This is a genomic window from Rhizobium sp. BR 317, from assembly GCF_047445835.1.
In the GTDB taxonomy this organism is placed as follows: domain Bacteria; phylum Pseudomonadota; class Alphaproteobacteria; order Rhizobiales; family Rhizobiaceae; genus Rhizobium; species Rhizobium paranaense.
The window spans coordinates 1-57671 of sequence record NZ_JARWLB010000018.1 but is presented as its reverse complement, the minus strand read 5'-3'; the positions used below and the strand labels follow the sequence as shown (position 1 = coordinate 57671).

Sequence of the window (57671 nt, the reverse complement as noted above, 5' to 3'; positions counted from 1 at the left end):
GCGCCTGCCCAATGAGGTGCTTTATCAGTTCCAGAAGCTGATGCGGACGGTATTGCGGACCAATAATATTGACTGTTCGACGCGCTGGTCCACTCCCTTCGATATACTCGGTCCGTTGGTGGCACGCTTTTACAGCCGCGCACCGCTCGACCAAGTGATCGGCAACGACTGCGTGTTCATCGTTGGCGGCAATGTGACGGAGGAGAACCCCGTCACCGAATATCTGCTGCGGGATGGCGCGCGGCGGCGTCACACCGCATTGCTGATGCTATCGGCGCGGCCATCCCGTCTGGACGCCGATGCGCGGGTGGTTGTTCGTGTTCCCCCAGGCGGAGAGGCGGCAAGCCTGGCGGCCGTGGTAGCCGGGCTCGTGGCGGCCGCTGACCAGGCCTTGCTGGGTCAGACTTTGGGCGACATCAGCGCAAAAGTCGGTAGGCCGGCGGCGCGTATCGATAGTGACGGGCTGGATCGTCTGGCCGAAGCGCTCGAGAAGGGTCGCAGCGTCACCGTGCTTGTCAGCGTTGAACTGCTGAGATTGCCGGAAGCGCGAGCGACGCTGCAGCAGCTCAACAACCTGCTGCGGGTTCTCCACCTACTTGGCAAAGGCCCCGCGATGCAGTTCCTCTTCGACCGCGCCAACCAGATGGGTGCCTGGGACATGGKGGTTCTGCCGGCGGCTTTGCCGGGACTGCGGGCGGTCACCGATGATGCCGCGCGCGCAACTCTCGCACGGAAGTGGGGTGCCGAAATCCCGTCTGAATCCGGCGCGGGTCTCGACGCTATGCTGGAGCTCTGTGTCGGTGGGCGAATGGGCGCGCTCTACATCGCCGGAACCGACCCCTTGATAGCCTATCCCGACAGGGATTTCGTGATACGGGCACTTGGTGCTGCCGATCTCCTGATCGTGCAGGACACCTTCCTTACGGATACCGCGGGTTTGGCAGAGGTMGTGTTGCCCTCGGCAGGTTACGGCGAAGAAACCGGCACCTTCACCAACAACGAGGGCCGAACCCAAATGGTCCGCAAATTCCGCGAGCCAGCCCTCGAGGCGCGAGGCAATCTGGCGATCTTCGATTTCGTGGCGGCACTGCGGAATCAAGAGCTGCGGCCATCGATGCAAGGAGAAATCTTCGACGAGATTGGCGAGCTGATTCCGGCATACGACGGGTTGAGGCAGGAAGCGCTCGGTGCCGACGGCGCCTTCACCAAGGCTGTCCCGACGCCACCGGCTGGCGAGTTCTTCGCGTCGCCTGCTGCACCGAAAGCAGCCGAGCAGCTCATGCTGATCACCGGCGACTGCCTGTTCCATAACGGATATCTCTCCGAACGCTCGGAGATCCTCAATACGGTCGCGGACGACCCCTATGTCGAGATGAGTGCGGAGGATGCGGCTCAACTTGGCCTTTCGGATCGCGATCTGGTCACTGTCCGGTCCGCTCAGGGCGAATTGACGGCAAAGCTCAAGGTCAACAGGCGCTTTCCCGAAGGCCTGGTATTTGTTCCCGAAAACTACAGGGCCCTGCGTCTCAACAGGCTGATGCGGCGAGGCGAATACCCCTGTCCGGTCGATGTTCGAAAGGCGCATGCGACCTTCGAGGTTCCCTCAGTCGCGGACGTCGGGCCGAAACCCGATAGTCTGCGTTGAGGGAACCCGCTGACAGACTAGTCCCTGCATCCGGACATCAGGCCGGCGCCATCAGTGATAACCGGTGCCGGCAATGTATTCGTGCAACGCCTGCTCGTTGCGCATAGATTCGTCGAGCCGGTGTTTAACCACGTCGCCGATGCTGACAACGCCGATAGGGGTGTTGCCTTCCATCACCAACACATGGCGCGTGCGCCGTTTGGTCATGATCGCCATTACATAGGGCAGCAAATCCTCTGTCGTACAGGTCGCTACTTTGCGGTTCATGATGTCGGCCACCCGCATCATGGGTGCTTCGGTTCCGTATTCAGCCACTGCGTTGCAGCAGTCCCGCTCCGACAGCGTACCCAGGCATTCCCCCGGCTTCCGGCCCACGACCACGAAACCGATATTGTTGTMCCGAAACAGCCGCAGAACCTCAACCATCGGCCGATCTGGTGTGATCGAGATGAGCTCTGGCGATTTGGTTTTCAAGATTTGGCAAACATGCATCTGAGCCTCCTGTCTGCACGCTCCGGCCTCACGCAAGCGCCTTCACGTTCGCCGGATATTCCGCCACCAGTTGTAACCCTGCGGCTCACTTGTCTCGACCCGAACGCCCTGTCCGGTGTTCAGGCACGCAGCGACTACGCCGCCGCCGGTTGCCGCCTTGCCCGGCTTGCCGAGCAAATCCTCTCGTCCAATCACCAGGTCACGGGAGGAAAAACTCGAGAATTCGTACTGCTGGCCAAGAGCGATCGCATCCGCAGGGCAGGCGTCCTCGCAAAGCCCGCAAAACAGGCACCTGGCCGTGTCGATCTCGAATTTTGCCGGGTGACGATTGCCCTTCGCATCCTCGTAGGGAACGACTTCAATGCAGTCGCAGGGACAGATGCGTGCGCAGAGTTCGCAGGCCACGCATTTGATCTCACCCTCGTCGTCGCGCGTCAGAAAGTGGTGGCCGCGGTAGCGCGAGTAGGGCAACCATTTTTCTTTGTCAGGATATTGCATGGTCACGGATCTGGAGAACATGTAGCGGAAGGTCAAAGCCAAACCGCTCGCCAGATCGGCGAAGAATGCCCAGCCGATCCAAGTTCCAAGTCTGTGCTGCGCGCGCGACATTGTCGCCTCGCTGTGGGCCCCCTGTGGCCCCTAAAAGAAGGCAATACCAGTAATAATTATGTTCGCGATCGACAGAGGAAGCAAGACTTTCCATCCGATCGCCATCAGTTGGTCGTAGCGGTAGCGGGGGAAGGTGAAGCGGAACCAAATAAATAAATAGACGAAAAACGCGACCTTGAGCAGAAACCAGAGAAGCGGCGGCAAGGGGATCAGTATGCCGTTCCAGCCGCCGAAGAACAGGATCACCACCAGGACCGACACCAGCAATACGATCGCATATTCGCTGACCATGAAGAATGCAAAGCGGATGCCGCTGTATTCGGTATGAAAGCCAGCCCCCAGATCGCCCTCCGCTTCTGCCAAATCGAAGGGAATGCGCTGCGCTTCGGCCAGGCCAGCGACGAAGAACACGAAGAAGCCGATCGGTTGATACACGATGTTCCAGACATCGGCTTGCGCTCGCACGATCGAGAGCAGACTCATGGATTGCGCCAGCATCACCACGCCAATGACCGAGAAGCCCATCGGGATCTCATAGCTGATCATCTGCGCGCACGTCCTGAGGCTACCCAGAACGGCGTATTTGCTGTTAGCGGCCCAGCCACCGAAGATGACGCCATAGACCTCGATCCCGATCACCGCGAAGACGAAAAGGATCGCCACATTCATATTAGAGACGTAGAGCGTAATATTGGCGCCAAGGACCGAGATATTTTCGCCAAAGGGGATCGCGACGAACACTACAAAAGGTGGGACGAGCGCCAGGATTGGCGCCAGTTTGAACAGGAAGCGGTCCGCCTCGGCCGGGATATGATCTTCTTTGGTTAAGAGCTTGATCCCGTCCGCCATCGGCTGCAATAGCCCATGCCACCCCACGCGCATCGGGCCCATCCGCTGCTGCATGTGCCCGGCGATCTTGCGTTCCAGCCACGTCAGCGGCAAGGGCAGCAACAGAAGGATCGCAATCAGAAAGGCGACCTTGAAGATAATCAGGCCAAGGGCGACGAAAAGTTCCATATCCGCGGCTACTTATTCACGGGTTGAAACGCGACCGGACTTCGCCTCGGCTGTGGATCGAGCACGTTGCGCACCCATCGCTGTCATAGAGTACAACGGCGAAGCACCTCATACAATGCCATCGCACCGACGGAGAGATTTGGACGTTGAGGCTGCCAATCAGTCGCTTTCCGCGGCAGGCGACGTCGATATTATCCTTAACCGCAAAGGCAAGGCCCAAGGGCGGCCTTGCGACTGGGGGCGAACGCCCCAAGAGCTTCGGCTTGGGCGAGCAGATCTCTGATGTCGGCAAGATGGATGACGATACCGGGATCGTCTACCTCGGTGATGCGCAAAAATGCGGTGTCAATCATACCGCGGTAAGGCCGTTTGCGTAGCCTCATGAAGGGAACGGATATCGAAAGCTGATCCGCTCTCATGATGTTTCCCCTTCAAGTATTCTGACGGGTCGGTCCCATTGGATCAGCACAACGCAGCCCGTGTCGCTCCAAACCGAATGTTCGGTTCCGGCAGCATTGACCAAATAGCTGCCACTGCCGTAATCGCCGGCCTCGTCGGATTGGGTGCCGTCAAGCACCAGGATCGTTTCGAGCCCCTCGTGTCGATGGCGCGGCACGGAAGCCCCGGCCTCATATTTCAGAAGCGCTACGCCCGGCTGATCGCCTTCAAAAGGACGGATCCAATGGATGGTGACATCGGGTCGGAAGGGGCTGAATTCCAGTTCCTTCCAACCGCCGGAGGTCAAGAGTTCGCGGGTGCTTTCAGGCATGGATCGCCTCCAATATGTCATCCACATGCGCCGTCCAGCCGACGATTGCGCCTTGAGCACGGATCATGGCGATGGCGGCGGTCTTGAACTCAGGGAAATAGCTCTCGGTCGCCTCCTCGGCGAGCAGGCACTCGTAGCCACGGTCGTTCGCTTCGCGCATTGTCGTCTGGACGCAAACTTCGGTCGTGACGCCTGCGAAGACGAGCTGAGCGATGCCGCGCCGTTTCAGGATGTCGCCGAGCTCCGTGGCGTAAAAGGCTCCTTTGCCCGGCTTCTCGATCACGACCTCGCCATCGATGGGCGCCAGCTCGGGCAGGATCGCCGTCCCTGGCTCGCCGACAATCAGGATGCGGCCCATCGGACCTTCATCGCCGATCCTGAGCGAAGGATTGCCACGATCTCGCTTCGCCTGCGGCAGGTCGGACAGATCCGGCCTATGGCATTCCATCGTGTGGATCACCGGTAAGCGCGCTTTGCGGAAACCCTCAATCAGCCGCTTTACCTCGGGCACGATCCTGGTGACGCGGCTGACATCGTTGCCGAGGCTTTCGCCGAAGCCGCCGCGCTCAGCGAAATCGCGCTGCATGTCGATGACGATCAGGGCCACCTGATCGATCTTCGCCGCAAAGGCGAAGGGCTCCGCCTTGATGTCGATCATCAGTGATGCCCCGCCATGTGAGCGCCGATGACGCCGATATCGGCCGAGAGTGCCGGTGTTTCGTAGACCAGCTTGCCTTCCGAGATCACCATGATGCGGTCGGACATTTCCAGCAATTCGTCGAGATCCTCCGAGAGCAGCAGCACGGCGGTCCCGGCATTGCGGGCGCGCATGATACGGGCGCGGATTTCGGCGACGGCGGAGAAATCGAGGCCGAAGCAGGGGTTTGAGACGATCAGAAGATCGACTTTGCCCGTCAGCTCGCGCGCAAGCACGGCGCGTTGGACATTGCCGCCCGAAAGCGCTGCGATGGGCGATGAAGAAGACGCGGTCTTCACCTTGAAATCGGCAATCAATTCGGCGGCCCGCTTCTTCATCTTGGCCGAGCTCAGCCAGATCGCATCCTTGCCGTCGGCCTTAATGTCGAAGGTGCGGAAGGTGAGGTTTTCACTGACCGTCATTTTCGGCGCGCAGGCATTCTGCAACGGCTCTTCAGGAATGAAGCGGACATTGTTCCTGCGCGTCTCCGGCCGCGTCGCGCCGTAAAGCGCGCCATTGACCATGACCCGGCCCGTATCGGTCGGGCGCTGGCCGGCAAGAATCTCCGTCAGTTCCTTCTGGCCATTGCCGGAGATTCCCGCAATGCCGACGATCTCGCCGGAACGGACGGTGAGATTGTCGATCTCGATGGTCTTCAGCCCGGAGCGATCCGGGGCCTTGACCGCCTCGACTATCAAGACCGGTTTGGCGAGATCGGCGACGGGAACGCGCGTGTMGAGCTCGGCGAGCTTGACGTCGCCGATCATCATCGCCGCCATATCCGAGGTCGATAGCTCGCCGACCTTACCGCTCCCCACCAGTTTGCCGCGTCGCAGGATCGAGACCGCGTCGGCGAATATCGTCACTTCATGGAACTTATGCGAGATCATCAGCACGGTGAGTTCGCCGCGCTCCGTCATTCCGCGTACGAGGCCGAGCATTTCATCGGCCTCGGCCGGCGTCAGCACCGATGTCGGCTCATCGAGCACGAGGAAGGAGCGGCCGAGATAGAGCTGCTTGACGATTTCGAGCTTCTGCTTTTCACCGGCGGCAAGCTCGCTGACGGGCCGGTCGAGCGGAATCTTGAAGGGCATACGCTCCATGAAAGCGGCGAGATCCCGGCGTTCCCTGGCCCAGTTGATGACGGAAGGCACTTCGGTGCGGCTGATAACGAGGTTCTCTGCGCCCGTCAGCGAGGGCACCAGCGTGAAATGCTGGTAGACCATGCCGAGGCCGTAAGTCGCGGCGTCCTTTGGCGAGGCGATCGCCACCTCGCGGCCATCGACGGAGAGGGAGCCGGAGGTCGCGTGGTAGAAGCCCATGATGCATTTGACGAGCGTTGATTTGCCGGCGCCATTTTCGCCGAGCAGCGCATGGAAGCTGCCGGCCGGAATGCTGACTGAGACATGGTCGAGGGCTGTGAAGCTGCCGAAGCGCATCGTCATGTCGAGGGTATCGATGCCGACGGCCTTGCCTGCGTGCGGAAGGGGCGTGTCGCGGACGATACTCATGGCAGCGCCTCGATCAGCGCTTTGGAATTGGAAACGGAACCGAAGACGCCGCCCTGCATCTTCACCATTTTGACTGCGGCGAGATGATTGCCATAGTCGGTCGCGCCGCAGCAGTCTTCGAGCAGCAGGCATTCGAAGCCACGATCGTTTGCCTCGCGCATGGTCGTGGAAACGCAGACATCGGTCGTAATCCCGGTCAGGATGATGTTTTCGATGCGCTTCTGGTCGAGGATCAGCTCAAGGTCGGTCGCGCAGAAGGAGCCCTTGCCCGGCTTGTCGATGATTGCTTCGCCTTCGATCGGATAGAGGTCGGGAATGATGTCCCAGCCCGGTTCGCCGCGCACGAGAATGCGGCCACACGGACCGTTGTCGCCGATGCCGGCACCGATGCGTTGCGAGCGCCAGCGCTTGTTGGCAGGCAGGTCGGCGAGATCCGGCCGATGGCCCTCCCGCGTGTGGATGATGTGATAGCCCTTTGCGCGCATGGCAGACAGTACGGCCTTGATCGGCACGATCGGCGCCTGGACCAGAGACAGGTCGTAGCCCATGTGGTCGACATAACCGCCCCTGCCGCAGAAATCCGTCTGCATGTCGATGATGATGAGCGCGGTATTGTCCGGTCGCAGATCGCCGTTATAGGGCCAAGGATAGGGATCGGCGTCGATGTAGCTCAGCGTCTGGCCGGCCAGTTCCGCTTTGGGAAGGCTGTTCATTGCGGATCTCCTATTTGGTCAATGAAAGCGCGCCGGGAGCGCCCGCAAGCGAACGGGTCGGCGAGGATGTGGCAATAAGGATCACGAGCGTCAGCACGTAAGGCGTCGCGTAGAAGAGATAGTAACCTTCGGTCACACCGACCGATTGCAAAGCAGGACCAAGGGCGCCGGCGCCGCCGAAGAGCAGAGCGGCAAGGAAGCAGCCGATCGGGTTCCAGCGCGCGAAGATCACGAGGGCAACGGCCATCAGGCCCTGGCCCGAGGAGATGCGTTCATTCCAGGAACCTGGGTAATAGAGCGACAGATAGGCACCGCCGACGGCTGCCAGCGAGCCGCCGACGGCGGTCGCGACCAACCGGACGCGATCGGGGCGAATGCCCATCGCACGCGCCGCATCGGTGCTGTCGCCGACAACACGAAGGATGAGGCCGATCCTGGTATTCCGAAAGGCCCACCAGAGCAGGATCGCAAGCGCAATGCCGATCAGGAAGAGGGCGTTAACATCGAGTGCCGCCCGCACCGGCGCAAGTTCCGACCAGAAGCCGAACGGGATTGAAGGCAAATGCGCCGCCGCCGGTTGAATGAAGGGTTTGCCGAGAAAGAAGGCGAGGCCGAGCCCGAATTGCATCATTGCGATGCCGATCGCGATATCATTCACCTTCGGCCATTTGCAGATCCAGCCGTGCACGGCACCGAACACCGCGCCGGTCGCCATCGCGGCGAGCACGCCGAGCCAGGGCGAACCCGTCATGACGTCGATGGCGTAAGCCGTCATCGCGCCGAACACCAAGGTGCCCTCGAGACCGAGATTGATGCGGCCGGAGCGCTCGGTGATGGTTTCACCGAGGCTGACGAAAATAAAAGGCGTCGAAACCCGGATCGCGCCGGCCAGGATCGCGAGTGGGACGCCCCAGATGCCGATTGCTGCGTCTTCCATCATCCTCTCCCCTTGGCGAAGTCCCTGGTGTTCCAGAGATCGGGATTGAAGATCCTGAAACGGCCATAGAAGGTCTCGCAAAACAGGATGACGATGAAGAGGGTGCCCTGCAGAACGAGGACCGTTGCGTCGGGCAGGCCCATGCGCCGTTGGATCAGTCCGCCGGCGGCATCGATGCCGCCGAGAAAGAAGGCGACGGGAATGATTGCCAGTGGATTGTGGCGTGCCAGGAAGGCGACGAGGATGCCGGTATAGCCGTAACCCGCGGCAAGCGAGGCATTGGCGCTACCCTGTACAGCCGCGACCTCGACCATGCCGGCGAGACCTGCGAAACCGCCGGCGATCGCTGTCAGCCCGCCGATCAATTTGCCGACCGGCAGACCCTGGATCTGGGCGGCGCGTACATTGCCGCCGGCGATGCGTGCAGCAAAGCCGAAGCTCGTCATCTCGATCAGCACCCAGGAGACGACACAGGCCGTGATGCCGATCACGAGGCCCCAATTTACGTCCATGCCGGGAATGTTGCCCAGCATATAGCCCGATGGAAGCGGCTTAGTCGAAGGCTTGTTCAGGCTCGCCGGATCGCGCAGTGGCCCTTCAACGAACTGGTTCATCAGGGCGATGGCGATATAGGCGAGCAGTAGCGAGGAAATAGTCTCGTTGACGCCGCGATAATGGCGCAACAGACCCGCGAGACTGATCCAGATACCGCCAATGAAAAAGGCGGCAGCGGCCATCAGAATCAAAACGACGAGGACCGGCGCAGTGCCAACGAGCGGCAGGGCGATCGCCGCCGCCGCGACGCCACCGAGAACKACCGCGCCTTCGCCGCCGATGATGACAAGTCCGAGGCGGGCTGGCAGCGCGACGCAGAGCGCGGTCAGCAGCAGCGGCGAGGCTCGGCTCAGGCTGTTCTGGATGGAAAACCAGCTGCCGAAGCCGCCGGTATACATTAGTTGATAGAGCATGGCCGGCGACTTGCCGAGCGCGAGAAGGAAGAGGGAGAAAAGCGCCAGGCCGGCGAGAATGCCGCCAAGCGTGATGACGACAGGTTCGGCCCGCCGCGCCAGCCATTCCAGGACAGGGCGCAACGATGCCTGCCTCGTGGCGGAAAGAGAGATTGCCGGATCATCGATCTTGACCGTCATGACGCTTCCCTCCCTTCGAGATCAGGCGGTGGACCCGACCACGCCTTCGACCAGGTAATCCATGCTTTCCAGCTCTATCGCGTCTTCGGCATAGGCCTTGCCACCATCGATGACCTGCTTGCCTTTGTTGTCCTTCAGCGGCCCCTTAAAGACGGAGAAGCCGCCGGCAATCATTTCTGCCTTGGTCGCCTCGAACTTCTTGCGAGCCGCATCGGAAACGCCGGGGCCAAGGGCGCTCATCTTGACGAAACCGTCCTTCAGGCCGCCACGCACGAAGTTCGGCAGGGCCTGGCCGGCCTGCGCCTGCTTGATGAAATTGCTATAGACATTCCCCCAGGCCCATTCGGCGCCGGTCAGATATTTTTCCGGTGCAATCGGGCTCTGATTGGCGTGGTAGCCGCAGACGAAGGCGCCGCGGCCGGCAGCCGTCTGAACGACGACCTTGGGGCTATCGACATGGCAGGTGATGACATCGGCGCCCTGATCGATGAGCGCGTTGGTAGCTTCTGCTTCCTTGACCGCAAGCGACCATTCGCCGGTGAAGATCACCTGGCAGGTGATCGCGGGATCGACCGACCGGGCGCCGAGCAGAAAGGCGTTGATGTTCTGCAGCACCTGCGGAATCGGCTTGGCGGCGACGAAACCTATCTTCTTGCTCTTCGTCGCGTAGCCCGCCGTAATGCCATTCAGATACTGGCCCTGGAAGATGTAGCCGAAGTAGGAACCCGTGTTMATCGGGTGCTTGTCCTTCTGCCACAAGCCGCCGCAATGGCGGAACTGGGCGTTCGGATACTTCGCGGCCATCGCCAGCATGTGGGGATCGAAATAGCCGAAGGATGTCGGGAAGATCAGGGAGGCGCCGTCGAGATTGATCATCGACTCGATCGTCTTCTGGACATCGACCGTCTCCGGCACGTTCTCCTCTTCGACCACGGTCACCCCCGGCATCGTCTTGACGGCGGCGGCACCTTCTGAATGCGCCTGATTATAGCCGTAGTCGTCCTTGGGGCCGACATAGATGAAGCCGACGGTCAGCGCCGTCTGTGCGGCGGCGCGGGATGCTAGCAGCCCGGGCGCAAGTCCGGCGAGGGCGCCAGCGGCGGATGCCTGAAGGAAATTGCGACGGTTCATGGAAAGGAGTTTAGTCATCACGATGGTCCTTGCGGCGAAGAGGGCCGGTTAGTGTGGGTGCAAAAAAGTGTATGCAATGAGCATGCCAGATATTAATATGTTGATTTTTATAAATAATGTTTATTTCTACGGAACGCTACATGGGAAATTTCTTTGCAACTTTCATGCTAGGAAGATCAAAATATGTGCATAGCCTATAAATAAGTCAGAATACGTGCTTAAATATGCAAGCTTCCACCGATCTCCTGCTTTCGGAAGATTTTCTGTAAGTATAATCAGGTACTTAAATCAATAATTGACTTTCATGCGTGGCAAATGCATGTGTATGCAGAAGGTAAAAAGGCAGAATCAGTGTTGGGGCAAGTCAGGCGCACGCGGGTCGTCCGGGCAGGTAATACCGTCGAACAGATGGTGCGGGCGATTGCCGATATGATTGTGACGGGACAAATGCTGCCGGGCGAGAAGCTTGATGAAATCTCGCTTGCGGCGCGCTTCGAGGTGTCACGCACGCCCGTGCGAGAAGCGCTGCGCGAACTGGGGGCGATGGGTCTTGTCGATCGTGAACCAAACCGCAGCGCCGTCGTAACCAACGTTACCGAAAACTATCTGCATTCGATGTTCGAGGCGATGGCGGAGCTCGAGGGGATGTGCGCGCGGCTTTCGGCCGAGCGCATGACCGTGGACGAGCGGCGTCAGCTGGAAATCGAGCATCGGGCGTCAGCACGGCTGGTTCATCGAGGGGCGGATGAGGACTATGCCGCCTATAACATCGAATTTCATAACCGGCTCTATCGCGGCGCTCATAACGATCATATTTACGAACTCGTGACCCAGAGCCGCGCCAGGCTCGCGCCTTTCCGCCGAGCACAGTTCAGGCTGCCGGGTMGGCTGACGAAATCCTATGCGGAGCATGACGCGATCGTAACGGCAGTCATTCGAGCAGACGGCGCTGCCGCTGCGCAGGCGGCATATTCGCATGTCGAAATTGTAAGCGATGCCAGCGCCGTCTTTGCCAAGGCAAACGTTGAGTAGTTTCTTCAGGCTGCGCGGGCCTGCCATCAGCTGCTACAATGAGCACTGCATCTTGGTTCAGGGCTCTGCCTTCAGAGCATGCTTCACGCGGAGGACGGTAACCAGCACCGCTGCGACAACAATTGGAATTGAGACGAGCATGATCACGGGAGTGAAGTGATAGCCGGTGTGGTCAGCGGTCTCGAAGACGAACTTCATCAAACTGAGCAAATAGTAGCTGATTGCGATGATCGAGAAGCCTTCTACTGCACGCTGGATCTTTACCTGGGTCGCGGCGCGATCCGCCATAGCTTGGATTTGGGTAGCATTCTGGAACTCGATCTCGACCTGAATGCGGGTTTGGAGAAGGTCGAGCAAATGCATCGTCGCCTGTGAGAGCTGTCCAAGCCGAATGGCCGTTGCCTCACACGTTCTGACCGCAGGCTTAAAACGCCTTTCGACGAACGTGCCGAAGCGCTGAAAACCAGGGGCGTGTGTTTCCCGGAGCATGGCGATCCGTTCCTCGACGATCTTGGCGTAGGCTCCGGTTGCTCCGAATCGATTGCGTGTCTCGGCTGTGGCCGAGATGATGTGCGAAGAAAGTATTGTGATCTCTTCAAGTAGCTGTTTGTGATCCTTTGCAGGCGTAATCAGGTTGCGGTTTGTCAGCTCTACAAGCTTTTTGTCATAGCCACCAAGGAGTGGAGCGAGCCGCCGCGCTTCGGGCAGTCCGAGCAGCGCCATGGCGCGGTAAGTTTCGATCTCAAAGATACGCCGTACCATCCGCCCGAGCCGGTGTGCATTCAGATCTTTGTTGAACAATAGGATTCTGCTCGAATGATCCTCGCGAACCCGAAAATCGGAGCAAACTTGGGCGGAACCGCCTCCGATTGTAGAGGCCGCGGTGTCTCCGAAATCGAAGGTCTTAAGGACCGGGCTAAGGTCGGTCGGAGCCTCGCCCAGGACAAGAATGCTGACGTGACAAACGAGACGAGGGGACGCTAGCCCGGCAAGGGTTGCGAAATCTGCCTCAGCGAGATCGGATTCAGGCCAGGTTAGGGTTTGATCAGCGAGCTTTCGCACGCGGGTGACTGTCACGAACTCGGTGTGGTGTTCCAGTCTGACCGATATATTTCCGTCTACCCGGACGCTATCATGGAAATCCTTCACAACCCCGTCTGAAGGCATAAATGCGATATGCTCGACAATCGCCGGTCCATCGAAGTAGATCGATGGCCGAGCATGCAGCTCCGCGTTGAAGTCAGCCGCCTGGTGGAATGACGAGTCGTCGGGTGTTGTTGTTATCAACTGTTCCATAGTCTTGGATGTCACTCCGCGTGGCCTCCCATGCCAATTGCCGATCACGATGGCGTATGCGCAGCTAGCCTAAGGAAATCTACAGCACATGGAAAGATGAGTTCCTGTCACCGACGCGGTGAGATGGTCTCATCGAGATAGTCAATCGTCGACCCTTGATTGATAATCAGGAACTTCGCGAGGAAGCTTTCAAGAAAGAAGCGCCAGGTGGGATGATCCAGGGACTACTCGTTGAAACCGGTCCGGTTTCAGTTGTTCCTGAGCCGCTAAATGAGCATCTCAATCAAGCTGAACAATAGTGGCAATAACGCCTAAGGATTTCCCAATTCATAAGCTAAGTATATGACATTACTATCCATTTTTGAAGGCGTCCGGTACAAATGGTTCCCAATGCACCCTTAGATCTTTCTCAAAACCCGCGCTGTTCAGAAAAAGGCCCGCCGAAGCGAGCCGTGACGCATCAGAATTGTGATTTGATACATCGGTAAGCATGCGCTAGGGTTCTGATATCAGAGCTTATCAAGCATAAGTGATGGTTGCGCTATGATCACCGCCGCTCAAATACGTGCCTCCAGGGCACTTCTTGGCATAGATCAGCGCCGACTCGCCGAATTGGCTGGAGTATCAGTCCCGACGATTCAGCGTATGGAGGCAAGCCCTGACGTCGTGCGCGGCAACGTTGATTCCCTCATGCGTTTGCTGGCGGCTTTGAGCGAGGCTGGCATAGAGGTGATTAACGAGGGGGCGGTTAGCCAGGATGGAGGGCGCGGCGTCAGGCTAAAGACTAGGCAGTCGGACAACGAAGCGCCTGCATTACCCGGACGAGGAAAAGGACCTCGTTCATGATTTGTCTGGTCGCGATCCTACTGTGCTCGGTATTCCTATTTGCAACCGCGGCTTCAGCGGTCTTTATCGCCCGCTCGAAACATGCAACGAATCTCGTCTATGGATTAAGCTTCTTCCTCTCGGCAATCGCCTTCGCTGCGGCTGTCGGTGCACTCACCACGATAGTTTCTCCCGATGCCGTATCGAAGCTCATGCTTCCGGTCGGCCTGCCGTGGCTCGGCAGTCATTTCCGTCTGGATGCGCTATCCACCTTCTTCCTGACGGTCGTCGATTTCGGTGGCATGCTTGCGAGCCTATACGCGCTCGGCTATGGCCGGCACGAACAGGCGCCGCACCGAGTGCTACCGTTCTTCCCGGCCTTTGTCGCAGGTATGAATCTCGTGATCCTTGCGGATGACGCCTTCACCTTCCTGATGTCCTGGGAGTTTATGTCGCTCGCTTCCTGGGCGCTTGTGATGGCCCATCATCGCGATACCGACAACCGGAAAGCCGGTTATCTCTACATTGTCATGGCCAGCTTCGGCACGTTCACCCTTTTGCTCGCTTTCGGTCTGCTTGCGGGACCGGATGGCAATTACAGTTTTGCCACCATGCGTGCCACCGAACATGCGTCACTGACCTCAGGTTTGGTGCTCGTTTTGCTGCTGCTCGGTGCTGGATCCAAGGCTGGGCTGGTGCCCCTGCATGTCTGGCTACCGCGAGCGCATCCGGCAGCCCCCAGTCATGTTTCGGCTCTCATGAGCGGCGTTATGACCAAAGTCGCGGTGTACGGCTTCATCCGCGTGGTCTTCGATCTGCTCGGCACGCCTGCCTGGTGGTTCGGCATCGTCGTTCTGGCGATCGGCGGCACCACCACGGTTCTCGGTATCCTGCACGCGCTTATGGAGAGTGATCTCAAGCGCCTTCTCGCGTATAGCACCATTGAAAATATCGGCGTCATCTTCGTCAGCCTCGGTCTGGCGCTTGCGTTCAAGGCGAACGGCATGGGACTGCCAGCAGCGCTGGCGTTGATCGCCGCGCTATTCCATGTCCTGAATCATTCTTTCTTCAAGAGCCTCCTTTTCTTTGGTGCCGGCGCGGTGCTGACGGCAACCGGGGAACGAGATATGGAAAAACTCGGTGGGCTCATCCATCGCATGCCGGTGACCGGCGTAGTCTTTCTCATTGGCTGCGTCGCCATCTCGGCTCTTCCTCCCTTCAATGGTTTCGTTTCCGAATGGCTGGCGTTTCAGGCTGTCCTGCAAAGCCCAGCCCTGCCGCAATGGGGATTAAAGCTCCTGGTGCCGGCAGTGGGCGGCCTGCTCGCTTTTGCCGCCGCGCTTGCGGCTGCCTGTTTCGTCAAGGTATTCGGCGTGACATTTCTTGGCCGTCCCCGCACGGCATTGGTCGAACAGGCAATGGAAGTCGACCGCTTCTCCCTTGCCGCCATGTCGGTGTTGGCTTTCCTTTGCCTTGCTGCCGGTATTCTGCCGGGGGTAGTCATCGACGCACTGGCACCGCTGACGCTCTCGCTGATCGGGCAGCGCATGTCGGTGCAAATGGATATTCCATGGCTGTCGATCGTACCGATCGCCGAAGCCCGCAGCTCGTATAACGGCTTGCTGGTTTTCCTCTTCATCCTCCTTTCGGCGTCGCTCGCGGCCTATCTCGTTCACCGTTTCGGCTCGCGACGCATCCGCCGGGCGCCGGCCTGGGATTGCGGATTTCCGCTGAGCAGTCCAGCAACGCAATATACCGCCAGCAGCTTCGCCCAGCCAATCAGGCGCGTCTTCGGCACGCTGATCTTTCGCGCGCGAGACCGGGTCAACATGCCGCCGCCCGGCGATCTCCGGCCGGCGCGGTTTATCCTGGAGATGCATGATCAGATATGGGAAGGGCTCTATCTGCCTATCGTCGGCGCCGTCGGCTTTGCCGCGGAAAAACTCAACTTTCTGCAATTCCTGACCATCCGCCGCTATCTGAGCCTTGTCTTCCTCACGCTCGTCTTCCTGCTTCTGGTCCTGGCGCTATGGTMATGATGTCAGCCCTTTTCGCCCAAGTCCTCCAGATGTTACTCGTCGTGCTGTTGGCGCCGTTGCTGACGGGCGTCGTGCGCATGTTCAAGGCGCGGCTGTTACGCCGTCGCGGACCTTCCCTGATACAGCCTTATCGTGACCTTGCCCGGCTTCTGCGCAAGGAGGCGGTGGTTGCGGAGAATGCATCCTGGCTGTTCAGAGCAGCGCCCTACGTGATCTTCGCCGCGACATGGGTGGCTGCAGCCATCATCCCGACTTTCGCCACCGGCCTCCTTTTTAGCTGGACCGCGGACCTGATCGCCATCATCGCGCTGCTTGGCAGTGCGCGTTTCTTCCTGGCGCTTGCCGGCATGGATGTAGGCACCAGCTTCGGCGGCATTGGCTCGAGCCGGGAGATGATGATTGCGACGCTCGCCGAGCCGTCGATGCTGCTCATCATCTTCACGCTTGCCCTGGTCGCCGGCTCGACCCAACTTTCCACCATCGCTGCCTTCATGACCTCGCCGCAAGTGGGGTTGCGCGTCTCGCTGGCGATTGCCCTCATCGCCCTCATCATGGTCGCAATTGCCGAAAATGCTCGCATCCCTGTCGACAACCCCGCGACCCATCTGGAACTGACCATGGTGCATGAAGCTATGGTGCTTGAATATTCCGGGCGACACCTTGCCATGATCGAGCTTGCGGCATCGCTCAAGCTGTTACTCTATATTTCGCTGATCGCCTGCCTTTTCGTCCCCTGGAAGCTCGTTGCCTTTGGGGCCGGGCCGCTTAGCTATCTGATCGGATTGTTCGCCTATCTCGCCAAGCTTGCGGCGGGTGGTGCCCTGCTTGCGCTGTTTGAAACCGCGACTGCCAAGATGCGCGTGTTCCGTGTGCCGGAATTCCTCGGTGCAGCGCTGATGCTCGGTCTGCTCGCCGCGTTCTTGCGTTTCGTCTCAAGGGGGCTCTGATGACCCGGTCGGTCTTCGATATCGCTCATATGTTTGCCGGCGGTCTGGTTCTCGTCAGCATGATGATGCTCTATCAGGATCGTCTCTATGCGCTGCTGAACGTCTTTGCGCTGCATTCGCTGGTGCTGACGCTCTCGGTTGCCTGGCAAGCCCTCATCCAGAATGCACCGCATCTCTTCGTGACGGCGGCGATCGCTCTCATTTTCAAGGCAATCATCATTCCCGTCGTGCTGCATCGCATGATCCGCCAGCTCGGCATCCACCGCGAGATCGAGACTGTTGTCGGCGTCGGCCCCACCATGCTTGCCGGCCTGGGACTGGTGGCCCTGGCCACGGTCGTCATGCTGCGGGTAACACCATCGGCCGATCCGATCGCACGGGAAGACCTTGCCTTCGCTTTGTCGGTCCTGCTGCTGGGGCTCCTGATCATGGTCACGCGCCGCAATGCCGTGAGCCAAGTCGTCGGCTTCATGTCTTTGGAAAACGGGTTGGTGCTGGCGGCGACCGGCGCCAAGGGCATGCCGCTGGTGGTGGAGATCAGCGTCGCTTTCTCGATCCTGATTGCCTTCATTGTCATCGGCGTTTTCTTGTTCCGGATCCGCGAGCGCTTCGACACGGTAGACGTGCGGGCGCTCGACGACTTCAAGGGGAGGCGGCGGAAATGAACGATCTCTCCTCCGTCCTCGGCTTCGACGCGGTGACGGCCGTCCTCGTCATTCCGATTGCCGCGGCAGCCCTGCTGGCGCTCCTACCCGGCTACCGCATGACGGCACGGCTGAACATAGTCGCGAGCCTTCTCACCCTGCTTGCGGCGCTTTTGCTCTTTTTTAACGCTCGGCTGCCGCCGGGCCGGTATCTGCTCGTCKACGATCTCAATATCGTCTTTATCGTCCTGAATGCCTTTGTCGGCTTCACCACCAGTGTCTTCAGTGCCGGCTACATCGCCCACGAACTCGAGATCGGCCGTCTGACGCCCGCCAACTTGCGCTTCTACCACGCGATGTATCAAATCATGATGTTTGGTATGAACCTCGCGTACGTGTCGAACAACATCGGCTTGATGTGGGTCGCGGTGGAACTTGCGACGCTGACCACCGTGCTKATGGTCGGTATCTACCGCACGCATGAGGCGCTAGAAGCCGCCTGGAAATATTTCATCCTCGGAAGCGTCGGTATCGCCTTCGCGCTGTTCGGCACCATCCTCGTCTATCTGGCCGCTCAGGCCGTCGTCGGCACCGGCTATGATGCCATGGTCTGGACGACACTGGTGGAACATGCCGCAGGCTTCGATCCGGCTCTTCTCAATCTCGCCTTCATCTTCCTGTTGCTCGGCTACGGCACCAAGGTCGGATTGGCGCCACTGCATGCCTGGCTGCCGGACGCACATGCCGAGGGGCCGACACCGATTTCGGCGGTGCTTTCTGGCCTGCTGCTCAACGTTGCGCTCTATGCCGTGCTGCGGTTCAAGATATTGCTTGCCGCCAGCCCGGAAGCAATCAGCCCCGGGCCGCTGATGATGACGATGGGGCTCACCTCACTGATCTTCGCCGCCTTCATGCTCTACCGCCGTCGCGACATCAAACGTCTGTTCGCCTATTCATCAATCGAGCATATGGGCATCATCGTCTTCGCCTTTGGTCTCGGCAGCTCGCTCGCCAATTTCGCCGGCCTGTTGCATATGGTCATGCATTCGCTGACCAAGTCGGCGATCTTCTTTGCCGTCGGTCACATCGCCCAGATCAAGGGAACGCAGAGGCTTTCGGCCATTCGAGGCCTAACCGAGACACATCCGGGGCTTGGCTGGGGTTTGCTGGTCGGTGTGATCGCCATTGCCGGCTTGCCGCCGGCGGGCATATTCATGAGCGAATTCCTCATCGTCAGCTCGACCTTCGCGAAGGTGCCGTTGCTTGCAATTCCGCTCGTATTTGGGCTGTTGGTCGCTTTCGGGGCTCTATTGCTGCGATTGACGGGGGCCATCTTTGGTCAGCCGCGTGGCAGCACTGCGCCGGCCGAAGCGTCCTACCTGCCGATGTTTCTGCATCTGGCGCTCGTGCTCGGAGCCGGAATCTACCTACCGCCCCTGATGGTTGCTTGGTTTCAGCATATCGCCAATCTTCTTCGATGATGTGGAGCCGGAATATGTCGATGTTGAATGATCTCATTCGAAATAGCCGCCCCATTGCGCATCACGGGCCCTGGCCGCGTGTGATCGCCGATGCTTCTACTTGGATATCGGCTGGCTCGCGACTATCCGAAGGACAATTGACGATGCTCGGCCTCTGGGGAGAGCGTAACGCCGTGCATCTGGCTTTGCTCGACGAACAAGCCGGTATGGCCGCCATCCTTAGCCTGGAGGAACTGCAGAATGGCTATCCCTCCATCGCACAATACCATCCGCCGGCACTACGCCTGGAACGAACGCTCCGCGACCTCACGGGATTGGAACCTGAGGGACTGCCGGATAACAGGCCGTGGATCGACCACGGCCGCTGGGGTCTGCGGTTCCCACTGGGAACGCGCAGTGCGCCTGCCCCTGAATTATCCTACGCCTTTCTGTATGCCGATGGAGAGAACCTACACCAGATACCAGTCGGGCCGGTGCATGCCGGCATCATCGAGCCCGGGCATTTTCGCTTCACGGCCAATGGTGAAACTGTCGTTCGACTAGAGGAACGGTTCGGCTATGTCCACAAGGGGGTCGAGGCGCTGATGGTGGGTACCGATCTGGCTCGCGGATTGCAGCTTGCCGGGCGGACGTCCGGGGACAGCACCGTCGCTTATGCCTATGCCTTTTCGCGGGCGGTGGAAGCCGCCCTCGGGATAGAGATCCCGCCGCGCGCCGTTTGGCTACGTGCGCTGATGGCCGAACTCGAGCGGCTCGCCAATCATCTCGGGGATATAGGCGCCATCTGTAATGACGCCGCCTTTGCACTGATGCTCGCCCATTGCGGCGTGCTGCGTGAACATGTCCTGCGCGCCGTTGGTGCCGCTTTCGGGCACAGGCTGATGCGCGACCGTATCGTACCTGGCGGCGTTGCCGCTGACCTTGATGGCAACGGACAAGCCGGCTTGCGGGTACTGCATGCCGAGCTCAGCCGGAAATTCCCCGCTCTGGTGGAACTTTACGACAATACCGCCTCGCTTCAAGACCGGACGGTCGGCGCGGGCACGGTGCATAACGGGCTTGCCGGGCAATATGGTGCAGGCGGTTATGTCGGGCGGGCGGCCGGCCGCAGCTTCGACGCCCGGCGTAACCTTGCCTATCCGCCCTATGACGAACTGATCTTCGATATGCCGCTGCTTAGCGACGGCGACGTAAACGCCCGGGTATGGATACGCGTTCGTGAAATCGAGCACAGCCTGTCGCTMGTCGAACAAATTCTCGACCGGCTGCCGGACGGCCCCGTTCTCTCGGATGTTCCGCTTGTCAATGAAATTCGAGAGGGTGTGGCTCTTGTGGAAGGATTCCGCGGCGATGTCCTGGCATGGCTACGTCTCACATCCGAGGGAAGGATCGAACGCTGCCATCTGCGCGATCCCTCCTGGTTTCAGTGGCCGCTGCTGGAGGCCGCCATCAAAGACAATATCGTCGCCGACTTTCCGCTCTGCAACAAGTCATTCAACTGCTCATATTCGGGGCACGATCTATAAGGGCAAATAAGCTATGCGCAGGCTCCTGTTCGAAAGCTTGATACTGCCGCCTTTGACGGAGCCTGCACCGGTCAGTGCCGATGCAGCAGCTAAAGAGCTCGCGGCTGCTGTTGACGATAAGGCGCGCCGTAGGCTCGGTCGTAGTCTGGCGATCCGCGCCATCGACGCCGGATCCTGCAATGGTTGCGAACTCGAAATGCATGCTCTGAGTAATGCTTTCTATGATATCGAACGGTTTGGCATCCGTTTCGTGGCCTCGCCTCGTCATGCCGACGTGCTCATCGTCACTGGCCCCGTGACGAAGAACATGGCAGAAGCCCTCGAACGGACATATGATGCTACGCCAGATCCCAAATGGGTCGTTGCGCTGGGTGACTGCGCGCGTAGTGGCGGCTGCTTTGCCGGAAGTTACGCCGTGGTCGGTGGGGTTTCGAAGATCGTGCCCGTCGACTTGCACATTTCGGGCTGTCCCCCATCACCAACGGATATCCTCAAAGGCTTGCTGGCACTGCTAGATCATGTAAGCGAACGGGCAGGTTAGAGCATTTCGAGGAAAAGTGCGTAGCGGTTTTCCGCCCGGAATTGCGTGAAAACAAAGAGATAGAGCAGTCTAGCGATTCCGTAGGGCGCTGAACTGCTTTAGTTTGACGGCAGGGTTCGATGACTGGACGTCTGCAGGCAGTTATTCTTGCAATCGTTGCCGCTGTGACGGCAATGTATCGCCTCTTCGTAACAGCCGGTCCGGAAGAGCTGTCGCGAAGACGCCAGCGCGTCATGAGTCTCAGCGCTTTTCATGCAGATCCTGCTATTTGCGCAGCGATCGATGCTGTCGAGCAAGTGTTTATCCAAGACTTTAAATGGTCTTTCCGCCGGCTCTCATATCCCCAAGAGAGTGGCATTGATGCTCGCGCCGAGATTCTCGACAATGGATGGTCGACCGGTMGCTTTCTACCGATGCGGATCTGGCCGGCGCCGTCAGAAAAGGACGACAGCGGCAACTACCTTCACCAACTCGAAAGGCGCTCTGTAGACTACTGGGCATCGCATTGCCTGTCGGTTTGTGTGTTCCTTTTCGACCCGGATCGCCATTGTGTTCTGTGGCAATGGGTCAACTCGGAATCGTGCAGCAAATCCGGGGAAGAATGGTTGCTGGCCGTTCCATCATCCAACATCTTGGATGGATCGGCGAGATTGAGTTTCGAGGAAGGCATTTCACTGGATTCGGAACTGTTGTTGCGGTCGGCATTTGCGCTCGATCGCTTTTTGATGGAGAGGATTGGCCATCAGACTGCGATATTCATATGGGACGAATGGGGGGATTTTTCCCCAATCTTCTGCAATTTGCGCGTTTTTCTAGCCAACAGCGAGCCGGAGATGCAGGTTGATTATCGTATTCGCGCCCGCAGTCTTCATGAGCTGATGACCCAACTCTTTCCGTGGGCGCGTTATTCTTATGCCGAGCCAATCAAGGAATATTCTGGCGAGGTGGCGGTACATGTGCTGGAGATTGAGGTTCGACCGGAAGCCCTGGCTTATCTGCGAGCGGAAGAATTTCTGGAGGTAGGCTACCCAGAAGAACAAGCCCCCCCATCGCCGGAGTCTGAAGGTTATATAACAGCCGAAGAGGAGGCAGCATTTTGGCGGGGTAGGGGAGTGTCGCGTGGGTCCGATGAACGAGATAATTGAATGAAGTGCGATGAAGGGCCAGAACGACTGAACCATCATTTCAGACCGTTTGCTGGAAAGAGCCAAACAAACCCCTTGCTCAGCTAACCCTTTTGCTGCCATCTCCCGTGACCTATCGCATTTAAGGGCCGCGCGGCGATCTTCCATTTCCTCAAGATTACCGGTGTCAGGCCTTGGCCCTTGGGATGAACTTCGATATCCCTTCCATCAGATATCCAAGTCTTGGGAAGAGCAAAATGGCCATACCCCATTCCGAACGGATTCCCGCGAGGGTGCGGCTTTGCCCCCCGTGACTAAACGAGGAGCTGGGCGAAGCGAATGGCATCGCCATTGTCTATCCATGCACGGCTCAGTTCATCTCCCGACAGCCTCGGAATGCTGGCACTCGTCGGAGAAGACATTCATGTGCTGAAACAAGCCAACCATCAAAGCGAAGCGGAAAAGCAGACGCAGAAACCGCGACAGCGGCAGTAGTGTCTCGCCAATTAAAGGCCGTGGCGTGTGGCTAAAAATAACCGCGGTGCGTGGATCTTGACGCAAATCAATTCGCGTCTTCGTAGGGCAAGTATGCTTGTTGTTACTTTGGCACTTGATGTGCAGAGCATGAAGGGGAGGATATCATGATCAGATCATCATTGATTGCGCCCGTTGTTACTACGATCTTTCTTAACCTTGCGATTCCGGCTTACGCCTCTGGCCTGACCGTCGTTAAGGCGGAGCTGTGGAACAAACCAGATGGTTCGCAAGGCGTCACATTAAGCACTGATCACGTCCAAGCGGGCAAAGTTCAGTTCCAGGTAAAGAACGTGTCCACCGACGAAGATCATGAACTTCTCCTCGTGAAGACAGATCTTGCCCCAGCGGATTTTCCGATTGATGCAAGCGGCACGCGCGTCGATGAAGACAAGTTCAAGGGCCTCAAAGAACTCGGCGATGTTCATCCGGGCAAGTCGCGCAGTACCACCTTGATCCTCAAACCCGGCAAGTACGAGCTGTTCTGCAATGAACAGGGGCACTTCAGTGCGGGAATGCACATTGCTTTCACGGTTGAACCTTAGGCTGCTGATACAGGCGCAGTGCTCCGCGGGGGCTTAACCTGATTGCTCCGGTGTGGCAATAGCGTAGCCGGACCTGTATGGTTCTGGCTTCGAATTCGACGTCGCGTTCGAATCCGTCCTCAATCCGCCTCCTGACGTCAGTGGCACTCACGCAGGGGGCGATTTTGATTCCAGTTCTCACGCCAACGCCGCCTTAAAGGTTTCTGACGGCCTTCTAGGCCATCATCTTTGTGGTATTGCCACTCTACCGAAATGTTAAGACCATTGGATTGAAGTTCCCGCTGCGCGCAGGAACGTAGCTGTGCCAGAGAAAATTTCGTGCGACGCAACGCAACCCTTTTGATCCCGATCAAGGCAGGCTCGACGCCGTTCCTTCATGATCGAGGCAATCCAGCAACCGGCAAAGGTCTTTGCCGAAGTCTTGGTGATGACGGATGAGACCCACTGTGCTGCGATTGTGATGGAGTGAACTGCGGTTCAGTTCACTCCGCACGCGTCGCAGCACCACCATATCGGAGACCACCATGCTTATTCGTTTCCTTATGACTTCTCCGGTGACCACGGTGGCTCCTTCTACTCCGCTCATCGATGCAGCAAAACTTATGCTCGAAAGACGGGTGGGCGGCCTTCCAGTGTTGGACGATCATGGCCGGCTTGTGGGGATTATTACCGAGAGCGACTTCCTCAGATGGGGTGAACCCGGCACCGAGAAGGCGAGGTCGCGATGGCTTTCCTTCTTTGTGAACGTAGGCAAGATGGCGGAAGAATATGTGCGCTCGCACGGGCGCAAGGTCGAGGAAGTCATGTCCTCGCCCGTCGAGACGGTCTCGCCGGACACCGACTCCGTGGCTGCCGCGTCGATCATGGAGAAGCACGCCATCAAGCGGCTACCTGTCGTCGCCGACGAAAAAGTCGTCGGCATTGTCTCCCGGTCGGATTTCATGCGGGCCTTGGCAAACGCGATGTCCGAGGTCGCTTTGGCCCCGGACGACGACGCTCGTATCGAATCGGCGATTGTCGATGAGATCGCAGCGCAGCGATGGAGCGGAAACATCCTCGACTAGCGTGATCGTCATGAACGGCGTGGCGGAACTGACAGGAACCATTTTCGACGATCGCGAGTACGCCGCTGCACGTGCTGCTGTTGGAGACGTTGCCGGTGTGAGAAATAAATGAAGTCGCGCCGGGATGGAGGGAGGAGCCGCCAATCGAAAATGAAGATGCCGTGCCGTGCCGTAGCGTGCGAGGCATTTGCCATTTGACATCAGACGGCGAAGGAATGCGATTTTCGTTCCCCCTAATGCTTGAGGCACATTCGTCAAAAACACGGTGGAAGCGACGATGACAATCGAACTCGTCCGTAGCTGGACGCGGAATGATCACTTGGAGTTGGCAACGCCCGCACGGCAGATCGCGCAGGCTGGCGCCATCTGTTTGCGACCGCGTGGTGAGTTCGGAGAGACCGAAGTTCTCCTGATCTCCAGCCGCAGCCACGGTGGCTGGGGTATCCCGAAAAGACATATCGAACCGGGCGAGACGTCATTTGAGGCGGCCCAAAGAGAGGCTTTCGAGGAAGCCGGCGTCATTGGCGAAGTGACGAAACAGAGGATTGGATCGTTCTCCTACCACAAGGACAAGGAAGGGCGTCTCTTAAGATATGCAGTCGCCGTACATCTTCTGTCCGTCCACGATACGGCTATCGACTATCCCGAGAAGAATTCCCGTGAGGTGAAGTGGGTGCCGATAACAACCGCCGGACCGGAATTGGCCTATAGCGGGCTCCGGGAAGTCTTCGACAAGGTGATCTCTCCGGTCTGCCCTTGAGCCTGCGATCTGGATCATTACCACTTTGCATGGGCGTCAGTTACGTCTTACGGAACCGTGTCATCAGCTCATACGTCAGTAAAATGAAGATCAGAAGGCGTGCTTTCGTCGCTGATTCATCAGCGACGGAATTCGGCCCCTATGCCATCGGTTCCATTATCCTGGGTGACCATGACAACTTTCAAACGATAGGATTTTGGCCGGCTTCACCACATAACAACGGTTGGAACGGGTCTCCACAGACGGCACAGTGCCCTCCTAGACGGACGCGATTACGAGCAATCGATTTTAAGTCTCTTTTGCGGTCATTTCTCTTGCCAATTCGCCGATCATCGAACGTAACCACCTGTGGGCTGGGTCGTGGCGATAGCGAAGGTGCCAGGCCATCTGCACCGGGAAAGTACCGAGATCGACGGGCGGCGGTAGTACCTTGAGGCGCGGATCCCGCTCGAGGCTCCTACAAATCAGGCGCGGTAGCGTCGCGCAGTAATCTGTTACGACGAGCATCTCGGGCACGGCAAGGAAGTGCGTCACGGACACGGCGACCTCTCGCTTGAGGTTTTGCTGCCCCAATACCTGGAAGAGGCCCGCGCGCAGCCGGCCCGGTGGCAGTACGTTCACGTGCTTGAGGCTCTCAAACTGTTCCCGGGATATATGGTCTCCAATCTCGGGATGATTTCTGCGCACCACGCAGGCAAGCCCATCGTCCATAAGGTGTTGGACGACGAGGTTATCAGGCGGATCTACGATCCGGCCAAGTACCATGGCGGTGGTACCGGAAACGATGCCGGTTTCGGCGAGATCGTTGCCAAATGGCGTCATGCGGAGCTTGATGCCGGGCGCTAGCTCGAGCATTCTCGCTGCAAGCGCCGGCATCAAAACGAGTTCCGCATAGCTGTTGGGGGCAATCGTGAACAGGCGTTCGGCCTCCGCTGGCCGAAACTCCTGCTGGTTAAAAACKAGATCGTCTAGTTGTGCCAGCGCCGCTTCGATTGTCGGAGCGATCTCCTCGGCCAGTTGCGTTGGCTTGATACCGTACCGTTCCCGGATGAACAGCGGATCGCGTAAGGTCTCGCGCAGGCGATTGAGGGAATTGGACAGCGCAGGCTGGGTAATGCCCAGTCGCGCGGCAGCTCGAGTCACGCTCCGCTCCTCCATCAGAGCCAAGAAAACCGGGAGCAGGTTCAGATCGTATCTCATTAAGATATAATCTCATATGAATATCTAAAATCAAGGAAGTAAATTTCCGAAATATGTAGGCATCTGCCATTGTCACCACATCGAAAGGCCATTGCGGCTGACCGAACTCCAATTCAACCGGCTGCGAGGCTTGATCGCGCCATCTGACGGAAGGATCCGACAATGAAAGTCCTTATGGTTCTCACTTCTCACGACATGCTCGGCGACACCGGCAGGAAGACCGGCTTCTGGCTCGAAGAGCTGGCAGCGCCCTACTATGTCTTCAAGGATGCCGGTGCCGAAATCACCCTCGCCTCACCGAAAGGCGGTCAGCCGCCGCTCGACCCAAAGAGCGACGAGCCGATGTTCCAGACCGACCTGACGCGGCGCTTCAGCGCCGATGAGGCAGCCAAGGCGCAACTTGCGGAGACTGTGCACCTGGAGAGCGTCGATCAGAGGGACTTCGATACGGTCTTCTATCCCGGCGGCCACGGCCCGTTGTGGGATCTGGCTGAAGATCCGCATTCGATCAGGCTGATCGAATCCTTTGTCGGGGCCGGCAAGCCGATCGCCCTCGTTTGCCACGCGCCGGGCGTCCTGCGTCACGTGACCAATCCCGACGGTACCCCCTTCGTTCAGGGACGCTCCGTCACCGGCTTCACCAATTCCGAGGAAGAGGCTGTGGGTCTCACAAAGGTCGTGCCGTTCCTTGTCGAAGACGAGCTGGTCGGTCTCGGCGCGGTCTTTTCCAAGGTCAAGGACTGKAGCGTGCACACAGTGGTCGATGGCCAGCTCATCACCGGTCAGAACCCGGCCTCATCGAGCAAGGCAGCAGAAGCACTGATCGCAGCTCTGGACCAGATGAATACTAGGGCCGCCTGAACGCGCTGAAATATCGTGATCTGCCGACGGCCAGTGCGTCGACAGATCGCCTTCAGAAACCGGAGTTTTTATGTCCACCACGATTCCAGCGATGCTGCTGTCGGGTGCGCGACAGATGATCGAAAGGTGCATCGCGGCCGCCGGCGCCCTGGAAGTTGCCTGCTCAATCGCCATCGTCGAAGCGTCTGGGCACCTGCTCTCCTTTGTTCGCCAGGAAGGGGCCATGGTAGGGTCAGCCGAGCTCGCCATCGACAAGGCCTTTGCCGCTCACATTTTCAACAACCGGACCGAGGCGCTCGGTGCACTGGCCCAACCTGGCGCCGAACTCTACGGCATTCAGCATTCGTATGGTGGAAGGATCGTGGTCTTCGGCGGTGGCATTCCCATCCGGTTTGAAGGACGAACCATCGGTGCCATTGGCGGGAGTGGCGGAACTGTCGCTGAAGGCCCCCAGACGGGCAATCGTCCAGTTGGGCCGGTCGGCGACCGGCGCTTCGAGCAGCGGCGCAACAACGCGCAGCGCCGCCTCGGTCTTCACCGGCGCCGAGCCGGGCGCGATGGTCGACTTCAACGCCTCGACGCCGCCGCCCATGAAATCGCTGCGCCACAGCTGAACCGTATCTTCGCGCACACCAAAGGCTTCCGCAATGCGCGGGCTGGTCCAGCCCGAAAGCGTCAACAAGCTCGCCCGAGCCCGATCCGCTTCACCGCGCTCGCGCGAACGGGCCAGCCTTTCCAACGCCGCGCGCTGCTTCTCATCCGCCGCCACCAGAGACTTGCCCACCATCTGCCATCACGACAAATCAACCCAAACACCGAATCACAAATACCATCCGTTGGTCAACCCAGCGGAATCTGCTTAGACATTCTAGTCGGGCAATCAGCTGGTCCAGCGACCTGCCGCCGCCAGCGGCGGCGCCAATGACGAGTTGCCTTGATGCAAGGCCTGCCTAGCGTCAGCGGGAGACCCCCCGGCTTTGCCAAGCAAAGCCCGGGGGTATTTACCACTGCTCGGCTTCTAGCCGCCTGGTCTAGCCGGATCAGAGTTGGCCGTTTATGAGTTTGGAGACCTCGGATGCCGGCAGCGGCCGCGAAAAGATATAGCCCTGAACCTCATGGRATCCTTCCGCATTGACGATCGCAAGCTGATCCTCCGTCTCGATGCCCTCGATTGTTGTCGTTATGCCCAAACTCTCACCAAGGCCGGCGACGGCTCTGACGATTGCGAGCGATTCCTTTCCRKGCGGCAGGTCGCGGACAAAGGCTTGATCCACCTTGATCTTGTCGAAGGGAAAGCTTCTGAGATAGCCGAGCGACGAATAGCCTGTTCCGAAATCGTCCATGGCGATTTTCACTCCAAGGCCACGCAGCTCCTGGAGCACGTGGAGATTGTGTTCGCTCTCGTCMARCARGACCGATTCCGTTATCTCCACTTGCAAACGTGCCGGAGCGAGGCCGGAAGCAGATAGGGCATCGGCCACCGTCTTAACAAGGTTCCGATGCTTGAATTGGACGGGCGATAGGTTGACGGCTATGCTGACATGCTCGGGCCATCGAGCAGCCTGGCGGCAGGCTTGAGCGAGAATCCACTCGCCCATCGGCACGATCAGCCCGGTTTCCTCGGCAATGGGAATGAACTCYGACGGGGAAATCATGCCTCTTTCGGGACTGCGCCACCGCAAAAGCGCTTCGCAGCCTGTTACACGGCGCGATCGTAAGTTAATTAGCGGCTGGTAATGCAGCTCGAATTCGTTCCTCTCCAGCGCACCTCGGAGCGCAATCTTGATCTGCTGGTGCGCTTGCAGTTGAGCATGCATCGCCACATTAAAGCGTCTGTAAGTGCCCCGGCCGCTCGACTTCGCGCTATAAAGAGCGATATCCGCCGCTTTCATTAATCGATTATTCGTTGAGCGAGATGGCAGGCCCCATCTTCATCCATTGCGGCAGGGAGTATGATAGCGAATTCGTCACCCCCCAGTCGCGCAACGATGTCTGTAGCCCTCACGCTCTGAACCAACCGGGCGGATACCTGCCGCAGTTCTTCACGGCCGACTCATTCTACGACAAGAATTTTTTGCAACAAAACGCGCCATGTCGGCATCTATTTTGAGCGATTAGGCGGCCGACATTTCCGGTGTCGCAAGATCGCGCTGATCAGTCAGGTAGGTGATCAGATCTTCGATTGTCACCAGGAGAAGACCGTGACGTTCGGCGAACTTCTCAAGATCCGGAAGGCGCGCCATGGTGCCGTCGTCATTGGCGACTTCGCAGATCACCCCAGATCCGGAGTAGCCTGCAAGCCTTGCGAGATCGACGGCAGCCTCGGTATGGCCGGGGCGTCCAAGCACGCCCGCCGGGTGCGCACGCAGCGGAAAAATGTGGCCCGGGCGGGCAAGGTCGTCAGGCTGGGTGCCCTGCGTAACAAGGGCGCGAACCGTCGCCGCACGATCGGCTGCAGAAATCCCTGTCGTCGTTTCCGGAATGTAGTCCACGGACACCGTGAAGGCGGTCTTCAGAACCTCGGTATTGCGCGGAACCATGAGGGGAATGTCGAGCTCATCCAGCCTTTCACCCTCCATCGCCACGCAGATCAGTCCGCGCGCATAATTCATCATGAAGGCAATTGCCGCAGGCGTGATGGCATCAGACGCAATCACGAGGTCGCCCTCGTTTTCCCGATCCTGATCATCAACGACAACAACGATCTCACCACGCGAAATCGCCGCGATTGCATCTTCGATTTTAGAAATTGCCATGCACTTTGCCTTTCAAGGGTTAGCCGCTTTTGCGGCATCCAAGACTTCTTTCGAAGTCACTGTTTATCCCTTGGGCGAACAAGCCTGCGGACACACCACGACACTTGTGGTGCTCGCACGGTTGCTCTCTTCCATCCGGACTTTAACCGTCGGCCCCGGCCTCTCACCGGGTCTGCTGACCCTCCGCGATTTGCAGAGGCGCTCGCGGGCTCCGAGTTTCCTCGATACCGCCGGTGGGGAGTTTCACCCCGCCCTGAGAACGCGGATAAGATAGGCGATCGATATGGCTTCCTGCAAGAGGGCAGTTTCCCTCTCACTGTCTTTTATGCGACACAGCCGGTGAACAGCTTGGTTTCTCTTAGCCGACCGCGGTCAGGACATGATGAGACCGCCATCGACATTGATCGTCTGCCCCGTGATGTAGGCAGCATCATCGCTCGCGAGAAAGGTGACGAGGCCGGCGACGTCTTCGCCTGAACCGGCGCGCTTCATCGGAATGCCTTCGACCCATTCTTTCATCAACTCGCCCGKACCGTAATTGCCGAGGAGCTTACCCCAGGCCTGATCATTATAGGCCCACATGTCGGTCTCGATGATGCCGGGGCAGAAGGCATTGACGGTTATGTTTTCAGTGGCGACTTCCTTTGCGAGGCTCTGCGTGATCCCGACCACGCCCATCTTCGAGGCGGCATAGTGCGGCGTATAGATAAAGCCGTCTCGCGCCTGTCCCGATGCGGTATTGATGATGCGTCCGCCGCGACAATGCTTGCGCATGCGCAGGATCGCTTCCTGCGCGCACAGGAAAACACCCTTGGTGTTGACGGCCATGACCTTGTCCCACTCGCCTTCGGTCATGTCTTCAATCCGCGCGATCGTAATGACGCCGGCATTCTGGATCGAGACGTCGACAGAACCGAAGGCATCTTCCGCCGCGTCGTAAAGGGCCTTCACACTTGCTTTATCCGTGACGTCACCGACGAAGGAGATCGCTTTGCCGCCGTCCTTCTTGATCTGCTCGGCGACGGAGTGCACCGGTTCCTCATTGGCGGAAACGACGAGATTCGCGCCCTCTCTCGCAAAGCGTCTTGCGATGGCGGCACCAATGCCCCGGCTGCCTCCGGTGATGACGACGGTCTTGTTTTCGAAGCGGTTCATTCGGATGTCTCCCGGTCAATCGCCGTGCTTCCCGCGAACGGCGCTTATCAAAGTAAACTTCAAGGCCCTGTCGGAGGCCGAACAAGCGATCGGTCTCGCCTTCAAGGAACCGCGCGAAGTATTGCCGCGAAATCCGACGCCTTGAGGGAGGCTCCCCCGACAAGCGCGCCGTCTACGCCGGCAATGGCAAAGAGCGAGGCCGCGTTCGATGGCTTCACGGAGCCGCCGTAAAGGAGCCGTATCTCATGGCCTTCCGCGCCAAAACGCTTGATCACGGCGCCGCGCAAAGCGGCGTGAACTTCGGCAATCTCGGCCTCCGTCGGAACGCGGCCGGTTCCAATTGCCCATACGGGCTCGTAGGCGATGACGGTGTTGGCAGCACAGGCGTCGTCCGGAACAGATGCCGAAAGCTGACCTTCGACCACCGTGAGCGTCTTTCCGTCGGCCCTCTCATCCTCCGTTTCGCCAACGCAGATGATGGCCGTCAGTCCGGCGCGATAGGCGGCCGCCGCTTTTGCGGCGACGAGAGCACTGGTCTCGCCATGGTCCGCCCGACGCTCGGAATGGCCGAGGATCACAGAGGTTGCTCCGAGATCGGCCAACATGTCCGCGGCAATGTCGCCGGTATGGGCGCCCGCTGACGAAACGTGGCAATCCTGGCCGCCGATCCGTAGTTTTGAACCTCTCGCTATCGACGCAGCGCGATCGATAAGGGTGGCAGGCGGGCATATGATTGCTTCGGCTTTAGCGTCATCGGCTGCCACCGCGATGGCGGCAATCTCGTTCAAATCCGAGAGCAACCCGTTCATTTTCCAGTTTCCGGCGATCAGCTTGTGAGGCATCGTCATCACCAGCAGCAGAAGCCGCCGTCGACCAGCAAGTCGACACCCGTGACAAAGCTTGCCGCCTCCGAAAGCAGAAATACGGCCGGACCAACCATCTCATCGACCGTCGCCATGCGCTGCATCGGGGTCTGCTCTTCAAACAGCTTCGTCTGGTGGACCATCTCCGGCCGGGTGTTCATCGGTGTCGCGGTATAGCCCGGGGAGATTGTGTTGACGCGAATGCCGCGGCCGACCCATTCCATTGCCAGCGACTTCGACATGTGGATGACGCCGGCCTTGGAGGCGTTGTAGTGGCACTGGCTGAGACCGCGATTGACGATCACGCCCGACATGGACGCGATATTGACGATTGATCCCTTGCCCCTCTTGAGCATCGAGCGTGCTTCGGCCTGGCAGGACAGGAAGACGCCCTTGAGGTTGATGTCCATCAGCGTCTGATATTGCTCTTCTTCCATCTCCTCGGCTGGGTTGGCGTTCGCAATGCCTGCTGCGTTAAGTGCGAGGGAGAGGGGACCAAGTTCGACATCCGCCCTTTCCACCGCGTCGGCAAGCGCTGCCTTGTTGGTCACGTCAGCGGCGATCTGGATCGAGCGGCGTCCCGCCTTGCGGACGAATTCGGCGGTCTGCGACAGGCCGTCATCGTTGCGGCGGTCGAGCAACGCAACATCCGCGCCGCATTGAGCCAGGCCAATAGCGATGCGCTGGCCGATACCGCTGCCGGCGCCGGTCACGAAGGCAACTTGGCCGGAGAGATCGAAAAGCTTGGGAGCATTCAGAGTGATGTCAGGCATCGCTCTTCCTTTCTTGATGTCATTTTAGATTGTAGCCAATTCCATGACGGAAACGTCGTTTGCCTGCTCGCGCTCCAGGATCCCGGCCTGTCTTCCTTGCGCAAGCACCAGGATGCGGTTTGATACGCCGAGGACCTCTTCCAGATCGGAGCTGACCACGATGACGGCCACGCCCCTGTTCGCAAGACCGACAATAATGTCGTAGATGCCGGCGCGGGCGCCGACATCGATGCCTCGGGTCGGTTCATCGAGCACGACCACTTTGGGATCGCGCATCAGCCATTTTGCGATGACGATCTTCTGCTGGTTGCCGCCGGAGAGATCGGAGGCCAATTGCTCAGCACGGCCCTTGATACCAAATGTCGAAATGGCTCTTTTTGCGAAATCCCGTTTCATGGCAGACGTAATCCAGCGGCCTCCGAACTGATCGAGGTTTGGATAAACGAGGTTTTCAGCGATGCGGTGGCTGACGACCAATCCCTGCAGCTTACGGTCTTCCGGCACCATAACGATGCCTCTCGCCACGGCGTCGGCCGGGCTGCGTAGTTTCAGCGGCACGCCGTTGAGGCGCACTGCACCGGACCTTATCGGATCAGCTCCGGAGATGGCGCGCACCAGTTCGGTTCGCCCCGCACCGACCAGGCCGGCTATACCCAGAATTTCTCCGGCCCTGACCTCGAAACTGATATCGCGGAACGAATCGTCCACCGAGGTCAGCGCTTCGACCTGCAACACCGGACGATCCTGCGGCCCCGGCAATGTCGGGAACATTCTATCGAGCGAACGGCCGACMATGCTTTCAACGATGGTGCGGACAGGGGTCGAGCTATCGGCAAATTCCTGAACACGTTCGCCGTCGCGAAGAACGACAATGCGGTCGGTGATCTGCTTGATCTCTTCCATCCGGTGCGAAATGTAGATGATCCCGACGCCTTCGGAGCGCAATTTCCTGACCTGCTCGAAAAGCGCCTCGGTTTCCGCACCGCCGAGTGCGGCCGTTGGCTCGTCGAGGATTAGCAGCTTCGCATCGAGCGCCAGGGCCTTGGCAATTTCAATAAGCTGCTGGTTGGCGGTCGACAGTCCCGCCACCTTGCGCGTTGCAGGAATATGCAGGTTCAGGCGCGAGAGCTGTTCTTGAGCGCGTTTGACCATTTGTGCCCGGTCGACGACGCCATTCTTCATCGGCCATCGGCCGATGAAGACATTTTCGGCGATCGTCAGCTCGGGAAGCAGTTGTAGCTCCTGGTGGATCAGGACCACGCCTTTGTCGATCGCCTCTCTCGGATTGGCAGGGGCGTAAGGTTGCCCCTGCCATGTCATGGAACCTTCGGAAGGCGTGCGCGATCCGGCGATGATACCCGACAGGGTCGATTTGCCCGCGCCGTTTTCGCCGAGCAAGGCGACGACCTCGCCCGGAAAGACATCGAGACTGACGTTCTTCAGGACTTCCAGAGGGCCGTAGCGCTTGGAAATACCCCTGAGTGTGAGCACCGGATCAGTCATCGCACCGCTCCCTTGGTTATGCTTACGGATGGTTGGCGATAAAGCCGGCCACGTTATCCTTTGTGGTCAGAGTCGCATCCATAAGCTGGACCGGGGGCGCTTTCTCGCCGGCGACGATCTTTACAGCATTGGCAACGGCATCGCGGCCCATTTTCTGGGTCTGCTGCGTCGCGGTCACGTCGAAGACGCCGTTCTTCAACGCTTCCAGAGCTGCGGTGTCGCCGTCGAAGCCACCAAGAGCAATTTTCTGCGAGGGGTTTGCGACCTTGATGGCCTGTGCCGCGCCGAGCGCGAGCGCGTCGGCCTGTGCGAAGACGATCGAAACGTCCGGATTGGCTTGCAACATGTTCTGCATGATCTGGAAGCCTTCATCCTGGCTCCAGATGTTCGACCACTGCTCCGAGACGATCTTCACGCCCGGATTTGCCTTGACGGCGTCCATGCAACCCTTCGTGCGATCGACTTCCGGCGTCGTGCCCTTCTGGCCATGGATGATCACCATGTTGCCCTTACCGCCGGCCTTCTCGATGATGTATTTGCAGACGGCGTTTGCCGATGCAACGGAATCAGTCGCCAGGAAGGTATCGCCGGGTGCACCGTCGGCGTTGCGGTCGACGTTGATGACCGGCACGTTCGACTGATGGGCGAGCTTCACCGGAATGGTTGCGGCTGCGGCACCGGCGGGAATGTAGATCAGTGCATCGATGTTCTGCGTGAGAAGATCTTGGACCTGGTTCACCTGGGTCGGACCGTCGCCCTTCGCGTCAACGGTGATGACTTCGATGCCGCGAGTCTTGGCTTCCGCTTCGACAGCCTGCTTGATCTGGTTGAAGAAGTTTGCCTGAAGATTGGCGACCGCCAGGCCGAGTTTCTTGACTTCCTTGGCCTGAACCGAGCCCAGCGACAGTGCGAGTATGGCTGCCGTGGTCAAGAGAGTACGGGAAAGTTTCATGAGTTCCTCCTTTGGTTTCAATCCGCCCTTGGAAACGTCCTCCGCCCTCGGGCTTTCACAATCCCCGCCCGCGTGACGGAAGGGGAATTCTGGCTGTCGGCCTTGGCGGCCTGTCTTATGCCTTCCTCCGGCGCAGTGTTTCAGCGCCCACCGCAAGAACGATGACGACACCGATGATCACTTGCTGCAGGAATGGGGAGACGTTGAGCAGGTTCAGGCCGTTGCGCAAAACGCCGATGATGAGCACGCCGATCAGTGTTCCGCCGATGCCGCCGGCGCCGCCCGACAGAGATGTTCCGCCAATGACGACGGCCGCAATGGTGTCGAGTTCATAGCCAAAGCCGCTTGAAGGCTGGACGGCATCCAGGCGCGCAGCAAGGACGATCCCGGCAACGCCCGCCAGGATGGCGCAGACGACATAGACGCCGATCGTGACCACCGGCACATTGATACCGGCCAGGCGCGCGACCTCGGGATTGCCGCCGACCGCATACAACATGCGTCCTTCGGAACGGTATTTGAGAAAGAGCCAGGAGACGATGACGATCGCCAGCATCAGGAAGACCGTCGCGGTCAGGACGCMGAAATGACGATCGATCGCCAGCATGGTGAACCAGTCGGGAAAGCCGACGATCTGCTGGCCGTCCGTAATCATATTGGCAATGCCACGGGCGACCGACATCATCGCAAGGGTGGCAATGAAGGCGGGCACCCGGAAACTCGTCACCATCACGCCAACAATCAGGCCGCTGAGCGCTGACGCCAGAAGCGCCAGCGGGATCGCGACGGCCATCGGCAAGCCGGCAACGTTTGCGACCCAGCCCATGACCATCATCGACAGCGCAAGAACCGAGCCGACGGAAAGATCGATGCCGCCGATCAGAATGACGAAGGTCATACCCACGGACATGACGCCGAGCACGGTAATCTGATCGAGGATGTTAAGGGCATTGCGCACGGAAAGAAACCGATCCGTCGCAACGCTCAGGAAAACGCAGAGTATCAGCAAGCCGATCAGCGGGCCTGTGGCCCCGCTGAGCCATGCAATTGAGGTTCGCGGCTGCTGGCTTTGTTCGTCGACGCCCAATGCTGACATGGCTCCTCCACCCCTATGCTTGCTTTAGGTGATTTTCCTTCAAGCGTGCATATTTATGCATTCATGTTGGAAAATTCATTATCAACTCATATTTGGCCTGTCAAGCACTCAAAAAGGCGCATAGCTTTCTGGTCAATGAGGCGCAATCAATAAATGGGCTTGACTGAATGGCCAATTGTGCAAGAATATCTGTGAGTGAATATTTATGCAACGAGGGAGCATCATGCAAGTTAAGGAACTTGAGCGCGTCGCGCGCCAGATACGCCTGCGCGACCTGCAAGCGGTCTATGACGCAGGTGCGGGACATATTGGCGGTGAGATGTCGGCGATCGACATCCTGACGGCTCTCTATTTTCGCGTTCTGAAGATCTATCCCAGCGAACCGAAGCGGCCCGATCGTGATCGGTTCATTCTGTCGAAAGGCCATACCGCCTGCGCGCTATACGTCACCCTGGCCAAGCGCGGGTTCATTTCGGAGGAGGAGATTTCGACATTTCTGCAGCCGCATTCACGGCTCAACGGCCATCCCAATTGCAACAAGGTGCCGGGCGTCGAAACCAACACCGGTCCCTTGGGGCACGGACTGCCTGTCGCCGTCGGCGTTGCGAAGGCCGGAAAGCTGACCGGCGCCGGCTATCATACCTATGTCATGACTGGGGACGGCGAGATGCAGGAGGGATCGAACTGGGAGGCCATCATGGCCGCATCGCAGTTCAATCTGGACAATCTGACCCTGATCGTCGATCACAATCGTTTCCAGCAGGGCGCGGCACTCGCTGATACCAATAATGTCGCCCCGCTAAGGCCGAAGCTCGAAGCATTCGGCTGGGAAGTCAGCGAAATCAACGGCAATGAAATGGCGCAAATCGTTCCCGCGCTGGAGCATCGCAGCACGCGTCCGCACTGTATCGTCGCCCACACGAACAAGGGGCATGGCATTTCCTTCATGCAGGACCGGGTGGATTGGCATCACAAGGTGCCGAACAAGGAACAATACGAACAGGCTGTCGCAGAACTGTCGGAGGCGCTCTAATGGACACGTCCAACTCGAACTCCAATCTCTACGACTGCCGTGACGCTTTTGCTGCAACTTTGGAGGCGCTGGCCGCCGGCGAGCAGACGATTATTGCGGTCTGTAACGATTCCGTCGGCTCATCCAAGCTCGGCGGCTTCAAATCCAAATTTCCGGAACGACTGGTCAATGTCGGCATTGCCGAGCAAAACATGGTCGGCGTCGGAGCAGGGCTCGCAAACGGCGGACAGATCCCATTTGTCTGTGGAGCCGCATGCTTCCTGACGGGCCGCGCACTGGAGCAGATCAAGGCCGACATTTCCTATTCGAATGCGAACGTCAAACTGATCGGCATTTCCTCCGGCATGGCCTATGGCGAACTCGGCCCGACACATCATTCCATCGAGGATTTTGCATGGACGCGCGTCCTGCCGAACCTTCCGGTCATCGCGCCATGCGATCGCATCGAAACAGCCGCTGCCGTGAAATGGGCGGCAAGCTATGCCGGACCCTGCTTCCTGCGCCTATCGCGCGTCGGCGTTCCAGACCTGCTGCCGAACGATCACAAGTTCGAACTTGGCAAAGCCAACGTGTTGCGCGAGGGAGGGGATGTGACCCTGATTGCCAACGGCACGCTGACGCATCGCATCGTCAAGGCCGCTGAAATCCTCGCAAGCCAGGGGATCGACGCGCGTGTTCTCAATATGGCAACCGTGCGGCCGATCGATGAGCAGGCTATCATTGCCGCCGCAAAAGAAACCGGTGCAATCGTGACGGCCGAGGAGCATTCGATTTATGGCGGCCTCGGCTCGGCGGTCGCCGAAGTGGTCGTCGACCACGCGCCTGTTCCGATGAAGCGCCTGGGCGTTCCTGGTATCTTTGCTCCGACGGGCTCGGCGGAATTCCTTCTGGATGAGTTCGGAATGGCGCCGGACGCCATTGCCCTGGCGGCTTCGACGCTTCTCAAGAGGAAGTGACCTGACGCTTGCGGCGTGCTTGCCGGGGCATGGTGCAAGATGCCCCGGTTCATTCTTGCCCGGACCATTCTTGGAGGAAACATTTTATGCGAGCCATCCTGGCAATCGATCAGGGCACGACGAATTCCAAGGCCATTCTAGTCTCGGAAAAGGGCGAGCTGATTTCTCGCGGTGCCGCCCCCGTCGGGATCAGCTATCCCCAACCAGGCTGGGTCGAGCAGGATCCAAATCGCCTCTGGCAATCGGTATGCGAGGCGGTTCGCGCTTGCATCGAAGCTGCGCCGGCAAAGGTTGTGATCGAAGCGGTTGCGATTTCCAATCAGCGGGAATCGGTCACGATGTGGGATGGCGATACCGGCGAGGCGCTCAGCCCCGTCGTGAGCTGGCAGTGCCGCCGCACGGCCGCCGATTGCGAAAGATTGATCGGGCTCGGGCATGCGCAGCGGGTTGAGGAGACTACCGGTCTGCCGATCGATCCGATGTTTCCCGGCTCGAAGATGAAATGGTTGCTGGATCGCGCGCCGGCCGGGCGGACTGTGCGGATCGGCACTGTGGATAGCTGGCTTGTTCACTGCCTGACGGGTGGCCGGAAGCACGTCTCCGATGCATCGAACGCCGCTCGCAGCCAGCTCTTCGATCTCAAAGCCCAGCGTTGGAGCGCAGAGCTTTGTGCATTGTTCGGCGTAGACAAAAACCTGCTACCCGAAGTTCTCGACAGCGCAGGGCAATTCGGAACGACCGCGGGTCTTCCGGGCGTACCCGATGGAACGCCCATTTGTGCCGCCATCGGCGATAGCCATGCCGCTCTCTTCGGGCATGGCGCCCATAAGGCTGGGGACGGCAAAGTGACGTTCGGCACCGGCTCGTCGGTCATGACGACGTTGCCGCACTTTATCGCACCACAACATGGGATCACGACGACCGTTGCTTGGCGCATCGCTGGAACCCCGACCTTCGCGTTCGAGGGCAACATCCTCGTCTCAGCGGCAAGCCTGCCGTGGATGACGGAAATTCTCGGTCTTCCCGACGTCACCGCACTTGTCGATCTGGCTGTGACGGCCGAGCCAGGCGGTCCCGGTTTCGTTCCCGCCTTTGTCGGTCTAGGCGCCCCCCATTGGAATTCGAACGCCCGGGCGCTGTTTTCGCAAATCAACTTCAGCACCACGCGGGCGCAGTTGGCGAGAGCCGTCACCGACTCCATCGCGCTTCAGGTGCATGATGTTGTCCGTGCGATGCAGAAGCAGAATGGCGGCAGCATCGGCTCCCTTTATGTGGACGGAGGACCCAGTCAGAACAGGTTTCTCATGCAGTGTGTCGCTGATCTCTTAGGGCATGCCGTCATCCAATGCGCCGCTCCCGAGGCGTCCGCTCTGGGTGCAGCCTATCTTGCCGGCCTGTCGTTGGGCATGTGGGCAGATCTTGACGCTATCGGCCGCCTTCCTCGGCAGAGCGCAATCATCGAGCCGCAGGCTAATGACAACGCCGAAAGGCTTAAAAAGTGGAATGATGCGATTGCACGCTCGACGTTCGAACCGGCGCCCGCTATTGGTGAATAAAAATTCACCGACGGAACAATCATGGGACGGATCAACGAGCTTCGCCTGATTTCTCGTGTAGCGCAGATGTATCACATCGAGCACAAGAGGCAGGCCGATATTGCCCAGCACCTGAGATTGTCGCAGGCGACCGTCTCGCGAATGCTGAAGCGTGCGGAAGCCGAAGACATTGTGCGGACCACGGTGATCCCGCCCGTCGGGACCTATACCGAACTCGAAACGGCGCTCCGGGAACGCTTCAATCTTCCCGAAGCGATCGTCGTGGAATGTTCCGAAGACCGTGAAGGTGCCATCATGGCGCGGATTGGCGAAGCGGCCGCCCACCTTCTCGAAGTCACCCTTTCCGAGGGTGAAATTATCGGCGTTTCAAGCTGGAGCCAGACGATTTTCAAGATGGTGGAGAATATCCACCCGCAAAAAAGCGCCCAGGCAAAATATATCGTCCAGACTCTCGGCGGCATGGGCGATCCTTCCGTTCAGACCCATGCGACGCAGCTAACCACAAGGCTGGCCCGCCTGACCGGTGCCGAACCGAAACTCCTTCCGGTCCAGGGTGTGACAAGTTCGCGGGAAGCCAAGCTACTCATGATGGCCGATCCGTTCGTGCGGGAAACCATCGAGCTTTTCGGCGCGATCAGCGTCGCAATCGTCGGTATCGGCGCGGTCGAACCGTCAGAGCTTCTGGCCAGATCCGGCAATATCTTTTCGTCGCGCGAACTGGCGGACCTCGCCGATGCAGGAGCGGTCGGCGATATCTCCCTGCGTTTCTTCGATGGTAAAGGCAGGCCGGTCAAAACGCCGCTTGACGAGAGGGTGATCGGTATTTCCCTCGACGAGCTTGCCAAGGTCGAGCGGGTGATTGCGCTTGCGGGAGGCGAAAAGAAGACCGCGGCAATCGCCGGCGCGCTGTGCATAGGTGTGATTGATACCTTGGTCACCGACAAATTCACCGCCCAGCGGCTGATAGAGCAGCCGGCATAGGCCTGCTCGATCAGCTCCACGGCTGTAACTTACGCCGCTGAGCTATGTTGACGGAGCTTCTCGCCAATCTCACCGGACGACATCGGCTTGCCGACCAGATAGCCTTGCAACTGGTMGCAGCCGGAGGCACGCAGTATTTCCGCCTGGCGGGGGTTCTCGATCCCTTCGGCGGTCACCGGAATTTCAAGGGCCGTTGCCAAAGCGACCGTGGCACGCAGAATATCGATCCCGTTGGCGTTCTCTTCGAGGCCCAATACCAGCGACCGGTCGATCTTCATGCGATCGAACCCAAACTGCCGCAAGGCGCCGATGCTTGCGTAGCCGCAGCCAAAGTCATCAAGCGCGAATTTGATGCCGATGCGCCTGAGCATATCGATCGAACGGCGTGCCTGGTCCGGATTGGTCATCAGGACCCCTTCGGTTATTTCCAGCATCAAGCGGGTTGGATCGAAAGCGGATTCCTCGAGGACTGCCATGACTTGCGCGGCAAAGTCCGGATTGCAGAGCTGGACGGGCGAGACGTTGACCGAAAGCGCCATGTCCGGCCAGTGCTTCGCATGATGGATCGACGCCCGCAGCATATGAACGCCCAATGCATCGATAAGACCAGACTTCTCGGCAAGCGGAATAAAAACTTCCGGGCTGATACTTCCACTCGCGCTCCGCCAGCGTGCCAGAGCTTCAAGACCGATGATGGCACCTGTGGATGCCGACACCAGGGGCTGGAAAACCGGTTGGATCGTACCGTTGTTGATGGCACTTCTCAGCTCGCTTTCCAGTTCGCCGATACGCTGGCGCTCGCGATCCAGCTCGAGATCATAGGTAACGGCCTGGCCCTTGCCATTTTCTTTGGCGCGGTAAAGAGCCATGTCGGCTCTGCGAAGTAGCTCAAGGGGCGCGATATTGCCGACGCGATGCGCTACGCCAATGCTCGTCCCCACCTCGATCGTTCGTCCGCCAATCTTGAAGGGATTGAGAAAAAGTTTGAGGATGGATTCCTCGATATCGCTATGTGGAGCAGAGCCGAATTGCACCAATGCGAACTCGTCACCACCTAGTCTTGCCGAGGCCTGGATCTCGGGATGACAGCCTCGCAGTGCCTTTGCGACGATTCGGATCAATTGGTCTCCGACCGCATGTCCCCACGCATCGTTGACGGCCTTGAAACCGTCGAGATCGATCATATAGAGCGATACCGCGGAGTTGGTGCCATCCAATCGATCCAGCAGCTCAAGAACGCCGTGTCTATTGAGCAGGCCGCTCAAACTGTCATGACTTGCTTCGAATTTGGCCGCTTCCGTCAAACGGCGCAGACGCCCGGCCTCGGACGCACCTGCAAGCAAGACGGCCGCCAAGAAGAGGACGAGGATGCTGGCTGCGGCCGCCACATACGGGCGGACCCCATCAAAAATGGCATTTCCCGGGGCTTTGCTTGGCCAGACGAGATAGCCGATGATCACACCGCTCATATCCTTGATCGGCGTATTCAGCTCGTCCGGTTCAGGCGCCCCTTGGAGCCGCAGGCCGTCGAGCTCATGCTCATCCGAGAGCGCATCGACGACTTCCGGCGTCAACTCCTTGAAAAAGGTCAAAACGCTAAGCTTCGGGAGCCCGCCGCTCGCGTCGAAAGGTTGGATTGCTTGTGATGCCACAAGCAGGATTCCCGTCTTGGTCTTGAAGAAATTGAGCAGGGGTGCCGGCTGCGGGTTTACGGCAGCTTCAATCTGGTGGTCGAAGGCCTCTCCGAAATAGTCGCGCGGCTGAAACGGCTTGCCCTTCAAATAGGCGGAAACTGCTTTGCCATCGGGGCCCGTGACGACGGCACCATCATAGAGGGAATAATCCGCGCTGGTCTTGCCCCAGTTATCATAAGCCCAATCAGCGGCGGCAGGTGTGCCGATGGCCTTATAGGCATCATCCCAGACTGCATTGTCCTTGATTGTGGCGCCCAGCTTGGCCATGAACGAAACGACCGCGGCATGGGCGGCGCGGTCTGCCCGCGCATCGTCGATTTCGTTCGCCGACCGCGTCATCGTCGCAACCACATGGAACACGAGGCCGGTCAATACCAACGCAACGGCGATAAAGCACACCGTTATCGCGATCACGGAAGATGTTTGGGCACGGAAGTGGCGGGGCGTCAAATCGGGGGACATAAAGGGATACGCAAACTAGGATTGACGGATCATTGCCTTGGGGGACGGCAGGAGACATCATGTCCGCTATGCGCTGCCTTTCAATTTTAAGGCCCGAAATCGTAAACCATTATTAACGGCTGCGGCGCGACGCTGCCTTCGAGGTTAAATCTTGCGCGAATCGGCTACGCGCTGCGCAATTTGACCGGCCGATGCGGCTCGATAGAGGTGGCGTGGTCCGGCAGAATATAACAACGCGTCCGCCATCTATCGGCGGTGCCGGCGTTACCGCGGGCGATGGTTACATGTTTGTGACGGCTCAATTGCCAATGGCCGATAGTGTGTGGTACGCCATAATACGATTCTACTAAAGTCGATGTCGAACGGAAGTCGAGCTTGCGAAACACGTCCAATGTTGAGGTGCAGGAATGAGCGGTGCCCTAAAGGACGCAGCGATCAGGGTGGAGCGTCCCGCAAAGACGTTGCGAGAACTCGCGCTCGATAAGGTTCGCGAAGCCATCGTGAATGGATATTTTCGCCCGGGAGATAGGCTTGTCGAGCGCGACATGTGTGCTCAGCTCGGCGTGAGCCGGACGATCGTGCGCGAAGTTCTGCGGCATCTGGAATCGGAAGGGCTGGTTGCCAACCTGCCAAACAAGGGCCCGATTGTCGCCCAGCTCGATCTCGACGAGGCTAAGCAGATCTACGAAATCCGCGGTGTGCTTGAGGGCATGGCAGCGCGGTTGTGCGCACAGCGCAGAAGTCCCGAGATTGTCGCGGCGCTGGAAACATCACTGCAGGGAATCCGAGATAGCTACCGCAACAAGGACATGCCCGGAGTGCTCGCGCACACATCTGCTTTCTACCAAACGCTGTTCACGATGGTCGACCGACATGTCGCCTGGGGCGTCGTGAACCTCCTCACAGTGCGCATAAACCATCTGCGGTCGATGACGATCAAGACGAAGAACCGCGACATCGAAGGCCCGCGCCAAATGGCGAAGATCGTTGAAGCGATCCGCAATGGTGACGGGGAGGGAGCCTATCAGGCTGCCATGGACCACGTTGCCGCCGCCAGCGCCATTGCGGAAGCGGTTCTATCCGCAAAGGAATCCGCCGAATAAAGCGGTGAATGCTCCCTGCTTACAGCCGGAGCAACTGGAAACATCTTTCGACCTTCTCTTTCGATCTGTTTCGGCACGCGGGTTTGCTCGCGGGCGCGCTCGCGACTCCGCAAAAGGCGGCAAAGCAATATTGCAAGCTTGACACCTAACTTTGCTCAATGTGATGGTATGCCATATTAAGTAATAAGGTGGAGCATCGTATGAAATGCATTGCCGTGCCTCCCAACGCCCACCCGCATCCAGGGATACCTGAGCAGGCATAGCCGGCGCCGCGTCTGACGCCCGCGCTCGGAGAGATCTGGCTGGCCGATATCCGTTCGAAGTGCCTTGCATCGATGTTGAAGTCTTCGTGATCTGACAGAGGTTCGCCTCTGGCAGCTCCGTGACGCAGCAGGCAATTTATTGATTTTACGGCGTATTTTAGAGATTCACTTTTGAATCTTCGCGGTAAGAAGGAATAGGCTTGACACTTTCATATTATGGCATACCATAATATACAACGACAAACCTGAGGTGTTCGATGACCATTCAAATTCGCAAAACCGGGCTGCAGATCGAGACGACGCTCATCGAGGGTGGCAAGGCTGCGCAGGTTCCGCTGAAGCTGTTTACCGCCTACGCCGTCGTGAAGAATCCTTGGGCGGGACGCGGCTTCGTCGAAGACCTGAAGCCCGAAATTCACGCGGTCGCTCCGATCCTCGGCGAGCTGCTGACAAAGATGCTCATCGAAGCCGTTGGCTCCGGCGATGCGGTCGAAGCGTATGGAAAATGCGCAGTGGTCGGCCTGGACGGCGAGCTCGAGCATGCCTCGGCGCTGATCCACACGCTTCGCTTCGGCAATCACTATCGCCATGCGGTTGGCGCGAAATCCTACCTCGCCTTCTGCAACACGCGCGGCCCTGCCAATGCGCCGATCATGATCCCGCTGATGGACAAGAACGATGAAGGGCGCCGCTCGCATTATCTGACAATCCAGACTGCGATCCCGGACGCACCCGCAGCCGACGAAATTGTCGTGGCGCTTGGCGCATCCATCGGTGGGCGTCCCCATCATCGCATTGGCGATCGCTACCAGGATCTCAAGGATCTGGGCCAAGACGTCGCCAACCCTGCCGGCGTTTGAAAAAAGCTGGGCGCTGACATGCTGACCGTTGGATCAACTACGCCGGGTGCTTCCGCAAAGACCAACTGGGTCTTTGCAAGGAACAAGACTGCAGGTGGAACGGCCTATCACGAAGCCGGCAACGGTGAGCCGCTTGTCCTGATTCACGGTGTCGGCATGCGGCTCGAAGCCTGGGCGCCGCAGATTCTCGCCCTGTCTGCGAGCCATCGTGTGATCGCCGTCGACATGCCCGGGCATGGCGAAACTGCCCGCCTGCCGGTCGGAAGCCGCCTTGAGGAGTTCGTCGCCTGGTTCGGGCAATTCCTGGACGAAATGGCGGTCGAGACCGCAAATGTCGCCGGCCACTCGATGGGTGCTCTGGTATCCGGAGGTGCGGCGGCAACGTTCGGCAGCCGTATCAAGCGGGTGGCGTATCTCAATGGCGTCTATCGGCGAGACCCGGCGGCAAAAGCGGCGGTGCTGGCGCGCGCTGCTGCCATTCCGCTGACGGGTGTGGACAAGGAAGGCCCGTTGCTTCGATGGTTCGGCGACGATCCGGATAGCGTCGTTGCACGCGATCTGACGCGCAACTGGCTGAACCTCGTCGATCCGGAGGGATATGCCGTTGCTTATTCGGCATTTGCCGAAGGAGACGAGACCTATGCGGATCACTGGAAGGATGTGGCAGGCCCGGCGCTGTTTCTGACGGGATCGGATGATCCCAATTCAACGCCGCTGATGGCGACCCAAATGGCGGCTCTTGCGCCCAATGGTTGGGTGCGGATCGTCGAGGGCCATCGTCACATGGTCAATCTGACGGCCCCCGACATCGTAAATGCGCTGCTCGCCGAATGGCTTTGCGAAGGGGAGGATGTGAAATGACGCTACAGCAAGCGGACCCAAGAGCGCTGCGCGATGCCTTCGGCGCATTTGCGACAGGGGTAACGGTCGTGACGGCCCAAGATGCCGACGGAAAGCCGATCGGCTTTACGGCAAATTCGTTTACGTCGGTGTCGCTCGATCCGCCTCTTCTGCTTGTCTGCCTGGCCAAGACCTCCCGCAACTACGCGACCATGACGGGTGCGAGGCATTTCGCCGTCAACGTTCTGTCGGAAGGCCAGAAGGATGTTTCGAACACCTTTGCGCGGCCCGTCGAAGACCGGTTCGCCGCGGTGGACTGGCAAGTAGGCGCCGCCGGATGCCCCATCCTGGGGAATGTCTCGGCGTGGTTCGAATGCGCGACTGAAAAGCTGGTCGAAGCCGGCGACCACGTCATCCTGATGGGGCGCATCGAAGCCTTCGAAAACAGTGGGCTGAACGGATTGGGTTATGCCCGCGGCGGCTATTTCACACCGATCCTCGCCAGCAAGGCCGTTTCGGCCGCAGCGGAAGGCAATATCGAACTCGGAGCCGTTCTGGAACGTCACGGCGAGGTTCTTCTTGTCGGCGATGATGTCTTTTCACTGCCGACCTGTGACGGCAAGGACGGAAGCCCCGCTGACATTCTTCGGGACTATCTGGAGGAACTCACCGGTCTTTCGGTGACGATCGGCTTCCTCTACTCGGTCTACGAGGGCAAGAGCGACGGAAAGCAGCACATCGTCTATCGTGCCTTCGCCTCGGAGGGCGAGCCGCGTAATGGCAGGTTCCTGAAGCCAGATACGTTGGCCAAGACCCATTTCAAAACAAGTTCGACCGCCGACATCGTTGCGCGCTTCGCTGTGGAGAGCCAGCTCGGCAATTTTGGCGTTTATTTCGGCGACGAGACCGTCGGCACGGTCCGTTCGGTTCCAACAAAGGCGGCACAGCCATGAAATTCTCTCTTTTCGTTCACATGGAGCGCCTCGACGCCAGCCAGAGCCACAAGAGCCTCTATGAGGAATTCGTCGCTCTCTGCGAGATCGCCGACAAGGGTGGCATGCATGCCATTTGGACGGGCGAGCATCACGGCATGGATTTCACCATTGCGCCCAATCCTTTCGTGACCATCGCCGATCTGGCGCGCCGCACATCGCGGGCAAGGCTCGGCACGGGGACGGTGATCGCGCCCTTCTGGCATCCGATCAAGCTCGCCGGCGAAGCGGCTATGACCGATATCATCTGTGATGGAAGGCTCGATATCGGTATTGCGCGCGGCGCTTACTCCTTCGAATACGAGCGGCTGCTGCCGGGTCTCGACGCCTGGGGTGCAGGCCAGCGGATGCGCGAGCTCATTCCGGCAGTCAAAGGCATATGGGAAGGCGATTATGCCCATGACGGGGAATATTATAAATTCCCGTCGACCACTTCGGCGCCGAAGCCTCTGCAACAGCCGAACCCACCGATCTGGGTGGCTGCGCGCGATCCGAATTCGCATGAGTTCGCCGTCGCCAATGGCTGCAATGTTCAGGTGACGCCGCTTTGGCAGGGCGATGAGGAAGTCGTGGCGCTGATGGGCCGCTTCAACGATGCCTGCGCCAAGAATCCGGATATCGACCGACCCAAGATCATGCTGCTGCGCCATACCTATGTCGGCTCGACAGAGGCGGACATAACGCAGGCGGCCCACGAACTGAGCGTCTATTACAACTACTTCTTCGCCTGGTTCAAGAACGAGAAGCCCGTCAAGCAGGGTTTGATCGAGCGGATACCCGAAGAGGAGATCGGCGCGAACGCGATGCTTTCGGATGCGGTCATGCGCAGCAACAACGTCGTCGGCAATGCCGAGACCGTCATTGCCCGGCTCAAGGCCTATGAAGCCATGGGCTACGACGAATATTCCTTCTGGATCGATACGGGCATGTCCTTCGAGCGGAAGAAAGCGTCACTCGAGCGCTTTATCGCCGAGGTCATGCCGGCATTTGCGGAGTGAACCCCATGCAGCGTTTCCAGTGTTACATCGATGGCGAATTTCTCGACGGAGAAGCCCGATATCAGAGCATCGATCCCGCCACCGGCAAGAACTGGGCGGATATGCCGGAAGCGCGCGAAGGCGATGTCGATCGCGCGGTCAATGCGGCCGAAATGGCGCTCTATGACGGCCCCTGGTCGAAAATGACCGCCACGCAACGCGGCAAGCTCCTGTATAAGCTTGCCGATCTGGTGGCCGCCAATGCCCAGAAGCTCGCCGAACTGGAGACGCGCGACACCGGCAAGATCATCCGCGAGACGTCAGCGCAGATCGCCTATGTTGCCGACTACTATCGTTATTACGCCGGTATCGCCGACAAGATCGAAGGGTCCTATCTCCCGATCGACAAGCAGGACATGGACGTCTGGCTGCGGCGTGAGCCGATCGGCGTCGTGGCGATGGTCGTGCCCTGGAACAGCCAGTTGTTCCTCTCCGCCGTCAAGATCGGTCCGGCGCTGGCCGCTGGCTGCACGATGGTCGTCAAGGCGTCCGAAGATGGACCGGCGCCGCTTCTGGAATTCGCTCGCCTCATTCATGAAGCAGGCTTTCCGGCTGGTGTCGTCAACATCATCACCGGTTTCGGCGCATCGTGCGGCGCAGCCCTTAGCCGGCATCCGAAGGTCGCACATGTCGCCTTCACCGGCGGGCCTGAAACGGCGCGCCACATCGTTCGAAATTCGGCCGAAAACCTTGCCTCGACATCGCTGGAGCTTGGCGGCAAGTCGCCCTTCATCGTCTTTGCCGACGCCGACCTCGAAAGCGCCGCCAATGCCCAGGTCGCGGGGATCTTCGCCGCGACCGGACAAAGCTGCGTCGCCGGTTCGCGGTTGATCGTGGAACGGAGCATCAAGGACAGGTTCCTGAACCTTTTGAAGGACAAGGCCGAGGCCATCCGTGTCGGTACGCCCTTGGATATGGCGACCGAGGTCGGTCCGCTTGCGACGAAGCGCCAACAGGATCACGTTGCCGCACTCATCGACAAATCCGTTCAAAGCGGCGCCCGCATCGTCACGGGTGGACAGACGCCGGACGGTGAGGGCTTCTACTTCCCGCCGACGATTCTTGACTGCGATGGCGTTGCATCGCCTTCGCTTGCCGAGGAGTTCTTCGGTCCTGTGTTGTCCGTCGTCGCGTTCGACACCGAAGCCGAAGCGTTGGGGCTTGCCAATGATACCCGCTACGGCCTTGCGTCCGGTGTCTTCACCCAGAATCTCACCCGCGCCCACCGCCTGATGAAAGGCATCCGCGCCGGTATCGTCTGGGTCAATACCTATCGTGCCGTATCGCCGATCGCCCCCTTTGGCGGCTTCGGCCTTTCCGGCCACGGCCGGGAAGGTGGCTTGGCCGCGGCGCTCGATTACACCCGCACGAAGACGATCTGGCTTAGGACGTCGGACGATCCGATCCCAGATCCTTTMGTCATGAGGTGATGCCGATGTTCTATGAAATCCGGACCTATCGGCTGAAGAACGGTGCGATCCCGCAATATCTGAAGGTCGTCGAGGACGAAGGGATCGCMATTCAGAAAGCGCATCTCGGCAATCTGGTCGGCTACTTTTATTCGGAGATCGGGACCATCAACGAGATCGTTCATATCTGGGCCTATGCGAGCCTCGATGATCGCGAGGAAAGGCGCCAGAGCTTGGCGTCCGATCCGCAATGGCAGGCTTTCCTGCCAAAGATACGCGACCTGATCGAACTGGCCGAGAACAAGATTATGAAGCCGGCGAATTTCTCTCCTCTCGGGAAGAGTGCGCCAGCCGCATAAAGCATGCCTGTAAGACAACAATACAAGGACAAGGGAACATGAAAAGAACAATTGCACTGGCGGCTTTCGCCGCAATAATGGCTGTGTCCGGGATTGCAAAGGCCGATACGCTCGTCTTCACGAGCTGGGGAGGAACGACGCAGGACGCGCAGAAGGTCGCCTGGGCCAATCCGTTCACGGATAAGACCGGCATCGTCATCGCACAGGACGGACCCACCGATTACGGCAAGCTGAAAGCCATGGTCGAAGCGGGCCAAGTCAGTTGGGATGTCGTCGACGTCGAAGGCGACTACGCCGCACAGGCTGGCAAGGACGGGCTGCTGGAAAAGCTTGATTTCTCTGTCATCGACAAGTCCAAGCTCGATCCCCGTTTCGTCACGGACTATTCGGTCGGCAGCTTCTACTATTCCTTCGTGATCGGCTGCAATGCCGACGCCGTGAAAGCCTGCCCGAAGACTTGGGCCGATCTCTTCGACACGACGAAATTTCCTGGCAAGCGCACTTTCTACAAGTGGTCGGCGCCGGGCGTGATCGAAGCGGCTCTGCTGGCTGACGGCGTTCCCGCCGACAAGCTCTACCCGCTTGATCTCGATCGGGCTTTCAAGAAGCTGGATACGATCAAATCCGATATCATCTGGTGGTCCAGCGGCGCTCAGTCGCAGCAGCTTCTCGCATCCGCCGAGGCTCCCTTCGGCAGCCTGTGGAATGGCCGCATGACCGCGCTCGCCGCCAGCGGCGTCAAGACGGAAACCTCCTGGGAGCAGAACATCACGGCGGCCGATTCGCTCGTCGTACCGAAGGGTGCACCGAACTCTGAAACCGCGATGAAGTTCATTGCCCTTGCGACGTCGGCACAGCCCCAGGCTGATCTGGCGAAGACGACTGGTTACGCACCGATCAACATCGACTCGGCCAAGTTGATGGACCCGGCAACGGCCAAGACCTTGCCGGACCAGCAGACCGCAAGCCAGGTCAATGCCAGCATGGCTTATTGGGCCGAAAATCGCGATGCCATCGGCAAGCGGTGGTATGCTTGGCAGGCCAAATAAGCTGAAGAAACTCCGAGGCAGCACCGCGAGCGTCGTTCTGCTCGCGGTGTGGCGCAGGTTCTAAATCTTCCTCGGAGCTGGCGCCGTTGTCTGATCCTACGGCGGGAAAGGATTGCCATGTCGACCTATATTGACGTCGCCAGTGAAACTGCGACTACATCCAAGGCCGCAAGGCCTACGGGCTTCGGCGAAATCATGCCGGCGCTGCTTTTCGTCGGGATATTCTTCATTGTCCCGGTCGTCGCGCTCCTGTTACGAAGCGTGTTGGAACCGGTGGCCGGCTTCGGCAACTATGCCGAATTGATAGGTTCGGCGACTTATCTGAAGATATTCGCCAACACCTTCATTGTCTCCGGCCTGGTCACCGCGATTTCGCTGCTGATCGGCTTTCCGGTCGCCTGGACGCTGGCAATCATGCCCACAAGACTGGCTTCTTTGATTTTCGCGGTCTTGCTGCTGTCGATGTGGACCAATCTGCTGGCCCGAACCTACGCCTGGATGGTCCTGCTTCAGCGCACCGGACTGATCAACAAGATGCTGATGGGAATGGGGCTGATCAACCAGCCTCTGCCGCTCGTCAACAATCTGACCGGTGTGACGATCGGCATGACCTATATCATGCTGCCATTCATCATCCTGCCGCTCTACGGCGTTATCAAGAAGATTGACCCGGCCATTCTGCAGGCGGCCGCACTTTGCGGAGCGAACCGCTGGCAAAGCCTTATCCGCGTTCTTCTGCCTCTGGCGGCGAGAGGCATGGTTGCCGGTGCGTTGATGGTCTTCGTCATGTCGCTTGGCTACTACGTTACCCCGTCGCTTCTCGGTGGAACGGCGAACATGATGTTGGCCGAACTCATCGCCCAGTTCGTGCAGTCGCTGGTCAATTGGGGAATGGGCGGGGCCGCAGCCCTGGTTCTCCTCGTCGTCACGCTTTCGCTCTATGCGGTCCAGCTACGGCTGTTCGGCGTGCAGAACACGGGAGGACGCTGACATGCTGCTCAATTTCGATCGTCTCGGCTGGTGGAAATATGTGCTTGTGGGGGTGACCGTCCTGACGGCTGCTTTCCTGCTGCTGCCGATCCTCTTCATCGCCGCGCTTTCCTTCGGATCTTCGCAATGGCTGATCTTTCCGCCTCCGGGCTGGACGCTGCAATGGTACAGCCAGCTCTTCGCCGATCCGCAATGGCTGGCATCCGCCTGGACGAGCTTCAAGATCGCCTCGATCGTCACGGTTCTTTCCGTGTTGCTTGGGCTGGTAACCTCATTCGGTCTGGTGCGCGGAACCTTCATGTTCCGTGACGCGTTGAAGGCGCTTTTCCTGACGCCGATGATCCTGCCAGTCGTCGTCCTCGCCGTTGCTCTCTATGCCTTCTTCCTGAGGATGGGCCTCGGCGGAACCATGATCGGCTTTGTCATTTCGCATCTCGTTTTGGCATTGCCCTTCTCCATCCTTTCCATTTCGAATGCGCTCGAAGGCTTCGACAAATCCATTGAGGATGCAGCGGTGCTTTGCGGCGCGTCGCCTCTTGAAGCGAAGATCAGGGTGACCCTGCCAGCCATCAGCCATGGACTGTTTTCGGCCGCCGTCTTCTCGTTCCTGACATCCTGGGACGAAGTGGTGGTGGCGATCTTCATGGCGAGCCCCACGCTGCAGACGTTGCCGGTGAAGGTATGGTCCACCCTCAGGCAAGATCTGACGCCGGTCATCGCTGCGGCATCGTCCCTTCTCATCCTCTTGACGATCACTTTGATGGCGCTTGTCGCGATCGCACGCAAGGTACTGAAATCATGAACGAATCTTTCCTACAGATCAGAGGCATCCGCAAGGAATACGGTCCTGTCGTCGCAGTGCAAGATGTCAATCTCGAGGTCCAGCGTGGCGAGTTCCTGACCTTTCTCGGACCGTCCGGTTCGGGCAAGAGCACGACGCTCTACATCTTGGCCGGCTTCGAAAACCCGACGAAGGGCGACATACTCCTCAACGGAGAAACGCTGCTTTCGACCCCGTCGCATAAGCGCAACATCGGCATGGTCTTCCAGCGGTACACCTTGTTTCCGCATTTGACGGTTGGCGAAAACATCGCTTTTCCGCTCAAGGTACGGCGCAAGTCCAAGGCGGAAGTCGACAGCAAGGTGAAGGAAATGCTGCGGCTCGTTAGGCTTGAGGGCTTCGAGGATCGCAAGCCGGCGCAAATGTCGGGCGGCCAGCAGCAGCGCGTGGCACTCGCCAGGGCACTCGCTTACGATCCGCCGGTGCTCTTGATGGACGAGCCGCTTTCTGCGCTCGACAAGAAGCTTCGCGAGGAAATTCAGCACGAGATCCGCCGGATCCATCAGCAGACCGAGGTGACGATCCTCTACGTCACGCACGATCAGGAGGAAGCGCTGCGTCTTTCCGATCGCATTGCGGTCTTCTCCAAGGGCGTCATCGACCAGATCGGAACAGGGCCGGAACTTTATGCCAATCCACGCACGCGCTTTGTTGCCGAATTCATCGGCGACAGCGATTTTATCTCCTGCGATCTGCTGTCATCGACGGATGGACACGCGACGATCTCGCTGGGCGGTGACGCCGTCTTCAGGATCCCGGTGCATGGCAAGGCCATCTCTGGAAAAAGGGGAGCTTTGATGCTGAGGCCCGAACGCATTCGACTGTCGCGAAACCAGGTGCAGAAGGGCAGCCTTGCGGCAACTGTCAGCGATATAACTTTCCTCGGCAACAACGTTCACGTTGCCACCGAGACCGCCGCCGGCGAGGCATTGGCCGTGCGTCTTCCCTTCGGGCATGAGGCCATCACCGGGCTCAGCCGCGGCGAACAAGTGCATCTGGATTTCGATCCGGATGCTGCTCACGTATTTTGCTGAAAGTCGTCCCATGAAGCTTAATGATGTTTCACTATTTCGTCAGGCGTGTCCGGTCGCGGGCAATTGGATCGAAGCGAAGGATCATCATCAGGCGACGACGATCCGCAATCCGGCCACGGGCGACGCATTGGGCGTAGTTCCGGATCTGGGGGCTGCGGAAACCGAAGCCGCAATCCGCGCTGCAGTCATTGCCCAAAAGCTCTGGGCAAAGAAGACCGCGGGGGAGCGGGCTACCATATTGAAGGCGTGGCACCGCCTGATGATCGAAAATATCGATGATCTGGGGATGATCCTGACGCTGGAGCAGGGAAAGCCTTTGGCCGAGGCCAAGGGGGAAATTGCCTATGGTGCGAGCTTCATCGAATGGTTCGCCGAAGAGGCGAGACGCATCAACGGCGAGACCATACCAGGCCATCAGCAGGACAAGAGGATTCTTGTCCTCCGCCAGCCTGCAGGCGTTGTCGCAGCCATCACGCCTTGGAACTTTCCGAATGCCATGGTGACCCGCAAGGTCGGCCCAGCACTTGCCGCCGGCTGCGCGGTMGTTCTCAAGCCGGCGCCGCAGACGCCTTTTTCCGCAATCGCGCTTGCCGTCCTTGCGGAGCGCGCGGGCTTGCCGCCAGGCCTTCTCAATATCGTGACCGGAGATGCCGCGGCAATTGGCGGCGCGTTGACTGCAAGCCCGGCCATCAGGGTTTTGACCTTCACCGGTTCGACGCGCACGGGCGAACTGCTTTATCGGCAATGCGCGCCGACGATTAAGAGGCTCGGTCTCGAGCTTGGCGGCAATGCCCCATTCATCGTGTTTGACGACGCGGATATCGACGCTGCGGTCGACGGAGCGATCATCGCCAAGTTTCGCAACAACGGACAAACCTGCGTTTGCGCCAACCGACTGTATGTCCAGGAGGGTGTCTACGAAGCGTTTGCGGCCAAGCTCGCCGATGCGGTTGAAAAATTGCAAGTTGGCAACGGGCTGGATCAAGGTGTTGTCCTTGGCCCACTGATCGATCAGAACGCTGTCGTCAAGGTCGAGACGCATATTCGCGATGCGGTGGCCAAAGGCGCCGAGGTCATCTCGGGCGGCAACCGTCATTCTCTTGGCGGCAACTTCTTTGAGCCGACCGTCCTTCGCAACGTCGATGACAGCATGCAGCTTGCCCGCGAGGAGACCTTTGGGCCAGTCGCGCCGCTCTTCCGCTTCCGCGACGAAAGTGACGTCATCGAACAGGCAAATGACACCGAGTTCGGTCTCGCTTCCTATTTCTATGCCCGCGACTTGTCGCGCGTATTCCGGGTGGCGGAAGCACTGGAATACGGGATGGTTGGCGTCAACACCGGCCTGATTTCCACCGCCGAGGCTCCCTTCGGGGGTGTGAAAATGTCCGGTTTGGGCCGCGAAGGTTCACGCCATGGCACCGAAGAATATACAGAGCTGAAATATGTTTGTTTGGGCGGTATAGCGTAAATCTGCACTCTGCATGGCGCGGACCTCCCGCTCCATGGGGATGGTTTCTTCGGGTTGCCCCGTCAGATGGTCGAAGCTGTGCCGCCGGAAATATCCGAAAGGCGGCCATCGCCGCCGTCACGCACGGGCGGAAGGATGATCTCCACCACAAGACCATTCGTCGCCCGTGAAGAACGCCAATTTTGGTGTGGCGGCGCATGATTGTCGGCGTCGACAGTTGGCATGGTTATGGGTTTAGGCTGGTTTTTAGGTGGGGATGTTCCGGGATCGCGGCAGAGATGCMAGAAGCATGGCTGCGAGCAGGCACAAAAGTAGCCTGAACCACCGGAGCAGGAGCGAGAAATTGTAGCCGGCAGCAGCCAGAACGGCATTGAGGGCGTCGCCCTGCTGTCCGGCGAGATAGTTGCGGTCCATCCTGTGTTCGTTCTTGAGATGCCCGATGACGGGCTCGACGGCGGATCGTCGTCGCATCAGACGCTTGATGGCTGGTGTAACGCGGCGCTTCTGGCCACTGGTGAAGACCCGCAGCTTGTGGCTCTCAGGCGCGTTGTGGCCGCGATATCCGGCATCAGCCAGAATACGGGAGAGCTCATTGCCCATCGTCTTTTCCATGTCGGGAATGACGGTTGCCATCGTGTGGCCATCATAGGGATTGCCGGGCAGCGCCATGGCATGGAGAGCGAACTGACCGCCTTTCGAACGGTTCAGCGTCGTTGCCACCGAGACCTTGACGCCGAATTCGTACGGCCTGTGCGCCTTGCCCTTGCCGATGCATTCGACCTCATCGGCATGCAGGCTGAAGATCTTGCGGCCTCGTTGACGCTGCCTTTGCTCCAGAACCGTCTTTGCCTGATAGAGCGGCCAGATGAAGATTGCCTTGAGTTGCTCGTCGCCGGCAATCTGGCGCTCGATATCGCGGATGGTTCGCCCGAGATAGGTCTTGAGCTTGCGTAGCGCCTTGCCGGCCCGCTTGAACTGTTTGGCATGGGCATACCGTTGATGCTGGATCAGGGCGAATTTGCCCAGCCGCACATAGGTCTGGCGCAGCTCCAGGCCGGTCTTTTTGGCGAGCCGCACGAGCCGTTCCCGCGCCCGATGAATGAGCTTCGCATCGGTCGGAAACATGACGTTCTTCGGCTGGACGGTCGTATCGACGATCACCTGCCGCGTGTCCGACGGCTTCATCGCACCGGTCTTGACCGCCACCGACAGGCTCTCCTGCAGCAACGCCTTTATCCGATCATCACCCATGCGCTGGCGCCAGCGCGTGAGCGAGGAGCGGTCGAATGGCAATGTGTGCCGGAAGAATTCTTCGCCGCAAAAATATTGAAAGTACGGGCTGTCGAGATAGCGGGCGCAAACGGCATCATCCGACAGGTTGAATGTATGCTTGAGAATCGAAAGCCCCGCCATCAACCGTGTCGGCAAGGGCGGCATACCTGCTCCATCCCGATAAACCTCGCCGAAGCTTGTCTCCAGAAACGGCCAGTCGATCGTCTGCGCCAACCGGACAAGCTCGTGTCGCATGTCGATGATCTGATCAAGACGAGACCGGAACAGATCCTGCTCTCCCGTCTCGCGCCGTTMATCAGGTCTCGACATTTGTTGGCTCCGATTCATCGCCGATAGCCGATTGAATCATGCTTCGGCCCATCACGAAACCGAAATCTGAAATCGCAAGAAAACAGACCGAAAACCGGACCTTTCTTGCGATATCGAGTATTCGAGAGCCTCCAATATACCAGGAATATCAACAACCTGCTGATACTTTACGGCCGACTGACTAACACCGCATCAGGTTGTGTTCCAATCGACCAGCTGATCACCATGCCATCGAAGCAATCTATGATCGGCGACAGATACACTTTACCGGCTGGAATCTGGAATTCGGTGATGTCCGTGAGCCATTTCTCGTTCGGTGTTTCCGCATTGAAGTCGCGGTTGATCAGGTTCTCAGGCGCAGGACTGATCTCTCCCAGGTACGAGCCAAAACGMCGTCGCCGTGGTMTGGCCACGACCAAACTMTCCTGCTTCATCAATCGCTGCACAACCTTCTCTGAGATTGTCACACTCTGCCTGGCCAGTGACGCTTGCAGTCGACGGTAGCCGTAGCAGCGATGGTTGCTTTCAAAGATTTCCGTCAGGTCGCGACGGATGGTTACATACTTGTCTTCCAGGTTCGCTCGGGCGCGGTGGTAGAAGTAGGAGCTTCGCGCAATCCCMAGCTGCACGAGCAGCTMTGGCAATCGATAGATATCTTTGAGGGCGTCAACCAGCTGTGTCTTCTCCCGATTACTCAGGAGTTGCAGATCGACGCCCAGGCCTTTTTTTAGCAGTTCATTGGCCTTCTTCAGCAGATCATGTTMAAGCTGCAATTGGCGGACATCACGTTGGAGGGCCTCAAGCTKACGCTCGAGTTCTTCGCGTTCAGGTGCCGGCGCAGAGGTTTTGCGGCGTTTCATCGATGAGGCAACCTCCTGACCGAGTAACTCATTCTTCCAAGCGTACAACGTCGGCCGGCATACGCCCAGCCGGTCGGCGACGTCTCGGCGACGTCT

The 57671-nt window shown here is 58.9% G+C and carries 53 protein-coding genes, 4 pseudogenes and 1 riboswitch (1 of these 58 running past the window's edge); of the genes and pseudogenes, 31 read left to right on the top strand and 26 right to left on the bottom strand.

Going from position 1 to position 57671, the window contains the following annotated elements; genetic code table 11:
* Nucleotides 1-1645, top strand: the 3' portion of a protein-coding gene (gene nuoG / locus QD357_RS24175; protein WP_414125179.1) for an NADH-quinone oxidoreductase subunit NuoG. Its footprint begins 947 nt before the window's first position; 1645 of the gene's 2592 nt are visible here — the last part of the coding sequence; its start codon lies beyond the left edge, outside the window; its stop codon occupies nucleotides 1643-1645.
* A 51-nt stretch (nucleotides 1646-1696) separates the two neighbouring features.
* Here nuoG and QD357_RS24170 read toward each other — a convergent pair whose 3' ends face one another.
* The 11 genes from QD357_RS24170 to QD357_RS24120 all read right to left on the bottom strand — a co-directional run bounded on the left by QD357_RS24170 (nucleotide 1697) and on the right by QD357_RS24120 (nucleotide 10687).
* Nucleotides 1697-2137 (bottom strand): CBS domain-containing protein, encoded by a 441-nt coding sequence (locus QD357_RS24170; protein WP_414125178.1) that lies wholly within the window; start codon nucleotides 2135-2137, stop codon nucleotides 1697-1699.
* A 42-nt stretch (nucleotides 2138-2179) separates the two neighbouring features.
* Nucleotides 2180-2746, bottom strand: a complete 567-nt coding sequence (locus QD357_RS24165) for an NADH-quinone oxidoreductase subunit I (RefSeq protein WP_414125177.1) — start codon at nucleotides 2744-2746, stop codon at nucleotides 2180-2182.
* A 30-nt stretch (nucleotides 2747-2776) separates the two neighbouring features.
* Complete coding sequence (gene nuoH / locus QD357_RS24160; protein ID WP_414125176.1) at nucleotides 2777-3763, bottom strand: NADH-quinone oxidoreductase subunit NuoH; 987 nt, start codon at nucleotides 3761-3763, stop codon at nucleotides 2777-2779.
* 197 nt (nucleotides 3764-3960) lie between these two features.
* Nucleotides 3961-4182: a hypothetical protein gene (locus QD357_RS24155; RefSeq protein ID WP_414125175.1), complete on the bottom strand. Its 222-nt coding sequence runs from the start codon at nucleotides 4180-4182 to the stop codon at nucleotides 3961-3963.
* On the bottom strand, nucleotides 4179-4532 hold the full coding sequence (locus QD357_RS24150; protein ID WP_183940011.1) for a cupin domain-containing protein: 354 nt from the start codon (nucleotides 4530-4532) through the stop codon (nucleotides 4179-4181). The genes QD357_RS24155 and QD357_RS24150 overlap by 4 nt, the downstream gene beginning before the upstream one ends.
* Nucleotides 4525-5190, bottom strand: a complete 666-nt coding sequence (locus tag QD357_RS24145; RefSeq protein ID WP_183940014.1) for a cysteine hydrolase family protein — start codon at nucleotides 5188-5190, stop codon at nucleotides 4525-4527. Before QD357_RS24145 ends, QD357_RS24150 begins: the two co-directional genes overlap by 8 nt.
* Nucleotides 5190-6740 (bottom strand): ABC transporter ATP-binding protein, encoded by a 1551-nt coding sequence (locus QD357_RS24140; RefSeq protein WP_414125174.1) that lies wholly within the window; start codon nucleotides 6738-6740, stop codon nucleotides 5190-5192. Before QD357_RS24140 ends, QD357_RS24145 begins: the two co-directional genes overlap by 1 nt.
* A complete protein-coding gene (locus QD357_RS24135) occupies nucleotides 6737-7453 on the bottom strand; it encodes a cysteine hydrolase family protein (RefSeq protein ID WP_183940018.1) in 717 nt (238 codons plus the stop codon). Before QD357_RS24135 ends, QD357_RS24140 begins: the two co-directional genes overlap by 4 nt.
* A gap of 10 nt (nucleotides 7454-7463) precedes the next feature.
* Nucleotides 7464-8390, bottom strand: coding sequence for an ABC transporter permease (locus QD357_RS24130; RefSeq protein ID WP_414125173.1), 927 nt, complete (start codon nucleotides 8388-8390; stop codon nucleotides 7464-7466).
* Nucleotides 8390-9538: an ABC transporter permease gene (locus tag QD357_RS24125; RefSeq protein WP_414125172.1), complete on the bottom strand. Its 1149-nt coding sequence runs from the start codon at nucleotides 9536-9538 to the stop codon at nucleotides 8390-8392. Before QD357_RS24125 ends, QD357_RS24130 begins: the two co-directional genes overlap by 1 nt.
* 21 nt (nucleotides 9539-9559) lie before the next feature.
* Entirely contained in the window at nucleotides 9560-10687 is a 1128-nt protein-coding gene (locus QD357_RS24120; protein ID WP_414125171.1) for a BMP family ABC transporter substrate-binding protein, read from the bottom strand.
* Nucleotides 10688-11077: 390 nt separating this feature from the next.
* Between QD357_RS24120 and QD357_RS24115 the strand changes: the two genes are divergently transcribed.
* The gene (locus tag QD357_RS24115) at nucleotides 11078-11701 is read left to right on the top strand and encodes a GntR family transcriptional regulator (RefSeq protein WP_414125226.1); all 624 of its coding nucleotides are present in this window, start codon (nucleotides 11078-11080) and stop codon (nucleotides 11699-11701) included.
* A gap of 57 nt (nucleotides 11702-11758) precedes the next feature.
* On the opposite strand, the gene QD357_RS24110 is transcribed toward QD357_RS24115, so the two are convergent.
* Nucleotides 11759-12997 carry a DUF3422 domain-containing protein gene (locus tag QD357_RS24110; RefSeq protein WP_183940069.1) on the bottom strand — a complete coding sequence of 413 codons (1239 nt, stop codon included), beginning with the start codon at nucleotides 12995-12997 and terminating at the stop codon, nucleotides 11759-11761.
* Between the two features lie 543 nt (nucleotides 12998-13540).
* Here QD357_RS24110 and QD357_RS24105 point away from each other — a divergent pair.
* From QD357_RS24105 to QD357_RS24065, 9 genes are all read left to right on the top strand, one after another.
* A complete protein-coding gene (locus QD357_RS24105) occupies nucleotides 13541-13843 on the top strand; it encodes a helix-turn-helix domain-containing protein (protein WP_183940026.1) in 303 nt (100 codons plus the stop codon).
* Nucleotides 13840-15861: a hydrogenase 4 subunit B gene (gene hyfB / locus QD357_RS24100; RefSeq protein WP_414125170.1), complete on the top strand. Its 2022-nt coding sequence runs from the start codon at nucleotides 13840-13842 to the stop codon at nucleotides 15859-15861. Before QD357_RS24105 ends, hyfB begins: the two co-directional genes overlap by 4 nt.
* Nucleotides 15852-16808, top strand: coding sequence for a respiratory chain complex I subunit 1 family protein (locus QD357_RS24095; protein WP_414125169.1), 957 nt, complete (start codon nucleotides 15852-15854; stop codon nucleotides 16806-16808). Before hyfB ends, QD357_RS24095 begins: the two co-directional genes overlap by 10 nt.
* Entirely contained in the window at nucleotides 16808-17473 is a 666-nt protein-coding gene (locus tag QD357_RS24090) for a hydrogenase-4 component E (RefSeq protein WP_414125168.1), read from the top strand. The genes QD357_RS24095 and QD357_RS24090 overlap by 1 nt, the downstream gene beginning before the upstream one ends.
* On the top strand, nucleotides 17470-18933 hold the full coding sequence (locus QD357_RS24085) for a hydrogenase 4 subunit F (protein ID WP_414125167.1): 1464 nt from the start codon (nucleotides 17470-17472) through the stop codon (nucleotides 18931-18933). Before QD357_RS24090 ends, QD357_RS24085 begins: the two co-directional genes overlap by 4 nt.
* Nucleotides 18934-18947: 14 nt before the next feature.
* A complete protein-coding gene (locus QD357_RS24080; RefSeq protein WP_414125166.1) occupies nucleotides 18948-20459 on the top strand; it encodes a hydrogenase expression protein HypE in 1512 nt (503 codons plus the stop codon).
* Nucleotides 20460-20472: 13 nt separating this feature from the next.
* Nucleotides 20473-21000, top strand: coding sequence for an NADH-quinone oxidoreductase subunit B family protein (locus QD357_RS24075; RefSeq protein ID WP_414125165.1), 528 nt, complete (start codon nucleotides 20473-20475; stop codon nucleotides 20998-21000).
* Between the two features lie 119 nt (nucleotides 21001-21119).
* On the top strand, nucleotides 21120-22145 hold the full coding sequence (locus QD357_RS24070; RefSeq protein WP_414125164.1) for a DUF4365 domain-containing protein: 1026 nt from the start codon (nucleotides 21120-21122) through the stop codon (nucleotides 22143-22145).
* Nucleotides 22146-22765: 620 nt separating this feature from the next.
* A complete protein-coding gene (locus QD357_RS24065; protein ID WP_414125163.1) occupies nucleotides 22766-23203 on the top strand; it encodes a plastocyanin/azurin family copper-binding protein in 438 nt (145 codons plus the stop codon).
* 349 nt (nucleotides 23204-23552) lie between these two features.
* Here QD357_RS24065 and QD357_RS24060 read toward each other — a convergent pair whose 3' ends face one another.
* Complete coding sequence (locus QD357_RS24060; RefSeq protein ID WP_183940044.1) at nucleotides 23553-23729, bottom strand: hypothetical protein; 177 nt, start codon at nucleotides 23727-23729, stop codon at nucleotides 23553-23555.
* On the opposite strand from QD357_RS24060, the gene QD357_RS24055 reads away from it, so the two are divergent.
* Together QD357_RS24055 and QD357_RS24050 are read left to right on the top strand one after the other, a co-directional pair.
* Nucleotides 23728-24267: a CBS domain-containing protein gene (locus QD357_RS24055; RefSeq protein WP_183940046.1), complete on the top strand. Its 540-nt coding sequence runs from the start codon at nucleotides 23728-23730 to the stop codon at nucleotides 24265-24267. The genes QD357_RS24060 and QD357_RS24055 overlap by 2 nt on opposite strands.
* A gap of 277 nt (nucleotides 24268-24544) precedes the next feature.
* Nucleotides 24545-25027, top strand: coding sequence for an NUDIX hydrolase (locus QD357_RS24050; RefSeq protein WP_414125162.1), 483 nt, complete (start codon nucleotides 24545-24547; stop codon nucleotides 25025-25027).
* Between the two features lie 288 nt (nucleotides 25028-25315).
* Here the strand turns inward: QD357_RS24050 and QD357_RS24045 are convergent, their stop codons facing one another.
* The gene (locus QD357_RS24045) at nucleotides 25316-26227 is read right to left on the bottom strand and encodes a LysR substrate-binding domain-containing protein (protein ID WP_414125161.1); all 912 of its coding nucleotides are present in this window, start codon (nucleotides 26225-26227) and stop codon (nucleotides 25316-25318) included.
* A gap of 162 nt (nucleotides 26228-26389) precedes the next feature.
* Between QD357_RS24045 and QD357_RS24040 the strand changes: the two genes are divergently transcribed.
* Both QD357_RS24040 and QD357_RS24035 read left to right on the top strand, forming a co-directional pair.
* Nucleotides 26390-27088, top strand: coding sequence for a type 1 glutamine amidotransferase domain-containing protein (locus QD357_RS24040; protein WP_414125160.1), 699 nt, complete (start codon nucleotides 26390-26392; stop codon nucleotides 27086-27088).
* Nucleotides 27089-27158: 70 nt separating this feature from the next.
* Nucleotides 27159-27473 (top strand): annotated as a pseudogene (locus tag QD357_RS24035) (GlcG/HbpS family heme-binding protein); the annotation flags it as partial.
* A 192-nt stretch (nucleotides 27474-27665) separates the two neighbouring features.
* Here the strand turns inward: QD357_RS24035 and QD357_RS24030 are convergent.
* The 9 genes and pseudogenes from QD357_RS24030 to QD357_RS23990 all read right to left on the bottom strand — a co-directional run.
* A pseudogene (locus QD357_RS24030) lies at nucleotides 27666-27875 on the bottom strand (helix-turn-helix domain-containing protein); the annotation flags it as partial.
* 253 nt (nucleotides 27876-28128) lie between these two features.
* A pseudogene (locus tag QD357_RS24025) lies at nucleotides 28129-29126 on the bottom strand (putative bifunctional diguanylate cyclase/phosphodiesterase); the annotation flags it as partial.
* Nucleotides 29127-29202: 76 nt separating this feature from the next.
* The gene (gene ribB, locus QD357_RS24020; RefSeq protein WP_183938552.1) at nucleotides 29203-29844 is read right to left on the bottom strand and encodes a 3,4-dihydroxy-2-butanone-4-phosphate synthase; all 642 of its coding nucleotides are present in this window, start codon (nucleotides 29842-29844) and stop codon (nucleotides 29203-29205) included.
* A gap of 119 nt (nucleotides 29845-29963) precedes the next feature.
* Nucleotides 29964-30109: riboswitch (FMN riboswitch) on the bottom strand.
* Nucleotides 30110-30216: 107 nt separating this feature from the next.
* Nucleotides 30217-30999 carry a glucose 1-dehydrogenase gene (locus QD357_RS24015; protein WP_414125159.1) on the bottom strand — a complete coding sequence of 261 codons (783 nt, stop codon included), beginning with the start codon at nucleotides 30997-30999 and terminating at the stop codon, nucleotides 30217-30219.
* Nucleotides 31000-31100: 101 nt separating this feature from the next.
* Nucleotides 31101-31841 (bottom strand): triose-phosphate isomerase, encoded by a 741-nt coding sequence (tpiA, locus tag QD357_RS24010; RefSeq protein WP_414125158.1) that lies wholly within the window; start codon nucleotides 31839-31841, stop codon nucleotides 31101-31103.
* Between the two features lie 5 nt (nucleotides 31842-31846).
* Complete coding sequence (locus QD357_RS24005; protein WP_183938555.1) at nucleotides 31847-32635, bottom strand: SDR family oxidoreductase; 789 nt, start codon at nucleotides 32633-32635, stop codon at nucleotides 31847-31849.
* A gap of 24 nt (nucleotides 32636-32659) precedes the next feature.
* Nucleotides 32660-34138: a sugar ABC transporter ATP-binding protein gene (locus tag QD357_RS24000; RefSeq protein ID WP_414125157.1), complete on the bottom strand. Its 1479-nt coding sequence runs from the start codon at nucleotides 34136-34138 to the stop codon at nucleotides 32660-32662.
* Between the two features lie 22 nt (nucleotides 34139-34160).
* A complete protein-coding gene (locus QD357_RS23995) occupies nucleotides 34161-35090 on the bottom strand; it encodes a sugar ABC transporter substrate-binding protein (RefSeq protein WP_183938557.1) in 930 nt (309 codons plus the stop codon).
* Between the two features lie 115 nt (nucleotides 35091-35205).
* Nucleotides 35206-36186: an ABC transporter permease gene (locus QD357_RS23990; protein WP_414125156.1), complete on the bottom strand. Its 981-nt coding sequence runs from the start codon at nucleotides 36184-36186 to the stop codon at nucleotides 35206-35208.
* A gap of 223 nt (nucleotides 36187-36409) precedes the next feature.
* On the opposite strand from QD357_RS23990, the gene QD357_RS23985 reads away from it, so the two are divergent.
* The 4 genes from QD357_RS23985 (at nucleotide 36410) to QD357_RS23970 (ending at nucleotide 40712) form a co-directional block, all read left to right on the top strand.
* Nucleotides 36410-37219: a transketolase gene (locus tag QD357_RS23985; RefSeq protein ID WP_183938559.1), complete on the top strand. Its 810-nt coding sequence runs from the start codon at nucleotides 36410-36412 to the stop codon at nucleotides 37217-37219.
* Nucleotides 37219-38175: a transketolase family protein gene (locus tag QD357_RS23980; protein WP_414125155.1), complete on the top strand. Its 957-nt coding sequence runs from the start codon at nucleotides 37219-37221 to the stop codon at nucleotides 38173-38175. Before QD357_RS23985 ends, QD357_RS23980 begins: the two co-directional genes overlap by 1 nt.
* A gap of 86 nt (nucleotides 38176-38261) precedes the next feature.
* Complete coding sequence (locus tag QD357_RS23975; RefSeq protein ID WP_414125154.1) at nucleotides 38262-39731, top strand: FGGY family carbohydrate kinase; 1470 nt, start codon at nucleotides 38262-38264, stop codon at nucleotides 39729-39731.
* 21 nt (nucleotides 39732-39752) lie between these two features.
* On the top strand, nucleotides 39753-40712 hold the full coding sequence (locus tag QD357_RS23970) for a sugar-binding transcriptional regulator (RefSeq protein WP_183938562.1): 960 nt from the start codon (nucleotides 39753-39755) through the stop codon (nucleotides 40710-40712).
* Nucleotides 40713-40741: 29 nt separating this feature from the next.
* Here QD357_RS23970 and QD357_RS23965 read toward each other — a convergent pair whose 3' ends face one another.
* The gene (locus QD357_RS23965) at nucleotides 40742-42868 is read right to left on the bottom strand and encodes an EAL domain-containing protein (RefSeq protein ID WP_414125153.1); all 2127 of its coding nucleotides are present in this window, start codon (nucleotides 42866-42868) and stop codon (nucleotides 40742-40744) included.
* Nucleotides 42869-43275: 407 nt separating this feature from the next.
* Between QD357_RS23965 and QD357_RS23960 the strand changes: the two genes are divergently transcribed.
* The 12 genes from QD357_RS23960 to QD357_RS23905 all read left to right on the top strand — a co-directional run bounded on the left by QD357_RS23960 (nucleotide 43276) and on the right by QD357_RS23905 (nucleotide 55113).
* Complete coding sequence (locus tag QD357_RS23960; protein ID WP_183938564.1) at nucleotides 43276-43971, top strand: GntR family transcriptional regulator; 696 nt, start codon at nucleotides 43276-43278, stop codon at nucleotides 43969-43971.
* Nucleotides 43972-44491: 520 nt separating this feature from the next.
* The gene (locus QD357_RS23955; RefSeq protein WP_183938565.1) at nucleotides 44492-45094 is read left to right on the top strand and encodes an amino acid synthesis family protein; all 603 of its coding nucleotides are present in this window, start codon (nucleotides 44492-44494) and stop codon (nucleotides 45092-45094) included.
* A gap of 18 nt (nucleotides 45095-45112) precedes the next feature.
* Nucleotides 45113-45955: an alpha/beta fold hydrolase gene (locus tag QD357_RS23950; RefSeq protein WP_414125152.1), complete on the top strand. Its 843-nt coding sequence runs from the start codon at nucleotides 45113-45115 to the stop codon at nucleotides 45953-45955.
* Nucleotides 45952-46887 (top strand): flavin reductase, encoded by a 936-nt coding sequence (locus QD357_RS23945; RefSeq protein ID WP_414125151.1) that lies wholly within the window; start codon nucleotides 45952-45954, stop codon nucleotides 46885-46887. Before QD357_RS23950 ends, QD357_RS23945 begins: the two co-directional genes overlap by 4 nt.
* Nucleotides 46884-47924 carry an LLM class flavin-dependent oxidoreductase gene (locus QD357_RS23940; protein ID WP_183938568.1) on the top strand — a complete coding sequence of 347 codons (1041 nt, stop codon included), beginning with the start codon at nucleotides 46884-46886 and terminating at the stop codon, nucleotides 47922-47924. The genes QD357_RS23945 and QD357_RS23940 overlap by 4 nt, the downstream gene beginning before the upstream one ends.
* Before the next feature lie 5 nt (nucleotides 47925-47929).
* Nucleotides 47930-49393 carry an aldehyde dehydrogenase gene (locus QD357_RS23935; protein WP_414125150.1) on the top strand — a complete coding sequence of 488 codons (1464 nt, stop codon included), beginning with the start codon at nucleotides 47930-47932 and terminating at the stop codon, nucleotides 49391-49393.
* 5 nt (nucleotides 49394-49398) lie between these two features.
* On the top strand, nucleotides 49399-49731 hold the full coding sequence (locus QD357_RS23930; RefSeq protein ID WP_183938570.1) for an NIPSNAP family protein: 333 nt from the start codon (nucleotides 49399-49401) through the stop codon (nucleotides 49729-49731).
* Between the two features lie 38 nt (nucleotides 49732-49769).
* On the top strand, nucleotides 49770-50780 hold the full coding sequence (locus QD357_RS23925; protein WP_183938571.1) for a polyamine ABC transporter substrate-binding protein: 1011 nt from the start codon (nucleotides 49770-49772) through the stop codon (nucleotides 50778-50780).
* A 117-nt stretch (nucleotides 50781-50897) separates the two neighbouring features.
* Nucleotides 50898-51770: an ABC transporter permease gene (locus QD357_RS23920; RefSeq protein ID WP_183938572.1), complete on the top strand. Its 873-nt coding sequence runs from the start codon at nucleotides 50898-50900 to the stop codon at nucleotides 51768-51770.
* Nucleotide 51771: 1 nt separating this feature from the next.
* Nucleotides 51772-52572, top strand: a complete 801-nt coding sequence (locus QD357_RS23915; protein ID WP_183938573.1) for an ABC transporter permease — start codon at nucleotides 51772-51774, stop codon at nucleotides 52570-52572.
* Nucleotides 52569-53645, top strand: coding sequence for an ABC transporter ATP-binding protein (locus tag QD357_RS23910; protein WP_414125149.1), 1077 nt, complete (start codon nucleotides 52569-52571; stop codon nucleotides 53643-53645). The genes QD357_RS23915 and QD357_RS23910 overlap by 4 nt, the downstream gene beginning before the upstream one ends.
* Before the next feature lie 10 nt (nucleotides 53646-53655).
* A complete protein-coding gene (locus tag QD357_RS23905; RefSeq protein WP_414125148.1) occupies nucleotides 53656-55113 on the top strand; it encodes an NAD-dependent succinate-semialdehyde dehydrogenase in 1458 nt (485 codons plus the stop codon).
* 246 nt (nucleotides 55114-55359) lie between these two features.
* Here QD357_RS23905 and QD357_RS23900 read toward each other — a convergent pair whose 3' ends face one another.
* Complete coding sequence (locus QD357_RS23900; protein ID WP_414125147.1) at nucleotides 55360-56715, bottom strand: IS5 family transposase; 1356 nt, start codon at nucleotides 56713-56715, stop codon at nucleotides 55360-55362.
* A 176-nt stretch (nucleotides 56716-56891) separates the two neighbouring features.
* Nucleotides 56892-57671: pseudogene (locus QD357_RS23895) on the bottom strand (IS3 family transposase); the annotation flags it as partial.

Coding starts and splice junctions, on each gene's coding strand:
- QD357_RS24155 (WP_414125175.1), bottom strand. CDS start 4,182: ATGAGAGCGGATCAGCTTTCGATATCCGTTCCCTTCATGAGGCTACGC.
- QD357_RS23915 (WP_183938573.1), top strand. CDS start 51,772: ATGCTGCTCAATTTCGATCGTCTCGGCTGGTGGAAATATGTGCTTGTG.
- QD357_RS24075 (WP_414125165.1), top strand. CDS start 20,473: ATGCGCAGGCTCCTGTTCGAAAGCTTGATACTGCCGCCTTTGACGGAG.
- QD357_RS24165 (WP_414125177.1), bottom strand. CDS start 2,746: ATGTCGCGCGCGCAGCACAGACTTGGAACTTGGATCGGCTGGGCATTC.
- QD357_RS24135 (WP_183940018.1), bottom strand. CDS start 7,453: ATGAACAGCCTTCCCAAAGCGGAACTGGCCGGCCAGACGCTGAGCTAC.
- QD357_RS23910 (WP_414125149.1), top strand. CDS start 52,569: ATGAACGAATCTTTCCTACAGATCAGAGGCATCCGCAAGGAATACGGT.
- QD357_RS23970 (WP_183938562.1), top strand. CDS start 39,753: ATGGGACGGATCAACGAGCTTCGCCTGATTTCTCGTGTAGCGCAGATG.
- ribB (WP_183938552.1), bottom strand. CDS start 29,844: ATGGCAATTTCTAAAATCGAAGATGCAATCGCGGCGATTTCGCGTGGT.
- QD357_RS23995 (WP_183938557.1), bottom strand. CDS start 35,090: ATGAAACTTTCCCGTACTCTCTTGACCACGGCAGCCATACTCGCACTG.
- QD357_RS23920 (WP_183938572.1), top strand. CDS start 50,898: ATGTCGACCTATATTGACGTCGCCAGTGAAACTGCGACTACATCCAAG.
- QD357_RS24150 (WP_183940011.1), bottom strand. CDS start 4,532: ATGCCTGAAAGCACCCGCGAACTCTTGACCTCCGGCGGTTGGAAGGAA.
- QD357_RS24060 (WP_183940044.1), bottom strand. CDS start 23,729: ATGGTGGTCTCCGATATGGTGGTGCTGCGACGCGTGCGGAGTGAACTG.
- QD357_RS24065 (WP_414125163.1), top strand. CDS start 22,766: ATGATCAGATCATCATTGATTGCGCCCGTTGTTACTACGATCTTTCTT.
- QD357_RS23955 (WP_183938565.1), top strand. CDS start 44,492: ATGACCATTCAAATTCGCAAAACCGGGCTGCAGATCGAGACGACGCTC.
- QD357_RS23945 (WP_414125151.1), top strand. CDS start 45,952: ATGACGCTACAGCAAGCGGACCCAAGAGCGCTGCGCGATGCCTTCGGC.
- QD357_RS23980 (WP_414125155.1), top strand. CDS start 37,219: ATGGACACGTCCAACTCGAACTCCAATCTCTACGACTGCCGTGACGCT.
- nuoH (WP_414125176.1), bottom strand. CDS start 3,763: ATGGAACTTTTCGTCGCCCTTGGCCTGATTATCTTCAAGGTCGCCTTT.
- QD357_RS23985 (WP_183938559.1), top strand. CDS start 36,410: ATGCAAGTTAAGGAACTTGAGCGCGTCGCGCGCCAGATACGCCTGCGC.
- QD357_RS24005 (WP_183938555.1), bottom strand. CDS start 32,635: ATGCCTGACATCACTCTGAATGCTCCCAAGCTTTTCGATCTCTCCGGC.
- QD357_RS24145 (WP_183940014.1), bottom strand. CDS start 5,190: ATGATCGACATCAAGGCGGAGCCCTTCGCCTTTGCGGCGAAGATCGAT.
- QD357_RS23950 (WP_414125152.1), top strand. CDS start 45,113: ATGCTGACCGTTGGATCAACTACGCCGGGTGCTTCCGCAAAGACCAAC.
- QD357_RS24130 (WP_414125173.1), bottom strand. CDS start 8,390: ATGGAAGACGCAGCAATCGGCATCTGGGGCGTCCCACTCGCGATCCTG.
- QD357_RS24090 (WP_414125168.1), top strand. CDS start 16,808: ATGACCCGGTCGGTCTTCGATATCGCTCATATGTTTGCCGGCGGTCTG.
- QD357_RS23940 (WP_183938568.1), top strand. CDS start 46,884: ATGAAATTCTCTCTTTTCGTTCACATGGAGCGCCTCGACGCCAGCCAG.
- QD357_RS23925 (WP_183938571.1), top strand. CDS start 49,770: ATGAAAAGAACAATTGCACTGGCGGCTTTCGCCGCAATAATGGCTGTG.
- QD357_RS23975 (WP_414125154.1), top strand. CDS start 38,262: ATGCGAGCCATCCTGGCAATCGATCAGGGCACGACGAATTCCAAGGCC.
- QD357_RS23960 (WP_183938564.1), top strand. CDS start 43,276: ATGAGCGGTGCCCTAAAGGACGCAGCGATCAGGGTGGAGCGTCCCGCA.
- QD357_RS24105 (WP_183940026.1), top strand. CDS start 13,541: ATGATCACCGCCGCTCAAATACGTGCCTCCAGGGCACTTCTTGGCATA.
- QD357_RS24110 (WP_183940069.1), bottom strand. CDS start 12,997: ATGGAACAGTTGATAACAACAACACCCGACGACTCGTCATTCCACCAG.
- QD357_RS24050 (WP_414125162.1), top strand. CDS start 24,545: ATGACAATCGAACTCGTCCGTAGCTGGACGCGGAATGATCACTTGGAG.
- tpiA (WP_414125158.1), bottom strand. CDS start 31,841: ATGCCTCACAAGCTGATCGCCGGAAACTGGAAAATGAACGGGTTGCTC.
- QD357_RS24055 (WP_183940046.1), top strand. CDS start 23,728: ATGCTTATTCGTTTCCTTATGACTTCTCCGGTGACCACGGTGGCTCCT.